At 74.9% G+C, this 42,851-nt stretch carries 40 protein-coding genes (1 of these 40 running past the window's edge); 28 read left to right on the forward strand and 12 right to left on the reverse strand.

From position 1 onward, the window contains the following. Window positions 1-466: the 5' portion of a (2Fe-2S)-binding protein gene (locus ACFUK0_RS03145; RefSeq protein WP_380246276.1), read on the reverse strand. The gene continues 20 nt to the left of window position 1, outside the view; 466 of the gene's 486 nt are visible here — the first part of the coding sequence; it begins with the start codon at window positions 464-466; its stop codon lies off the left edge, out of view. Further along, window positions 463-1,353: an FAD binding domain-containing protein gene (locus tag ACFUK0_RS03150; protein ID WP_380246277.1), complete on the reverse strand. Its 891-nt coding sequence runs from the start codon at window positions 1,351-1,353 to the stop codon at window positions 463-465. The genes ACFUK0_RS03145 and ACFUK0_RS03150 overlap by 4 nt, the downstream gene beginning before the upstream one ends. Before the next feature lie 537 nt (window positions 1,354-1,890). Between ACFUK0_RS03150 and ACFUK0_RS03155 the strand changes: the two genes are divergently transcribed. Then, the gene (locus tag ACFUK0_RS03155; RefSeq protein ID WP_380246278.1) at window positions 1,891-3,483 is read left to right on the forward strand and encodes a PucR family transcriptional regulator; all 1,593 of its coding nucleotides are present in this window, start codon (window positions 1,891-1,893) and stop codon (window positions 3,481-3,483) included. A 100-nt stretch (window positions 3,484-3,583) separates the two neighbouring features. Here the strand turns inward: ACFUK0_RS03155 and ACFUK0_RS03160 are convergent, their stop codons facing one another. Beyond that, complete coding sequence (locus ACFUK0_RS03160) at window positions 3,584-4,729, reverse strand: alpha/beta hydrolase (protein WP_380246279.1); 1,146 nt, start codon at window positions 4,727-4,729, stop codon at window positions 3,584-3,586. Window positions 4,730-5,088: 359 nt separating this feature from the next. Here ACFUK0_RS03160 and ACFUK0_RS03165 point away from each other — a divergent pair, with 359 nt between their 5' ends. The 7 genes from ACFUK0_RS03165 (at window position 5,089) to ACFUK0_RS03195 (ending at window position 12,822) form a co-directional block, all read left to right on the forward strand. Continuing rightward, window positions 5,089-6,090 carry a substrate-binding domain-containing protein gene (locus ACFUK0_RS03165; RefSeq protein ID WP_380246280.1) on the forward strand — a complete coding sequence of 334 codons (1,002 nt, stop codon included), beginning with the start codon at window positions 5,089-5,091 and terminating at the stop codon, window positions 6,088-6,090. Then, complete coding sequence (locus ACFUK0_RS03170; protein WP_380246281.1) at window positions 6,087-7,136, forward strand: ABC transporter permease; 1,050 nt, start codon at window positions 6,087-6,089, stop codon at window positions 7,134-7,136. The genes ACFUK0_RS03165 and ACFUK0_RS03170 overlap by 4 nt, the downstream gene beginning before the upstream one ends. Next, complete coding sequence (locus ACFUK0_RS03175; protein ID WP_380246282.1) at window positions 7,133-7,921, forward strand: ATP-binding cassette domain-containing protein; 789 nt, start codon at window positions 7,133-7,135, stop codon at window positions 7,919-7,921. The genes ACFUK0_RS03170 and ACFUK0_RS03175 overlap by 4 nt, the downstream gene beginning before the upstream one ends. After that, window positions 7,918-9,027 (forward strand): ROK family glucokinase, encoded by a 1,110-nt coding sequence (locus tag ACFUK0_RS03180; protein ID WP_380246283.1) that lies wholly within the window; start codon window positions 7,918-7,920, stop codon window positions 9,025-9,027. The genes ACFUK0_RS03175 and ACFUK0_RS03180 overlap by 4 nt, the downstream gene beginning before the upstream one ends. Window positions 9,028-9,372: 345 nt before the next feature. Next, window positions 9,373-11,130, forward strand: coding sequence for a gamma-glutamyltransferase (gene ggt, locus ACFUK0_RS03185; protein WP_380246317.1), 1,758 nt, complete (start codon window positions 9,373-9,375; stop codon window positions 11,128-11,130). Window positions 11,131-11,260: 130 nt separating this feature from the next. Continuing rightward, window positions 11,261-12,064, forward strand: coding sequence for an exodeoxyribonuclease III (locus ACFUK0_RS03190; protein WP_380246284.1), 804 nt, complete (start codon window positions 11,261-11,263; stop codon window positions 12,062-12,064). Window positions 12,065-12,234: 170 nt separating this feature from the next. Beyond that, complete coding sequence (locus ACFUK0_RS03195) at window positions 12,235-12,822, forward strand: hypothetical protein (protein WP_380246285.1); 588 nt, start codon at window positions 12,235-12,237, stop codon at window positions 12,820-12,822. A 54-nt stretch (window positions 12,823-12,876) separates the two neighbouring features. Here ACFUK0_RS03195 and ACFUK0_RS03200 read toward each other — a convergent pair whose 3' ends face one another. Beyond that, on the reverse strand, window positions 12,877-13,581 hold the full coding sequence (locus ACFUK0_RS03200) for a lysoplasmalogenase (RefSeq protein ID WP_380246286.1): 705 nt from the start codon (window positions 13,579-13,581) through the stop codon (window positions 12,877-12,879). Next, on the reverse strand, window positions 13,578-14,438 hold the full coding sequence (locus tag ACFUK0_RS03205; RefSeq protein WP_380246287.1) for a sterol desaturase family protein: 861 nt from the start codon (window positions 14,436-14,438) through the stop codon (window positions 13,578-13,580). Before ACFUK0_RS03205 ends, ACFUK0_RS03200 begins: the two co-directional genes overlap by 4 nt. 155 nt (window positions 14,439-14,593) lie before the next feature. On the opposite strand from ACFUK0_RS03205, the gene ACFUK0_RS03210 reads away from it, so the two are divergent. Further along, window positions 14,594-16,408: a DUF2398 family protein gene (locus ACFUK0_RS03210; RefSeq protein ID WP_380246288.1), complete on the forward strand. Its 1,815-nt coding sequence runs from the start codon at window positions 14,594-14,596 to the stop codon at window positions 16,406-16,408. A gap of 37 nt (window positions 16,409-16,445) precedes the next feature. Here ACFUK0_RS03210 and ACFUK0_RS03215 read toward each other — a convergent pair whose 3' ends face one another. After that, window positions 16,446-16,625, reverse strand: coding sequence for a hypothetical protein (locus tag ACFUK0_RS03215; protein WP_380246289.1), 180 nt, complete (start codon window positions 16,623-16,625; stop codon window positions 16,446-16,448). Between the two features lie 444 nt (window positions 16,626-17,069). On the opposite strand from ACFUK0_RS03215, the gene ACFUK0_RS03220 reads away from it, so the two are divergent. Continuing rightward, complete coding sequence (locus ACFUK0_RS03220; protein ID WP_380246290.1) at window positions 17,070-17,873, forward strand: putative protein N(5)-glutamine methyltransferase; 804 nt, start codon at window positions 17,070-17,072, stop codon at window positions 17,871-17,873. 31 nt (window positions 17,874-17,904) lie between these two features. On the opposite strand, the gene ACFUK0_RS03225 is transcribed toward ACFUK0_RS03220, so the two are convergent. Next, window positions 17,905-18,522 (reverse strand): TetR/AcrR family transcriptional regulator, encoded by a 618-nt coding sequence (locus ACFUK0_RS03225; protein WP_380246291.1) that lies wholly within the window; start codon window positions 18,520-18,522, stop codon window positions 17,905-17,907. Between the two features lie 73 nt (window positions 18,523-18,595). Beyond that, the gene (locus ACFUK0_RS03230; protein WP_380246292.1) at window positions 18,596-19,582 is read right to left on the reverse strand and encodes a GlxA family transcriptional regulator; all 987 of its coding nucleotides are present in this window, start codon (window positions 19,580-19,582) and stop codon (window positions 18,596-18,598) included. Between the two features lie 71 nt (window positions 19,583-19,653). Between ACFUK0_RS03230 and ACFUK0_RS03235 the strand changes: the two genes are divergently transcribed. Continuing rightward, complete coding sequence (locus ACFUK0_RS03235; protein WP_380246293.1) at window positions 19,654-20,289, forward strand: HD domain-containing protein; 636 nt, start codon at window positions 19,654-19,656, stop codon at window positions 20,287-20,289. A 29-nt stretch (window positions 20,290-20,318) separates the two neighbouring features. Here ACFUK0_RS03235 and ACFUK0_RS03240 read toward each other — a convergent pair whose 3' ends face one another. Continuing rightward, window positions 20,319-21,227, reverse strand: coding sequence for an acyl-CoA thioesterase (locus ACFUK0_RS03240; protein WP_380246294.1), 909 nt, complete (start codon window positions 21,225-21,227; stop codon window positions 20,319-20,321). Between the two features lie 123 nt (window positions 21,228-21,350). On the opposite strand from ACFUK0_RS03240, the gene ACFUK0_RS03245 reads away from it, so the two are divergent. The 4 genes from ACFUK0_RS03245 (at window position 21,351) to ACFUK0_RS03260 (ending at window position 26,446) form a co-directional block, all read left to right on the forward strand. Further along, window positions 21,351-22,730 (forward strand): SWIM zinc finger family protein, encoded by a 1,380-nt coding sequence (locus tag ACFUK0_RS03245; RefSeq protein WP_380246295.1) that lies wholly within the window; start codon window positions 21,351-21,353, stop codon window positions 22,728-22,730. Then, window positions 22,727-25,438 (forward strand): DUF6493 family protein, encoded by a 2,712-nt coding sequence (locus tag ACFUK0_RS03250; protein ID WP_380246296.1) that lies wholly within the window; start codon window positions 22,727-22,729, stop codon window positions 25,436-25,438. Before ACFUK0_RS03245 ends, ACFUK0_RS03250 begins: the two co-directional genes overlap by 4 nt. A 70-nt stretch (window positions 25,439-25,508) precedes the next feature. Beyond that, window positions 25,509-26,078 (forward strand): TetR/AcrR family transcriptional regulator, encoded by a 570-nt coding sequence (locus ACFUK0_RS03255; RefSeq protein ID WP_380246297.1) that lies wholly within the window; start codon window positions 25,509-25,511, stop codon window positions 26,076-26,078. 11 nt (window positions 26,079-26,089) lie between these two features. Further along, window positions 26,090-26,446, forward strand: a complete 357-nt coding sequence (locus tag ACFUK0_RS03260; protein ID WP_380246298.1) for a hypothetical protein — start codon at window positions 26,090-26,092, stop codon at window positions 26,444-26,446. A gap of 66 nt (window positions 26,447-26,512) precedes the next feature. Here ACFUK0_RS03260 and ACFUK0_RS03265 read toward each other — a convergent pair whose 3' ends face one another. The 3 genes from ACFUK0_RS03265 to ACFUK0_RS03275 all read right to left on the reverse strand — a co-directional run bounded on the left by ACFUK0_RS03265 (window position 26,513) and on the right by ACFUK0_RS03275 (window position 29,009). Further along, the gene (locus ACFUK0_RS03265; protein ID WP_380246318.1) at window positions 26,513-27,700 is read right to left on the reverse strand and encodes an MBL fold metallo-hydrolase; all 1,188 of its coding nucleotides are present in this window, start codon (window positions 27,698-27,700) and stop codon (window positions 26,513-26,515) included. A gap of 329 nt (window positions 27,701-28,029) precedes the next feature. Next, the gene (locus ACFUK0_RS03270; RefSeq protein ID WP_380246299.1) at window positions 28,030-28,482 is read right to left on the reverse strand and encodes a MaoC family dehydratase; all 453 of its coding nucleotides are present in this window, start codon (window positions 28,480-28,482) and stop codon (window positions 28,030-28,032) included. 77 nt (window positions 28,483-28,559) lie between these two features. Further along, a complete protein-coding gene (locus ACFUK0_RS03275) occupies window positions 28,560-29,009 on the reverse strand; it encodes a pyridoxamine 5'-phosphate oxidase family protein (protein WP_380246300.1) in 450 nt (149 codons plus the stop codon). 241 nt (window positions 29,010-29,250) lie between these two features. On the opposite strand from ACFUK0_RS03275, the gene ACFUK0_RS03280 reads away from it, so the two are divergent. The 13 genes from ACFUK0_RS03280 (at window position 29,251) to ACFUK0_RS03340 (ending at window position 42,775) form a co-directional block, all read left to right on the forward strand. Further along, entirely contained in the window at window positions 29,251-30,099 is an 849-nt protein-coding gene (locus ACFUK0_RS03280) for a hypothetical protein (protein ID WP_380246301.1), read from the forward strand. Window positions 30,100-30,382: 283 nt separating this feature from the next. Then, window positions 30,383-30,862, forward strand: coding sequence for a hypothetical protein (locus tag ACFUK0_RS03285; protein WP_380246302.1), 480 nt, complete (start codon window positions 30,383-30,385; stop codon window positions 30,860-30,862). Further along, window positions 30,856-31,791 (forward strand): hypothetical protein, encoded by a 936-nt coding sequence (locus tag ACFUK0_RS03290; protein WP_380246303.1) that lies wholly within the window; start codon window positions 30,856-30,858, stop codon window positions 31,789-31,791. Before ACFUK0_RS03285 ends, ACFUK0_RS03290 begins: the two co-directional genes overlap by 7 nt. Before the next feature lie 57 nt (window positions 31,792-31,848). After that, entirely contained in the window at window positions 31,849-32,643 is a 795-nt protein-coding gene (locus ACFUK0_RS03295; protein ID WP_380246304.1) for an SAF domain-containing protein, read from the forward strand. Beyond that, window positions 32,643-33,776, forward strand: coding sequence for a hypothetical protein (locus ACFUK0_RS03300; RefSeq protein WP_380246305.1), 1,134 nt, complete (start codon window positions 32,643-32,645; stop codon window positions 33,774-33,776). Before ACFUK0_RS03295 ends, ACFUK0_RS03300 begins: the two co-directional genes overlap by 1 nt. Continuing rightward, the gene (locus ACFUK0_RS03305) at window positions 33,766-35,352 is read left to right on the forward strand and encodes a CpaF family protein (RefSeq protein WP_380246306.1); all 1,587 of its coding nucleotides are present in this window, start codon (window positions 33,766-33,768) and stop codon (window positions 35,350-35,352) included. The genes ACFUK0_RS03300 and ACFUK0_RS03305 overlap by 11 nt, the downstream gene beginning before the upstream one ends. Continuing rightward, window positions 35,349-36,323 carry a type II secretion system F family protein gene (locus tag ACFUK0_RS03310; protein WP_380246307.1) on the forward strand — a complete coding sequence of 325 codons (975 nt, stop codon included), beginning with the start codon at window positions 35,349-35,351 and terminating at the stop codon, window positions 36,321-36,323. The genes ACFUK0_RS03305 and ACFUK0_RS03310 overlap by 4 nt, the downstream gene beginning before the upstream one ends. Then, the gene (locus tag ACFUK0_RS03315; protein ID WP_380246308.1) at window positions 36,320-37,207 is read left to right on the forward strand and encodes a hypothetical protein; all 888 of its coding nucleotides are present in this window, start codon (window positions 36,320-36,322) and stop codon (window positions 37,205-37,207) included. The genes ACFUK0_RS03310 and ACFUK0_RS03315 overlap by 4 nt, the downstream gene beginning before the upstream one ends. 49 nt (window positions 37,208-37,256) lie before the next feature. Further along, window positions 37,257-37,514, forward strand: a complete 258-nt coding sequence (locus ACFUK0_RS03320) for a hypothetical protein (protein ID WP_380246309.1) — start codon at window positions 37,257-37,259, stop codon at window positions 37,512-37,514. 35 nt (window positions 37,515-37,549) lie between these two features. Further along, window positions 37,550-37,930, forward strand: coding sequence for a TadE/TadG family type IV pilus assembly protein (locus ACFUK0_RS03325; protein ID WP_380246310.1), 381 nt, complete (start codon window positions 37,550-37,552; stop codon window positions 37,928-37,930). 44 nt (window positions 37,931-37,974) lie between these two features. Beyond that, window positions 37,975-38,370 (forward strand): TadE/TadG family type IV pilus assembly protein, encoded by a 396-nt coding sequence (locus ACFUK0_RS03330; protein ID WP_380246311.1) that lies wholly within the window; start codon window positions 37,975-37,977, stop codon window positions 38,368-38,370. A gap of 35 nt (window positions 38,371-38,405) precedes the next feature. Further along, window positions 38,406-38,909: a hypothetical protein gene (locus ACFUK0_RS03335; RefSeq protein WP_380246312.1), complete on the forward strand. Its 504-nt coding sequence runs from the start codon at window positions 38,406-38,408 to the stop codon at window positions 38,907-38,909. After that, window positions 38,909-42,775: a LysM peptidoglycan-binding domain-containing protein gene (locus tag ACFUK0_RS03340; RefSeq protein ID WP_380246313.1), complete on the forward strand. Its 3,867-nt coding sequence runs from the start codon at window positions 38,909-38,911 to the stop codon at window positions 42,773-42,775. Before ACFUK0_RS03335 ends, ACFUK0_RS03340 begins: the two co-directional genes overlap by 1 nt. Window positions 42,776-42,851: the final 76 nt, after the last annotated feature.

The following is a 42,851-nucleotide window of genomic DNA, read 5'->3' on the forward strand; positions in this document are numbered from 1 at the left end:
CACACTTGCGGGCGGAGGCGAGCCGCACCGCGTCCATGATCTTCTCGTAGCCGGTGCAGCGGCACAGGTTCCCCGAGAGGGCCTCGCGGATGTCCATGTCGCTGGGCTGCGCGTCCTGCTCCAGCAGCGCGTCGGTCTGCACGAGCAGCCCGGGGGTGCAGAAGCCGCACTGCACGGCGCCGGCGTCGACGAACGCCTGCTGGACGAGGCCCAGCTCGCCGTTCTCGTCGGCCAGGCCCTCGACGGTGCGGACCTCGCGGCCCTGCACCTGTCCGGCCGCGACCAGACACGAACAGACCGGTGTGCCGTCCAGGTAGACCGTGCAGGAACCGCACTCGCCCTGCTCGCAGGCGTTCTTCGAGCCCGGCAGGCCCACCCGCTCGCGCAGCACGTAGAGGAGGCTCTCGCCCTCCCAGACGTCGTCCGCCTCCACGGGCTTGCCGTTGGCGGTGAAAGTGACCCTCATGCCGCGCTCCTGATCTGCTTGCTGTAGTCGTTCCACGTCCAGGTGAGGGTGCGCCGGGCCATCACGGCCAGCGAGTGCCGCCGGTACTCGGCGGTGCCCCGGACGTCGTCGATCGGGGAGGCGGCGGCCTTCACCAGCTCGCCGAACCGCTGGACCACCTCGGTGCCCAGCAGCGCGCCGGACTCCCACAGGCCGCGCTCGGCGAGCACGCCCGCCAGGTACTCCTCGGCCTCCACCGCGCGGCGCGGCGTGGGGGCGGCCGAGCCGATCCCGGTGCCGACGGTGCCGCTCGATGGGTGCAGCGCGAAGCCGAAGGCGCAGACCGCGATGACCATCGCGTTGCGGGTGCCGATCTTCGAGAACTGCTGCGGGCCGTCCGCCACCGGGATGTGGACGGCGCGGATCAGCTCGTCCTGCTCCATCGAGTTGCGCTTGACGCCCACGTAGAAGTCGTCGATCGCGATCATCCGGGTGCCGCGCACCGCCGAGGCGACCTCGACGAACACGTCCCGGCCCGCCGCCAGCAGCGCGGGGTGCGCGTCACCGGCCGGGGACGCCCCGCCGAGGTTGCCGCCCACGCCGCCCCGGTTGCGGATCTGCGGCGAGCCGACGGTGTGGGAGGCCAGCGCGAGGCCGGGCAGCGGGCCGGACAGCTCGTTGATGATCCGGGTGTACGGCACCGAGGCACCGAGCTTCACCACCTCACCGGTGTTCTCCCACTCGGCGAGCTCGGTGATGCGGTTGAGGTCGAGAATCGCGGATGGCCGGTGCACGTCGAAGTTCATCTCGACCATGACGTCCGTACCGCCCGAGATGGGCAGCGCGGTCGGGTACTCAGCCTTCGCCGCGAGTGCCTCGTCCCAGGTAGCGGGCCGAAGGAACTCCATGCGGTGTCTCCTCAAGTCGTTGCCAGCTCGAACAACTGGGCACTGTGCCCGGGGTCCGCCCGGATCCACCCCATCGGGTGCGTCCGTACGGGTCCTGAAATCCTGGTGTCTCGGACCTTGCTACCGCCGCGTTGCCGAAGCGTTGAGTCCTGGTCACCGGGATGTGTCCGGCGGCGTGTGGCCAGTGAACCGCCGACGGGCCGCCCGGAGGCAGTCACCGATGGCATGAAGCCCCGGCCGTACTGCCGCCCGGCATCCTGTACGTTCCTCTAAGGCGGACAATCGCCCAGCCCAGCGGCCGCAACGCCGTCACTCCCGACCGTAATCCGGCCGTGACGGGGAAGCTACGGGCCCGTGACCCGCGAGCCGGTTGATACGTAACGCCGAGCACGGATGTTCGGGCACACTGTGAGCCCCGCAGGCGGACCGCCAGGTGCACCGATCCCTGCTCTCCGATCCCATCCCACCCGCTCCGCCCCACCTCACCCCGCCTCGCCTCGCCCCAGCCCAGCCCAGCCCAGCCGAAGGAGTCTGCGGATGCGTGTCCGTGACCTGCTCGCCCCCGGAGCCCCGAGACTGCGGCTGCTCGCCGCGGAGGACGAGCTGGACCGACAGGTCAGCGGCGTCATGACCACGGACCTGCACGACCCCGGCCGCTACCTGCACGGCGGCGAACTGGTGCTCACCGGCATGCTGTGGCGCACCGCCCCCGAGGACTCCGAGCGCTTCGTGCGCACCCTCGCGGCCGGCGGTGCCGTCGCCCTCGCGGCCGGCGAGGCCGAGGTCGGCCCGGTGCCGCAGGACCTCATCGAGGCCTGCCGGCGCCACCGCATGCCGCTGCTCGCGGTGCCCGACGACATCGCCTTCGGCGCCGTCGCCGAGTTCATCGGCCGGCAGGTGTCCGCGGACCGCGCCGCCGACCTCTCCGCCCTGGTGGACCGTCACCGGCTGCTGGTCTCGGCCGCGGGCGGCGGCGGACTGGACGCCGTCCTCGACCTGCTCGGCGGCGACCTCGACCTCGACTGCTGGGTGCTCACCCCCACCGGCGCGGTGATCGCCGGGCCCGCCGACCGGCTCTCCGCCGAGGACCGCGACCAGCTCGTCCGCGCCCACCTCGGCGCCCAGCGCCAGCGCCGCCGCCCCCCGCACCGGGCCAGGCTCGCCTCGGGCGCCTACTCGCTGCTGCCCGCGCCCGCCACGGCCGGCACCGACGCCCCGCTCGCCGACTGGGTGCTCGCGGTGGCCGGCGACGTCACCGAGTGGACGGCCAAGCGCCAGCAGCTCGCCGAGAACCTGGCCCGCCTGGTCGCCGCCGAGCGCACCCGCCGCGACGAGGGCCGCCGGCTGCGCAGGCGCCTCGCCGACGAGGTGCTCACCCTGCTCCAGCGCGACGCGGACCCGGCCGAGATCAGCCGCACCCTGTACGCCTCCTCCGCGATGGCCGCCCGCTACGAGGGCCGCGAGCCCAAGCCGCAGGCCGCCGAGGGCTCCTGGCTGGTCGTCAGCGCCGAAGGAACAGGACTACCCGAAGGAGCGGTCCGTTCAATCCTGGAGGAAGCTCTCACCGAGACCTCCGAGCGCGCCCTGGTCGCCGGCGGCGGCACCGGTGCGGTCGTCGTGCTGCCCGCACCGGACACCGCCGTCCCCGCCGAGGCGATGCGCCTGCTGCTCGCGCCGCTGGAGGCCGGCCTCGGCTCCGAGGGGCGGCTCACCCTCGGCGTCTCCGCCCCCGCCCAGGAGGCCGGCGGACTGCGCGGCGCCCTGGAGGAGGCCCGGCACGCCCGCCGGATCGCCGCCGCCCGGGTCGGCCGGGTCTGCGTGGCCGGGCCGGAGGAACTGGCCTCCCACGTCCTGCTGCTCGCCGCCGTCCCCGACGAGGTCCGCCGGGCCTTCCGCAGCCGGCTCCTGGACAAGGTCATCGCGTACGACATCGAGCACCAGGCCGACCTGGTCCGCACGCTGGAGGCCTTCCTGCGCTCGGACGGCTCCTGGACGCGCTGCGCCGCCCAGCTGCACGTGCACGTGAACACCCTGCGGTACCGGATCGGCCGGATCGAGGAACTGACCGGCCGTGACCTCTCCCGGCTGGAGGACCGCGTCGACTTCTACCTGGCGCTGGAACTGGCCTGACGCCGCGACGGGCCCCCGCAGGCGGTCTGCGGGGGCCCGTCGGCGCGTACGCGGGGTCAGAGCGGGGCGGGAGCGGGGCCGGAGCCGGGGCGGAGCGGGTTCAGGGCTGGACGGGGATCACACCGGTGAGCCACTCGAACACGCCCGGGACCATCGGCTTCCAGACGTCGCTGGCGTGCGGCCCGGTGGTCTCCACCGGCTGGACGGTGGTCGGTGCCTTCGCGGCGTCCCGGAGGGCGACCGCGTCCTCGTAGCCGTCCCCCTTGTTGCCGCTCAGGTAGAGGGCGACCTTCGGGGGCTGGGCGGCGTTCCTCAGGATGTTGAGCGGGTTGTTGGCCTCGCGCAGCTTCGGGTCCTGGCCGGCCAGCGAGTCCTTCTCGGCGGCCGGGTCGTTGTACCCGGAGAGGCTGACCCCGGCCCGGTAGCGGTTCGGGTGGGCGAGGGCCAGCTTGGTCGCGCAGTGCGCGCCGGCGGAGTACCCGGCGACGGCCCAGCGGTCCGGCGAGGGGTCGACCCGGAAGTTGTCCAGGACCATCTGCGGGACGTCCCGGGCCAGCCAGGTCTCGGCGTTGGCCTTGCCGGGCACGTCGGTGCAGCCGGCGTCGACCTGGTTGCCCAGCAGCAGGGTGCGGGGCGAGACCAGGATGAACGGGGCGACCTTGCCCTGCTGCATCAGCGGCTTGAGCTGCTCGGAGACCTTCAGCGTGCCGTACCAGGTGCTGGAGGAGCCCGGCCAGCCCGGGATCAGCTCGACGACCGGGAACTTCCGGTCCTTGTACGCGGGCTCGTCGTACTGCGGCGGGAGCCAGACCAGCACCTCGCCGTCGATCCCGGAGAGCTGCCCCTTCAGGTCGGTGCGCCGCACGTCCCCGGGCACCTTGGGGTCGTCCACGTTCTTGAAGGACTGGACGACCTTCGCCGGGGCCGGCGGCTTCGCGTCCTGGCCCGGCGCCGGCGTGCCGCCGGCCCCGTCGGCGGTGGCGGGCGGCACGGACGGGACGGCGCGGACGTGGTGGCCGGTGCCGAGCAGGTCGTCCCAGTTGCCGTAGATCAGGTTGGCGTTGTTCACCATCACGAAGACCATCAGCACGGCCGTGAGCTGGCAGAACAGCAGCATGGCCAGCCTGGACAGGACCTTCAGCGGCTTCGCTCCGCGGACTCTGCCCCAGAGCAGCATCGCGGCCGCGATCGAGACCGGCACGAGGATGATCGTGCAGATGAGGAACGGAGTGCCAGTCAGTTGCATCGAGTTCTCGTATCCGGTTTGCAAGCCGCGCGGGCCCGCTTGCCCGGTGCGCTCTCCAATGGGATGGGACGGCAGGGAACAGATGATCGGTTGCCACCGAATCTGTGGGAAACCTGAGAGGAACATCACATTTTGCTGATGATCTGCATCCGATCCCCGCACAGTCTGCCACCCGCGCGGGCGCGGTCGCAGGATTCGCCCAGGGATCTCCAAGGAATGCCCCCCAGCAGGCACGATACCGTTCCGATGAGACGGGGCCGGGCGAGGCGGTCCCGGCATCCGGACACCCGGCGTCCCAGACTGGTGCATGAGCCGGTCGGTTCCGGCCGCCCGGCCGGCGAAGCAGGAGACACGCACCCATGAGCCAGACCCGACTCCGTCCGCTCTGCGCGGCACTCGTGCTGATGGTGGCCCTCGCGGGCTGCAGCAGCACCGGCGGCAGACGGGCCGAGCAGGCCCGCGAGCGCGCCGCCGCGACGGCCGGCGGAGCGGTGGACACCCCGCGCTGGAAGGTCGCGATGGTCACCCACGCCGGGGCCGGCGACGCCTTCTGGGACACCGTCCGCAAGGGCGCCGAGCAGGCCGCGGCGAAGGACAACATCACCTTCCTGTACTCCAACGACGCGCAGACCCAGAACCAGGTCCAGCTCGTGCAGGCCGCCATCGACCAGCGGGTCGACGGCCTGCTGGTCAGCCTCGCCAAGGGCGACGCGCTCGGGCCGGTGCTGGCCAAGGCGAAGGCCGCCGGCATCCCGGTGATCAGCATCAACTCCGGGCAGGAGTTCTCCGCCCGGTTCGGCGCCCTCACCCACATCGGCCAGGACGAGACCACGGCCGGCCAGGCGGCCGGCGCCACGCTGGACGCCCGGGGCCGCAAGAACGTGCTCTGCGTCATCCACGAGCAGGGCAACGTCGGCCAGGAGCAGCGCTGCTCCGGCGCGCAGTCGAAGTTCGGCGGCCAGTTCCAGACCCTCTACGTCGACGGCGTCAGCATGCCCGACGCGAAGGCCGCCATCTCCGCGAAGCTCCAGGCCGACCCGGCGCTGGACACCGTGCTGACGCTGAGCGCCCCGATCGCCGCCACCGGCCTGCAGGCGATCCAGGACGCCCGCCGCCCGGTCGAGCTCGACACCTTCGACCTGGGCACCCAGGTGGTGGCCGGCCTGCAGGCCGGCACGGTCGGCTTCGCCGTCGACCAGCAGCCGTACCTCCAGGGCTACGAGGGCGTCGACCTGCTCTGGCTCTACCGCTACAACCTGGACGTGCTCGGCGGCGGCAAGCCGGTGCTGACCGGGCCCCAGGTGCTCACCAAGGACGACGCGGCCGCGCTCGCCCAGTACGTCGCGAGGGGTACGCGATGACCGCCGCCGCCCCGCCCCCGACGGACGTCCTCGCGAGCGAGCGCCCACCGGTGGCCCGCCGCCTGCTGGGCCGGCCGGAGACCGGCGCGCTGATCGCGGCCGTCGCCGTGTTCCTGGTCTTCTCGGTGGCCGCCGACAGCTTCCTGCGGGCGTCCTCGATCGGCACCGTGCTGTACGCCGCCTCCACCATCGGGATCATGGCCGTGCCGGTCTCGCTGCTGATGATCGGCGGCGAGTTCGACCTCTCGGCCGGCGTCCTGGTCACCACCGCCGCGCTGACCTCCTCGATGGTGTCCTACCAGCTCACCGCGGTGACCTGGGTGGGCACCTTCGTGTCGCTGCTGGTCGTGCTCGCCGTCAGCGGCTTCAACGGCTGGGTGCTCGGCCGCACCCGGCTGCCCAGCTTCATCGTCACGCTCGGCACCTTCCTGATGCTCACCGGCGCCAACCTCGGCGTGACCAAGCTCGTCACCGGGACGGTCACCACCAGGCCGATCTCCGACATGCAGGGCTTCGCCTCCTGCCGCTGGCTGTTCGCCTCCGAGATCACCGTCGGCGGGCTGTCGGTCAAGGCCACCGTCTGGTGGTGGCTGGGCCTGCTGGCGATCGGCAGCTGGGTGCTGCTGCGCACCAGCTTCGGCAACTGGATCTTCGCGGTCGGCGGGGACGCGGCCGCCGCCCGCGCCGTGGGAGTGCCGGTCGCCCGCACGAAGACAGCGCTCTACCTGGGTGTCGGCTTCTGCGCCTGGGTGCTCGGCCAGCACCTGCTGTACTCCTTCGACACCGTGCAGTCCGGCGAGGGCGTCGGCAACGAGCTGATCTACATCGTGGCGGCCGTCATCGGCGGCTGCCTGATCACCGGCGGGTACGGCTCGGTGATCGGCTCCGCCCTCGGCGCGCTGATCTTCGGCATGACCAGCAAGGGCATCGTCTACGCCGAGTGGAACCCCGACTGGTTCAAGTTCTTCCTCGGCGCGATGCTGCTGCTGGCCGCGCTGCTGAACTCCTGGGTGCGCCGCCGGGTCGAGCGGGGGCCGGGCCGGTGACGGGCCGTGAACTGCTCGCCCTGACCGGGGTCGGCAAGACGTACGGCTCCGTCCGCGCGCTCCAGGACGTCTCGCTGACGCTGCACGAGGGCGAGATCAGCTGCGTGCTCGGGGACAACGGCGCCGGCAAGTCCACCCTGATCAAGATCATCGCGGGGCTGCACCAGCACGACGAGGGCGGCTACACCATCGCCGGCGAGGAAGTCCGGCTCGGCTCGCCCCGCCAGGCCCTGGACCGCGGGATCGCCACCGTCTACCAGGACCTCGCGGTCGTCCCGCTGATGCCGGTCTGGCGCAACTTCTTCCTCGGCTCCGAGCGCGGCCGGCTCCGGATGGACACCGCCGGGATGCGCGCCACCACCCGCGAGGCGCTGCTGCGGATGGGCATCGACCTGCACGACGTGGACCAGCCGATCGGCACCCTCTCCGGTGGGCAGCGCCAGTGCGTCGCCATCGCCAGGGCCGTCCACTTCGGCGCCAAGGTGCTGATCCTGGACGAGCCGACGGCCGCGCTGGGCGTCAAGCAGTCCGGAGTGGTGCTGAAATACGTCACGGCGGCCCGCGAGGCGGGCCTCGGCGTCGTGCTGATCACCCACAACCCGCACCACGCCTATCTGGTGGGCGACCACTTCACCCTGCTCAAGCGGGGCAGGATGGCCGGTAGCCACCCGCGCGCGGAGACCACCCTCGAACAGCTCACCACCGAGATGGCCGGCGGGTCCGACCTCGCCGAACTCAGCCACGAGCTGGCCCGCACCGACCCGAAGGAGCGTCCGCAGCAGTGACCAGCCCCAACGCCGCCCCCAGGCAGGCGGTCCTGCCGACCCTGCTGGGCCTCGGCCCGCGCGCCGAGCGCCGCCGCCGTTCGCTGCCCGCGAGCATCCTGCGGCTGCCCACCATCGGGATCGACATCGGCGGCACCAAGGTGGTCGCCGGAGTGGTCGACGGCGAGGGCAGGGTGCTGGAGAAGCTGCGCACCGACACCCCCGACAAGAGCAAGAGCGCCAAGGTGGTCGAGGACGTCATCGTCGACCTGGTGCTGCGGCTCGCCGACCGCCACGACGTGCACGCCGTCGGCATCGGTGCGGCCGGCTGGGTCGACGCGGACCGCTCGCGGGTGCTCTTCGCCCCGCACCTGAACTGGCGCAACGAGCCGCTCCAGCAGGCCCTGAGCGAGCGGCTGCGGTTCCCGGTGATCGTCGAGAACGACGCCAACGCGGCCGCCTGGGCCGAGTGGCGCTTCGGTGCCGGGCGCGGCGAGGACCACATGGTGATGCTCACCCTGGGCACCGGGATCGGCGGCGCCGTCGTCCGGGACGGGTACGTGGACCGGGGCAAGTACGGGCTGGCCGGCGAGTTCGGCCACATGCAGGTCGTGCCCGGCGGGCACCGCTGCCCGTGCGGGAACCGGGGCTGCTGGGAGCAGTACTCCTCCGGCAACGCCCTCGTCCGGGACGCCCGGGAGCTGGTCGCGGAGGAGTCCCCGGTGGTCGAGCCGCTGCTCGCGCGGGCCGGCGGCACGGCGGCCGGGATCACCGGCCCGCTGGTCACCGAGGCCGCCCGGGAGGGTGACCCGGTCGCGACCGAACTGCTCTACGAGGTCGGCACCTGGCTCGGCGTCGGCATCGCCAACCTGGCCGCCGCGCTGGACCCCGGACGTTTCGTCATCGGCGGCGGTGTCTCCGAGGCGGGCGGCCTGCTGCTCGGCCCGGCCCGGGAGGCCTTCAAACGCACCCTCACCGGCCGGGGCTTCCGCCCGGAGGCCGTCATCGTGCACGCGGCTCTCGGCAACGAGGCCGGGCTGGTCGGCGCCGCCGACCTCGCGCGCCAGGTGGCGCGCCGGTTCCGCACCATCAAGCGCCACCGCGTCGAGCGCAGCGTCACGCCGTAGGGGCGTACCCGCCGGGCAGTGCACGGCCTGGCGGCCCGGGCGGCCGCCAGGCGCTCGTACGGGCTACCTGCCGGTGCGACGGCGGGCGGGTGTCTGCGGTGGTACGTCGGGTCTTCTTCTCTTGCGCTTACGTCTTCTCATGGCGCCTCCCCTCTCGTGTGCGAGCCATGACAATGATTACCAGGAGTGCCGTCGCACATGCAATGCGTAGTGAGTGTGGCGTGGGTAACTGGACGGCGGAATCCCGACGCCCTGTTGTCGGGTACACCTCCCCTGTGAAAGAACGGACCTGACATCGTCTCAGGAGGTCCCGTGAGAGCCCTGGCCCGCATCGCCCCGCCGCTCCTGCTCGCCACCGCGCTGGTCTGTGCCACCGTCGGGCCGGCGCAGGCGAGTGCGCCGCCGCCGCAGAAGGCGGCCGAGGCGGTGGGCCGGGGCGGGGCGGTCGCCAGCGTGGACGCGGACGCGACCGCCGCCGGGATCGAGGTGCTCCGGGGCGGCGGCAACGCCGTGGACGCGGCGGTCGCCACGGCCGCCGCGCTGGGTGTCACCGAGCCGTACTCGGCCGGAATCGGCGGCGGCGGCTACTTCGTGTACTACGACGCCGCGACCGGCCGGGTGTCCACCCTGGACGGCCGGGAGACGGCCTCCCGGACGGCCGACGAGTCGCTCTTCCTGGAGGACGGCAGGCCGCTGGCCTTCGCCGACGCCGTCACCAGCGGGCTGGCCGTCGGAGTCCCCGGTACGTCCGCCACCTGGGAGAAGGCCCTCCAGCTGTGGGGCAGCCGCCCGCTCGGCGAGGTGCTGAAGCCGGCCGAGCGGATCGCCGACGAGGGGTTCACCGTCGACCGGACGTTCCAGGACCAGACGGCCGGCAACGAGGCCCGGTTCAGGGACTTCCCGGAGACCAGCCGGCTCTTCCTGCCCGGGGGCAGGCTCCCCGAGGTCGGATCCACCCTGCGCAACCCCGATCTCGCCGCCACCTACCGGCAGCTGGGCCGGGAGGGCACGAAGGCGCTGTACCAGGGCCCGATCGGCGCCGACATCGTCCGTACGCTCCAGCAGCCGCCCGTCGACCCGGCGTCCGGGCGCGTCGCCCGGCCGGGCCGGGTGGACGCGGCCGACCTCGCGGCGTACCGAGTCGCCCGTCAGCAGCCGACCCACGTCGCCTACCGCGACTACGACGTGTACGGCATCGCGCCGTCCAGCTCCGGCGGCACCACCACCGGAGAGGCGCTCGGCATCCTGGAGGACACCGACCTCGCCGGGGCGGACGCGACGCAGTACTACCACCACTACCTGGAGGCGAGCCGGATCGCCTTCGCCGACCGCAACCGCTGGGTCGGCGACCCGCGCTTCTCCGACGTGCCCACCGGGCAGCTGCTGTCCCCGCGCTTCGCCGCCGCCCGGGCCTGCCTGATCAGCCCGGACCGCGCGCTCACCAGCCCGCTGGCCCCGGCCGACCCGCGCCGGCCGGCCGACTGCGCGAGCGAGGGCCCGGCCGGCACCGAGACCTACGAGGGGCCGAGCACCACCCACCTGACCGTCGCCGACAAGTGGGGCAACGTCGTCGCCTACACCCTGACGATCGAGCAGACCGGCGGCAGCGGCATCACGGTGCCCGGGCGGGGATTCCTGCTCAACAACGAACTGACGGACTTCTCGTTCACGCCCAACACGCCAGGGGTGCCCGACCCCAACCTCCCCGGGCCCGGCAAGCGGCCGCGTTCCTCGATCGCGCCGACCGTCGTGCTGCGCGACGGCGAGCCCGTCCTCGCGGCCGGCTCGCCCGGCGGTGCGACGATCATCACGACGGTGCTGCAGGTGCTGCTCGGCCGGCTCGACCGGGGCCTGACGCTGGAACAGGCGATCGCCGCGCCCCGGGCCAGCCAGCGCAACGGCGCAACCACCCAGGCGGAGCCGGCCTTCCTGGCGCTGCCCGAGCGGGCCCGGCTGGAGGCGCTCGGACAGGTCTTCGCGGCCACGCCCGAGATCGGCGCCGCGACCGGCGTGGAGCGGCTGCCGGACGGGCGCTGGGTGGCCGCGGCCGAACCCGTGCGGCGCGGCGGCGGCGCGGCGGCGGTGGTGCGGCCGTCCCGGTGATCCGGTCCGTTGTCGGTGCCGGACGGTAGATTCGGGGTGGGCGTCGGCAGCGGCGCCCACCCCGTCCGTACCCCGTCCGTACCCCGGTCCGGACGGCCCTCGTCCGCACCACCAGGGAAGGCCGCCCGCCGTGACCGTCCGCATCGCCACCTGGAACATCAACTCCGTCACCGCCAGGCTGCCCAAACTGCTGGAGTGGCTGGAGAGCGCCGAGCCCGACGTGCTCTGCCTCCAGGAGCTCAAGTGCTCCACCGAGGCCTTCCCGTACGAGGCCGTCAAGGAGCTCGGCTACGAGACCGCCGCCCACGGCACCGGCCGGTGGAACGGCGTCGCCGTGGTCTCCCGCCTGGGCCTCGACGACGTGGTGCGCGGCCTGCCCGAGCAGCCCGGCTTCCTCGCCGACGACGCCCTGCTGCCCGACGTCGAGCCGCGCGCGATCGCCGCGACCTGCGGCCCCGTCCGGGTCTGGTCCGTGTACGTGCCGAACGGCCGCGAGGTCGACCACGCCCACTACCGGTACAAGCTGGAGTGGCTGGAGACGCTGCGCCGGGCCGTCCTGGAGGACGCGGCGGGCGGGCGGCCGTTCGCCGTCCTCGGCGACTTCAACATCGCGCCCGCCGACGAGGACGTCTTCGACATCGCGGCCTTCGCCGGTCTGACCCACGTCACCCCGGCCGAGCGCGCCACCCTGACCGCCCTCCAGGAGGCCGGGCTGCAGGACGTGGTGCCGCGTCCGCTCAAGTACGACCGGCCCTACACCTACTGGGACTACCGCCAGCTGGCCTTCCCGAAGAACCGCGGGATGCGGATCGACCTGACGTACGGCAACAAGGCCTTCGCGGACGCGGTGACGGACAGCTACGTCGACCGCGAGGCCCGCAAGGGCAAGGGGACGTCCGACCACGCGCCGGTGGTCGTCGACCTCGACCTCTGAGCCGCCGGGCTCCGGCCCTGGTGGCGGAGCGTGACGGCCGTCCCCGAACGGTCGTATGCGGTGGCCGTCCCCGGGGGCGCTGCCTACGGTATGGGGTAACTGGGTGTAGTTGTCCGTTCACGTGGACACTCGCGTCCCCGACTGCGCCCGAGAATCCTGGAGGTTCCGGTATGCGCCCCACGCGTACGGCCGCCGCAGCTCTGACCGGTGCGACCCTGCTGATCGGCTTCGCGGCCCCGGCGGCGCTCGCCAAGGACGGTGACCGCGCATCGGTCAGCCCGTCCCAGGCTGCGCCGGGTCAGACCGTCACCGTCACCGTGTCCTGCGAGAAGAGCACCGCCAAGACCATCACCGCCGAATCCGCGGCCTTCGAGGGCGGCCCCGCCACCCTCACCCTGGGCTCGGACGGCCGGCACACGGGCTCGGCGAAGGTGGCGAACAAACCCGGCGGCGACGCCAAGGTCGACGGCAAGTGCCCGGACGGTGCCACGTTCTCCACCACGGTGACGGTGACCACGGTGACCGGCTCGACCCCGAGTCACAGTGCTGCGGCCACCCAGGCCGCCGGTGACTGGGCGTCCTCGGTGGCCGGGCACACCACCGGCCTGACCGAGGCGCCGCACGGCGCCGTGCAGACCGGCCTCGGCGGTTCGGTCGGCACCAACCCGGCCGAGCTGGCCGGCGGTGCGGCCCTGGTCGTCGGCGGGGTGGGCGGCTTCCTGCTGCTCCGCCGCCGGACGGGCTCGGGCTCGGCCTGAATCCTGGCCGTTGCGCGCGGAGCCCCCGGCCACGGCCGGGGGCTCCGAGTCGTCTCAGGCGGTCGGCGCGACCGCCGCGTCCTCGTCCGCCCGGCCCGCCTTCAGCAGGCCGCTCATCAGCAGGTACTGCGCGACCACGTACGTCGCCATGATCCAGAACTCGTGCCCGGGCAGCTCCCGCCAGTCCGCCAGCTGGGTGGCGATCAGGGTGTCCGAGAGCAGGAAGAGCGCGCCGCCGAGGCCGGTGCGCCACCCCAGCCGGGCGGAGGTGACGGCGGTGGAGGTCAGCAGCAGGCTGTAGACGGCGACCGGGATCCGCAGGTCGCCCAGCCCCGGCCAGAGCCGCCCGACCAGCACCGCCCAGGCCACCGCGTAGGCCGCCGCCACGACCGCCGTACGCCGCCGGTCGTCGAGCGCGCCGCGCTGCACGAACATCGTCACGTAGCAGACGTGCGCGGCCGCGAACGAGCCCATGCCGGCCAGGAAGGCGGTGTCCCCGCCGGCCTGCAGCAGGATGTCGCCGCCGGCGCTGAGCAGCAGGGCGGGGGCGAGCAGCTTCGGCGCCCGCGGGGCGGCGGTCAGGCTGTGCGCGGCGAGCAGCGGCATCAGGGCCGGCTTGGTGGCGTGCTGGAGCGCCGGGCTGTGGGCGAGGATCGCGCCCAGGTGCGCGGCCGAGGTGGCGGCGAAGCCGGTGAGCAGGCCGCGGGCGGCGCGCAGCCGTCCGCCGAGGGCGGCGCGGGTCGTGGTGCTGAGGCTCATGCGGCGGTGCCCTCCGGGCGGTCCTGGGGTCCCGGCTGCCAGCCCGGCCCCTTGGTGAGGTGGCGCAGGCGGTCGCGCCAGTTGTCGGCGGCGGCCCAGTCCCGGGCGATGGACGCGTACTCGTGGGTGGCCACCCGCAACGGGTTGAAGGTGTCCAGATCCTTCGTCAGGCCGTAGACCGGCCTGGTGGTCTCGGGGGCGAACGAGCGGAACAGCCGGTCCCAGACGATCAGGATGCCGCCGAAGTTGCGGTCCAGGTAGCCGCCCTGGGAGGCGTGGTGCACCCGGTGGTGGGACGGCGTGTTGAGGACGTACTCGACCGGCCGGGGCAGCCGGCCGATCCGCTCGGTGTGGATCCAGAACTGGTACACCAGGTTGGCGGAGGAGCAGAACGCGAGGGCGGCGGGGTGCACTCCGGCCAGGATCAGCGGGACGTAGAACACCCAGCTGGTGGCGCTCGTCCAGGGCTGGCGCAGCGCCGTCGAGAGGTTGTAGTGCTTGCTGGAGTGGTGCACCACGTGGCAGGCCCAGAGGATCCGGACCACGTGGTGGCCGCGGTGCGACCAGTAGTAGAAGAAGTCCTGCGCCAGCAGCATCAGCGGCACCGTCCACCACAGGACGGGCACCCGAAGCGGAGTCAGTTCGTACAGCGCCGCGTAGATCGCGACGACCGGGATCTTCCACAGCGCGTCGAAGACCAGGCTGCCGAGGCCCATGGTGAGGCTGGTCGTGGTGTCCTTGCGGCTGTAGCCCTGTTCGTCCTCGTCCGGATGGAACCGGAACGAGGCGATCTCCAGGACGGTGAGCAGCACGAAGGCGGGTATCGACCACAGCACCACGTCGGGCAGGTTCGGCATGTCCGGCACCATAAGCGACGGCGGGCACCCGGCGGAAGAGGTTGTTACCGACGCGTAGATTCCGGTCCGGCGGCCGGGCGCGGGCCGGACAATTCGCCGTGTCGGCCGGTTGCTGCCACCGGGTGCCGTGCCCACCGACTAATCTGGTCGACGACATGGATCAGCAGGAGTACGCGGCCGGCACCGTACGGGTGCCAGGCGGCACGTCGGACGGGCGCACGGGCGGGGCGGGGCGGGGCGCCACCGACGCCTGTGTCGCCGTGCGCGGGGGCCGCCCGGGGGCCGCCCCGGCCGGCCGGTCCACGGGTGCGGCGCCGCTGTCGCGGCAGGAGCCGGCCGGGCTCGACGCGACCCCCGACCCCGGACTGCTGCGCCTCGCCGGCTGGTTCGCCGCCGCCGGGGACGAGGGTGCCCACGACCTCTTCGCCGCCGCCTTCGGCCTCTACGGCGCCCGGCACTTCGGCGCCCGGCACACCGCCGGTGCCACCGGACCGGACGGCTGCGAGGACGTCAGCTGGTGGCACGGGCCGAGCGTGCACGCCCCCGCCGCCCCGGCCGGCCGCGAGGCCCGGCCGCTGCCCGGCCTGCGCCGCGCCCGGCGGACGGGCGAGGCCGCGGCGCCGGACACCGCGGCGGGCGGCAGGCGCGGCAGGCACCGCCGGCCCGAGCCCGCCGGCGCCCCCGCGGCCCCGCAGGAGAGCCCGGCCGCCGCCGAACGCCGGATCGCCGCCCGGCTGCTGCTCGCCCACCCGCTGGTCACCGCCGCCGGCCCGCACGGTGACGGCTTCCCGCTGATCCGCCGTCACCGCGACTGGCTGACGGAACGATTTGCCGCGCTCCTCGGCTACCGGCTGGTGGTCGGCCCCTGGCACGCCCGCCTCTGCAAGGCGGGCCTCGGGCCCGGCGGCGACCGCCGGCTGGAGCGGCCCGGCACCGGCACGCCGTTCACGCCGGGGGAGTACGCCCAGCTCGCCGTCGTGCTGTCCGTCCTGGTCGACGCCCCCGAGCAGCTCCCGCTCGGGCAGCTGGTCGCGGCCGTCCGCGCGGCCGCCCCGGTGCCCGCCGGCCACCCCGAGGCCGACCTCGCCGCCGCACTGGCCGTCTTGACCGAATGGCAGGTGCTCAGCGCCACCGGCAGCGGTCTGGACACCCTGGACCCGACCGCGCTCCTCACCGTCGACCGCGAGCTGGCCCGGGCGGTGCCGGCCGGTCCGCCCGCCCTCGCCGCCTGCGCCGAGGACCTCGTCCGCCGGGCCGCCGACGCCCTGCCTGGTACGGTCGTCCGCCGCCGGCTCGCCGAGACCCCCGTCGTGCTGCTCGACGACCTCACCCCGGAGCAGCGGTCCTGGCTGCTGGAGCACCGGCACGCCGAGGCGGAGACCTTCGCCGGGTTCCTCGGCCTGGACGCCGAAATCCGCACCGAGGGCGTCGCCCTGCTCGACCCGGCCGACGAACTCACCGACCTCGTGCCGGCCGGCGCCGGCACCCTCGCCCGGGCGGCACTGCTGCTGGTGGAGCACCTCGTCGAGGAACTGCGCCCGCTGCCCGGCGAGCCCGCCGCCGGGGCCGTGCCGATACCCGACGCGCTGATAGACGGGGCCCTCGGCGACATCGCCGACGAGTACGGCCTGCGGGCCGGCTGGCGCCGGGACTACCTCGCCGACCGGACGGCGCTGCGCCGCGACGCCCTCGACCTGCTCGCCCGGATGGGCCTGATCAGCCGTACGCCGCGCGGCACCTACCCGCCCGGCTGGCTGTTGCGCGCCCCCGCCGCCCGCTACGCCCCCGAGGCCGAGCTGCTGCCCGCGCCGGGCACCGGCCGGCACTCCCGACCGGACCGCGACGGGGGCCCGGGCCGGGCCGAGGCGCCGGAGCGTACCGACCGCCCGCACCGCCAGGGCCACGGCGAACCGCTGATCCCGGCCCCGTCCCGGAGCCGGTCCGAGCGCCAGCAGGGCCTGCCGGCCTGAACCGCCCGCACCTGCCGCGCCGCCGGCCCGCTCCCGTTCAGCGTGCGGCGGTGGCCGTCGCGACCGAGTCGCTCCGCACGGTCTCGACGGTGGCGCCGACGCCGAACGTGCCGAGCGCCACCGAGGCGGCGACGGCGGCGCAGGCGAGGAAGCGGCGGTGGCGCTTGGGGAGCGGGAAGCGCTGGTCCTGGGTGGCGGGCGGAGGCTGGGTGTTCATGCCACAGAGCATTCCAGCGAGGTGTTAAACGATGACTACACGTGAGTGAATCCTGAGCGGGGGCCGGACGTCGGTCTGTCGGCGCGCGGTCACCCGGACGGCGGCTTCCGCTCGACCCGGGTCCGTGCGGGCCCCCGAGCGGCCGGCTGCTCGCCGTCGACGTCCCGGCGGCCGGTGCCAAATGCGTACAAGTCGCCCCGGCCCCGGCCCGGTCGCCGGTGCGGCAGGCGGCGGGCCGAGCAGGATCGGGTAGTGTTGCCGACCTCAGCGGCGCCGTGGCACCACAGGCGGCCGCTGACCACGACAGTGCAGAAGATGGAACTGACCGAGGAGGTGGGACCGATCACCGCTGCATCAGGGCGGGCGTTCCCCTTCCGCGGCCACACGGCCCGACCGGCGTAGCCGACCGCGGGATCGCCCGGAGGCGTTCCGAAAGGCTCTTCCATGTCGGCTTCACCGTTGTTCCCCCCGTACTCCGCCATCGTCACCACCCTCCGCGCCGCCGGCTGTGTCTTCGCCGAGGACGAGGCGCGACTGCTCACCGCCGCCGCCGGCACCCCGGCCGGACTGCTCGCCATGGTCGAGCGCCGGGTCGCCGGGCTCCCGCTCGAACACGTCATCGGCTGGGCCGAGTTCTGCGGCCTGCGGATCGAGGTGGACCCGGGCGTCTTCGTCCCCCGCCGCCGGACCGAGTTCCTGGTCGAGCAGGCGGCCGCCGTCGCCCCGCCCGGGGCCGTCCTCGTCGACCTGTGCTGCGGCTCCGGCGCGCTCGGCGCCGCGCTGGCCGCCGCGCTCACCGGGGCCGGCGGGCACGCCGGGCTGTACGCCGCCGACATCGACCCGGCCGCCGTGCGCTGCGCCCGGCGCAACGTCACCGCGGCCGGCGGGCGGGTGTACGAGGGCGACCTCTTCGAGCCGCTGCCCGCGACGCTGCACGGCCGGGTCGACGTGCTGCTCGCCAACGTGCCCTACGTACCGACCGAGGAGGTCGAGCTGCTCCCCGCCGAGGCCCGCCTGCACGAGGCCCGGGTGGCGCTCGACGGCGGCGCGGACGGGCTGGACGTGCTGCGCAGGGTGGCGGCCGGGGCGCCGCACTGGCTGGCGCCCGGCGGCCACCTGCTGTTCGAGACGAGCGAGCGGCAGGTGCCGCAGGCCGTGGACACGGTGACCCGCAGCGGGCTGGCCGTGCGGGTCGCCGAGTGCGAGGAGCGCTACGCCACCGTCGTGGTCGCCACCCGGCCGGGCTGACCGGCGCGGGCAGGGCCCGGCGGCCGGCCGCTCACGCCGTGTCGTACGGCGTGAGCACCAGCCGCACCACGTCCTCCAGCCGCCGCCGGGCGTCCCCCAGGGTCGTCCGGCCGGTCACCCAGGCCGTCAGCTCGCCCTGCCAGGCGTGGCCCACGATGTGCCGGACCAGCTCGCTCGCGGCCGTCGGCACCTGCGCCATCACCTCCTGGAGCGCGGTGCTGTCGGCGCGCGCCATGCCCTGCAGGGCCTCGCTGGCGAACGGATCGGTGGAGGCCGCGACGGCCACCCGCAGTCTGGCCAGCTGCGGTTGCCGCTGGTAGGCCCGCATGCCGTTCCGGACGAAACGCACCACCCGGTCCGTCGTCCCGAGGCCGCCGCGCGGCCCGCGCAGCTCCGCCACCAGGTCGGCGAGCAGCAGCCGGTGCCACTCCGCGATCGCGGCGGCGAGCAGGTGGTCCTTGGAGGAGAAGTAGCGGTACGCCGTCCCGAGGGCGACACCGGAGCGCTCGCAGACCTGCTTCATCTGCAGCCGCTCGACGCCGATCTCGTTCACGAGGGCGAGCGCGGCCGCGATGAGGTTCTCGCGGCGTTCGATCTGACGCGGAGACATCGCCTCCACCGGCCTTGGTGACAGGTCAACCTTGGTCACCCGCACCATGATAGGGCCCAGCGCGTTGCCGGAGTATGACGCGTGGGGTCTCCGTCCGGCCCGGCCGGCGGCCTCAGCGCCCTGCGGGTGGCGGCGCGGTGTCCGGGCGGCCGCGGCGGTGGAACGTGCCGCGGTAGGCGCTCGGCGGGACGCCGACGTGGCGCTTGAAGAGGACGCGCAGGTTGGCCGGGGTGCCGAGGCCGGACAACCGGGCCACCTGCTCCATGGGCAGGTCTGAGGCCTCCAGCAGTTCGCGGGCGCGGTCGATCCGGGCGTCGAGCAGCCACTGCATCGGCGGCAGTCCGCTCTCCTCGTGGAAGCGGCGGATCAGCGTGCGCCGGGACAGGCAGGCCCGGCGCGCCAACTGGTCGACGCCGATCGGCTCGTCGAGGTGGCCGAGCGCCCACGCGCGCAGCTCGTCGAGAGTGCCGGTGCGCCCGGGCAGGGCGGGGCGGTCGATGTACTGGGCCTGGCCGCCGGTGCGGTGCGGGGCCGCCACCAGGGCCCGTGCGCGCTGGTTCGCGGCCACCGCCCCGAGGTCGCCGCGGATGATGTGCAGGCACAGGTCGATCCCGGCGGCGACCCCGGCCGAGGTCAGGACGCTGCCCTCGTCGACGAAGAGCACGTGCGGCTCCACCGTCACCGCCGGGTGGTCGCGGGCCAGGGCGGCGGTGTGCTGCCAGTGGGTGGTGGCGCGCCGGCCGTCCAGTAGGCCCGCGGCGGCGAGCACGAAGGCGCCGGTACAGATGGAGACCATCCGGGCACCGCCGGCGGCGGCCGCGGCCAGGGCGTCGCGGACGGTGCCCGAGGGCGCCCCGGGCCGGGCCTGGCCGGGCACGACGACGGTGTCGGCCCGCGCCAGGGCGTCGAGGCCGTGCTCGACGAGCAGCGCGGGGGAGCCCTCGACCGGCACCGGCCCGGGCGTCTCGGTGCACACCGTCACCGTGTACGGGCCGCCCTCCCAGTTGCCGAACGCATGGACCGGGATGCCGAAGTCCAGTGCCAGGACGCCGGGCAGGGCGAGCACGACCACGTGGTGCGGGCGGCGGAGGAGGGGCATGGCACGATCCTATCGACATGTGGCGATCGTGCCGGTGCCCGGCCGGACCCCCGCTGCCTACGGTGGGGCCCATGCATCCGATCCCCGCTCTCCCCACCGGCGCACTGGCCGTCAGCACGATCGAGTACGTGCGCTCCTGCGTCACCGAGCCGGTGGCCAACCACAGTTTCCGCAGCTACCTGTTCGCGGTGCTGCTCGCCGAGCACGAGGGGCTGCTGCCGACCGCGGACTACGACCCCGAACTGCTGTTCTTCGCCTGCGTGCTGCACGATCTCGGCACCTCGCCGAAGGCCGGCGGCGCGCAGCGCTTCGAGGTGGACGGCGCGGACCTCGCGGCCGGGTTCCTGACCGGCCACGGAGTCGCCGCGAGCGGCGTGGACCTGGTCTGGGAGGCGATCGCCCTGCACTCCTCGGCGGGCATCGCCGAGCGCCGGGGCCCGCTGGCCTACCTCACCCGCAGGGGCGTCGGCCTCGACTTCGGCGGCGGCGAGTTCATCTCCGACGCCCAGGGGCAGGCGATCCACGCCCGCCACCCCCGCCTGCGGATGGTCACCTCGCTGGTGGAGGAGATCGTCCGCCATGCGGCGCGCGGCCCGCAGAACGCGCCCCGCTTCACCATCGCCGGCGAACTCGTCCGCGAGCGGGGCCCCGAGGGGCGCCCCACCGAGCTGGAGCTGGCCGCGCCGGCCTCCCGCTGGGGCGTGTAGCGGCCCGCCGGGGCGTCACCGGCGCGAGGTCACTGCCCCGTCCGGCGGTCCCGGATCAGGGCCTCCTGGACCGCCGAGGCGACCAGGTGGCCCTCGCGGTTGTAGAACTCGCCGTGGGCCAGCCCCCGGCCGTCGGCGGCCGACGGGCTGCGCTGGGCGAACAGCAGCCACTCGTCGGCGCGGAACGGCCGGTGGAACCACATCGCGTGGTCCAGCGAGGCGATGATCACGGTCGGCGGCTCGGTGCGCCGGAACCGGGGCAGTTGCAGGTGCAGGGTCGCGGTCGAGGCCAGCGTGAGGTCCGACAGGTAGGTGAGCGCGCAGACCTGGAGCAGCTGATCGTCCTGCGGCAGCGGTGTGCCCGCCCGCAGCCAGACGAACTGCTGCGGCACGCCCGGGATCCCGGCCGGCATCCCGGGTGCGTCGGCGGGCACGAAGCGCAGGTCCAGGGTGCGGAAGCCGTCCGGCCGGGTGTACTCCTCCGGGTCCGTCCGCTCCCGGATCGGGAACGGGTCCGGCAGGCCCTCGGGCCCGGGCACCGGCGGCATCGTGCGCTGGCGGCTCTCCGCCGCCTCCGGCCGCTTGAACGACGCGGAGAGCGTGAAGATCGCCTCGTCCCGCTGGAGCGCCGTCACCCGCCGGGTGGCGTACGACAGGCCGTCACGGACCCGGTCCACCTCGTAGGTGATCTCCCGGGTCGGGTCGCCGGGCCGCAGGAAGTAGCTGTGCAGCGAGTGCACCGCCCGGCCCCGGTCGATGGTGCGGCCGGCGGCCGTCAGCGCCTGCGCGGCGACCTGGCCGCCGAAGGCGCGCATCGGTGCGCCGGCATGGCACCAGCCACGGAACAGGTTCTTGTCCAGCTCTTCGATCCGCAGCAGGTCGGCGAACGGACCGGTGCCGCCGGGGCCCTGCGGGCGCTGCTCAGTGGGGTCGCTCACCCGTTCATAGTGGCAGAAGCGGTGCCCCGAGCGGTGTGACCTGGGTTACTCGCGAGTATCGGAATGCAGTGGAACGCGTTCTAATCCGACGGACTGTCAGTGCCCGCCCCTAGCGTTCCCTCCATGACGCAAGCCGTACAGGCGTACGCCTACCTCCGCCCGTCCGCCGTCCACGAGGACGCCGCCGGCCGCCGCCTCGCCCTGGAGACCTCCGGCGGCGCCACCCCCTCGGGGGCGGCCGCCAACCCGCGCTTCTTCAGCGGCTTCCTCACCACCCCGGCCCCGGCCGCCGCCGCACTGCTGGCCGTCGCCGACGTCGCGGCCGCCCGCTACTACCAGCCGCTGCTGCGCGCCTCGCTCGACCCGGTGGTCACCGCCAACGGCGACCGGCTGCGCTTCGAGTCCTTCTCCGGCTGCTGCGGCGTCTACGCCCGCCTGGACGTCCTCGCCGACGGCCTGGACGGCGACGACATCGGCCACGGCACCACCAACGTCGACGTCAACAACCCGCTGCGCGAATCGCTCGGCCGGATCGGCGCCGCCGACCCGCTGCACCTCGCCGTCGGGCCCGACGCGCTGGAGGTCACCACGCTGGACGGCCCCGTCGTCGAGAAGAAGGTCCCGCTGCCGGACCGCTGGCTGCGCGGCTTCGCCGAGACCCAGGTCATCGCCGCCGGCTTCGACCTGCGCGCCGAACTCCCCGCCGCCGAGGCCGTCCGCTTCCTGCGCTCGCTGCCCCGCGGCGGCGGCCGCTCCGCCGCCCGCGGCGCCCAGTGGGTGGTGCCCGCCGGCTCCACGCTGCGCCCGACCACCCGGCCCGTCCCCGGCGCCGTCTGCCTGCCCGGGCCCGAGCGGCTGATCGCCCTCCAGCGGGTGCTGCGGCACGCCGTCGCCCTGCGGGTCTACGGGCCGGCCGCCGCCGACGGGCCCGCCGCCTCCGCCTGGGAGGTCGTGCTCCCCGGCATGCGCCTCACCCTGACCCTCTCGCCGGACGCCTCGCGCGGCTTCTCCGGCGAGGGCGGCGTGCTCGGCGCGCTGGCCGGCGCCGCGGTCGAGCAGGACGCCGAACTGGTGGCCGTGCTGCTCGCCTGGGAGCCCCGGATCGAGGTGGCCGACCTCGCCGAGCAGGCCGGGCTGAGCCCCGAGCGGGTGCGCGCCGCGCTCACCCGGCTCGGCACCGCCGGGCAGATCGGCTACGACACCGCCGAGGCCGCCTACTTCCACCGCCAGCTCCCGTACGACGCGGGCCGCGCCGAGGCCCACAACCCCCGGCTGCGGGCCGCGCACGCGCTCGTCGCGGCGGGCGCCGTCCGCCTGGAGGAGGGCGGGCCGCTCGCCACCGTCACGGTCGACGAGCACATCCAGCGGGTCCGGACGGACGAGGCGGGGCGGTCCAGCTGCACCTGCCTCTGGTGGGCCAAGTACCGGGGCGGGCGCGGGCCGTGCAAACACGTGCTCGCCGTCGGCCTGGTCCGCGCGGCGGCCACGGAGGCGGCCCGATGAGCCCGGGGGAGCTGCTGCGGCAGCGGATCGCCGCCCGCGACACCCGGACGGCCGAGGAGCGCCTGCTCGCAGCCGTCCACGGCGGGGTGAGCACCGGGATCCCCGCGTTGCTGGCCGAGCTCACCCCGGCGCAGCGGCGGGCCCTCCTGCCCACCCTGAAGGAGATCCGCAAGCAGCTGCGCGGCGACTGGTCGCCGGGGGCCCGGGAGAGCGCCGAGGCGCTGCTGGTGGCCGGCGCGGGCTGCCACAGCTCGCCGGTGGCCGCCGCCGGCTGGATCGGCGCGCGCGACCTCTCCAGCTGGACGGGCATGAACCACCCGCCGCTGCTGCGGGTCATCGAGCGGCAGCCGGCCGAGTGGCAGGCCGCCGTGGCGGCCCGGCTGGCCGAGCGCCGCGCCTCGGCCTGGCACTGGACGGACTACCCCGTGATCGAACGGATCGTCCTCGACAGCGGCTGCCCCGTGCCCACCTCCGACGGATTCGTCGAGGGCTGGCTGCAGCACCGCACCCGGGGCGCCGACGGCTCGCAGCGCCCGGGCTCCCTGCTGGACGTGCTGCGCACCGACACCCTGCTGCCCGTCATGCTGCCCAGGCTCTTCGAACTCGCCGACGTCGGCTACCAGCTGACCGCCCATCCGGGCCGGAGCAGCGAGGACACCTGGCCCGGCGCACTGGTCGCGCTGGCCGGGGCCGGCCTGATCGACCGCGCCGAGCTGCACGGCCACTGCCTGGCCAGGCTGCTGCGCGGCGGCAAGCCGGCCGACCAACGGGCCTTCCTCGCCATGCTCCAGGCCTTCGGTCTCACCCCCGAGGAGTACGCCGGCCACGCCCGCACCCTGCTGGCCCTGCTCGACGGCCTGTCCCCGGTCGCCGAGTACGCCCAGCAGGTGCTCGCCGGGCTGGACGAGGCCGGCCTGGTGGAGCCCGAGCTGCTCGGTGAGGCCAGTGAGACCGTCCTCTTCCGGACGGAGAAGAAGCTGGTCCGCGCCCAGCTCGGCTGGCTGGCCGCCGCCGCCAGGCGCGAGCCGGCCCGCTCCGGGCCGGTCGTGCTGGCCGCCGCCGTGGCCTTCGGACACCCGGACGCGGCGCTCCAGGAGCGGGCACTGAACGTGGTCGCCCGCCACCTGCGGGCCGCCGGCGAGGCCGTGCTGCCCGAGCTGCGGGAGGCCGCCGGGGTGCTCGACCCCGCGCACCACCGGCGGGCCGCGGAGCTGTTCGGCCTGACCGTGGTTCAGCCGGACGAGGCCCCGGCCGACCTGCTGCCGCCGGTGCCGCGGCCCCGCCCGCTCGCGCCGCCGATCGCGACCCCGGCCGAGGTGGCCGAGGAGCTCGGCGCCGTCCTCGCGGGCAACGCCGACCCGGCGGCCTTCGAACGGACGCTGGACGGGCTCGTCCGGCACGCCCACCTGGACCGCCGGGCCCTGGCCGAGGCGCTGGCACCCGTCCTGCGGATCAACCCGTGGCACGAAGGCGCTCGCTGGGCCGACTGCCGGCCGCAGGACGTCCTGTACGTGGCCGCGGCCGTCGCCGGGCTGGTGGCGCCGGAGCGGCTCTGGAACTCGCTGCGCGGCAGGGCGCGGTCCCCCCTGCGCGGCGACCGCAACTCGCCGTTCGGGACGGCGCTGGCGGCGCGGCTGGAGGAGGCCGCCTGGCAGGTCACGACCACCCGGCCGCCGATGCTGCTGGCCGTACCGACGGACACGACCGGTGCGATCGACGCGGCCGAGCTGGTGGGCCGGCTGGCGGCGTGCGAGGCGGTCGGCACCGCTCCCGGTGCGGCCGACCTGTCCTGCGCGCTGCTGCGCGTCACGCCGACCGGGGAGGCCGCCACCCTGGCGGCGGCCGGGCGGCTCACCTCCCCGGCCGGGCAGCGGCTGGCCGGCTGGCTGCGGGCCGGCGGGCTGCCCGGGCAGCCGTCCGAGCGGGTCCGGTTCGCACCGGGCAAGGGCGGCGAGCCGGAGCACCGCTACTACGAGCGGTGGTGGGAGCAGCTCGTGCGCTTCACCGTGGCCCAGCCCGGCCCCGGCGCGCAGGTGCCCGAGGGCCTCACGCCGGAGTGCCTGGCCCTGTTCGAGGCCACCTCGCCCAGCCCGGCCCGCGCCAGGCAGCAGGCCGAGTGGAGCTGGCGGGCCACCCCGCACTGGATCGCCGCGCTGCCGCAGCACCGCGAGGAGGTGGCGGCCCGGCTGCTGGACTGCTTCGCGGGCGCCGCCGACCGCGACGAGCAGGGCACCCCGCAACTGCTCCCGTACCTCGCCGAGGCCGGCGGCCCGGCCGGGCTCGCCCTCCACCTCGCCGTCGGCTACGGGCTGGGCGCCCGCTTCCCGGAGGACCGCGCGGCGGCGGTGGACGCGCTGCTGGTGCTCGCCGCGCGCGGAGACCTGGACGGCGCGCTGCTCGGCCGCGAGCTGGCGGAGCTGGTCCGGGTCGGCGCGGTGAAGACCAACCGGCTGGCCGAGGCGCTGCGCGGCGCCGCCGACACCGGCGCGTACGGGACGCTCTGGTCGGTGCTGGCCGCAGCGCTGCCCGGCCTGCTGGCGGGTGAGGCGGCCCGGGGGAGCGGCGAGCTGCTGGTGATCGCGGCCGACTGTGCGCGGCGCAGTACGGCCCGCGGGGCGATCGCGGAGGTGACGGCGGTGGCCGGGCGGGGCGGGTCGAGCCGGCTGGTGAAGGAGGCGCGCGCCCTGCGGGAGGTGCTGGGGGACTGACCACGCGCCGCGGCTGGTTGAGGAACGATCGTTCTTGACTGATCGTTCCTTAACCCGTACCGTCTGGCGCATGGGAAGACCACGCGCCTTCGACGAGGACCAGGCCGTCCAGGCGGCAGCCAGGCTGTTCGCCACCCGGGGTTACGAAGGCACCTCGGTGGACGACCTGGTCACCGGCCTCGGCGTGCACCGCGGCAGCCTCTACAAGGTGTTCGGCAGCAAGCGCGGCCTCTACCTCACCGCGCTGCGCCGGCACCTCGACCACGAGGTCCTGCCGCTCGCCGCGGCCGTCGCCGCCGCCCCCGGCCTGGCCGGCGCGCTGGCCCAGGCCGTCGCCGGGTACGACGGCGGGGAGGCGGCCGGGCTGCTGATGCTCTCCGCCGCCGAGCAGGCCGCCGAGGATCCCGAGGTCGCGGCCCTGGTCGGCGAAGGCCTCGCCGCGTTGGACGCGGCGCTCACCCGGGCCCTCGTCGCGGGCGGCGGCGAGCCGGGGGAGGCGACCGACGCCCTGGCGGCCGTCCTCGGCGCGACCGTCCTCGGGCTGCGCCTGCGCGGCCGGGCGGCCGGCGCGCCGCCGCCGGCCGGAGCCGTCCTCGCGTTCGCCGCCCAGCTCACCGTCAGCCACCCGCCCCAGCAGTAGAGGAGAACCCCATGGCCCGCGTCAGCATCAGCGGCGGCACCCTGGTCGTCGAGATGGAGGGGCTGCACAAGGCCTGGGCGATGAGGAGCCGGATCGAGATCCCGCTCGCCAACGTCCGGGGAGCCACCCTGGACCCGGGCATCGTGCACGGCTCGAAGGGCATCAAGCGGCTGGGCACCCACATGCCCGGGGTGATCACCGCGGGCTCGTTCCAGCACGACGGCGACCGGATCTTCTGGGACGTCAGGAACCCGGCCGGGGCGGTGGTCATCGAGCTCGCCGACGAGGACTTCACCCGGCTGGTGATCGAGGTCGCCGACCCGCGCGCGGTGGTCCGGCTGATCGAGCAGGCCGCGCGCCCGGTCTGACCGCCCGGGGGCGTCCTGCCGCGGCCGGCCCCCGTCGGAGTACGACGGGGGCCGGCCGTGTGTGCGTCAGACCGTGACGCCGTCGCCCTCGGCGGCCGCCACCTGCGGCCGGGCCGGTGCGTCCGGTACGGCCAGGGAGTCGGGGACGAGCAGCTCCTCGCCGGAGGGCATCGGGGCGACGGCCCGCCACCACAGCGTCAGCGCGGGCGGATCCGCCGGTTCGAACGGTTTGCCGGGGCGCGGCACCGCCAGCGTCGCGCCGAGCGCCTGCGCGGCGGTGACGGTCCGCTCGGGCGGCTCCTCCCACGGGTGCGGGGCGAGGTTGAAGGTGCACCAGTGGATCGGCAGCATCACCTCGCCGCCGAGGTCGAGGTGTGCGCGCACGCCCTCCTCGGGGGTCATGTGCACCTCGGGCCAGAAGTCGCTGTACGCGCCGACCTGCATCATCGTCGCGTCGAACGGGCCGAGCCGGCGGCCGATCTCGGCGAAGCCGGGGAAGTAGCCGGTGTCGCCGCTGTGGAAGACCCGGTTCTCGGGGCCGGCTACCACCCAGGACGCCCAGAGGAACAGCGGGCTGGTGCGCGGGCCGCGGCTGCAGTAGTGCCGGGCGGGGGTGGCGGTCAGTGTCAGTCCGGCGACCTCGGCCGACTCCCACCAGTCCAGTTCGACGATCCGGCCGGCCGGCACCCCCCAGTGCTCCAGGTGCGCGCCGACGCCGAGCGGCACCGCGAACACCGCGCCGCTCCCGGTGAGCGCGCGGACGGTCGCCATGTCCAGGTGGTCGTAGTGGTCGTGCGAGATCACCACCACGTCCACGGGGCCGAGTTCGCCGAGCGGGATCGGCACCGGGTGCAGCCGCTTGGGCCCCGTCCAGCCGAACGGCGAGCAGCGCTCCCCCCAGACCGGGTCGAACAGCACCCGGCGCCCGTCCAGTTCGGCGAGCACGGTGGCGTGGCCGAGCCAGGTCAGCCGCAGGCCGGACGCGGGCGGCTCGGCGAGCTCGACCGGCAGCAGCCGGTGCAGCGGGACGGCGGCGGCGGGCACCCGGCGGGCCCGGTCGGAGGTCAGCTGGGCGCGGGTGATCTCCAGCGGCGTGCGCTCGTAGACCAGCCGGCGGGTCGGCACCGGGTTGCGGAACGCACCGTCGGCGAACTGCGGCGAGCGGTGGACGCGGGCCAGCCGCTCACCGCGGGGGTCGGCGCCGAAGGCGTCCGTCCGGATCTGCTGCCAGGCGCTGCGCGGCAGGCCGGTCAGCCGCCGGGAAGAGGAGAACTGCGAGGTCAGACCGGTGGTACGGGAGTACCAGGGGACGGAGCTGGGCACGGTACCTCCAGGGACGGGAGCATCCGGGCCGCGCGGGCCGGGTGGCCTCGTACGGCCGTCGTACGAGCGACTACCCAGCGGGTGCGGTACGGATACCGGCATGCCGACGCGCGTGCGGCAGCGACCGGGAGCCGCTGCCGTACGACAACCATCTGGTCGGACGATACCGGCCGGTGGGCACCGGGACCCGGTGGAAGGATCCGCGGCACGCCGTTCGGCCTATCCGGCGTTCGGACCCGCCGCTACCGGGCCGGCCGCCGTCAGAGGTAGAAGCGGGTGATCGTCTCGGCGACGCAGTGCGGCTTCGCACTCTCCTCGCTCAGGATCGTGAACCGCACGACCGCCTGCACGCCGCCCTGCACCTCGGTCGCCGACACCAGCTCGGCCGTCGCCCGGACGGCTGTGCCCACCGGCACCGGGGCGGGGAAGCGGACCTTGTCGGAGCCGTAGTTCAGCGCCATCCGGACGCCCTCGACGCCGTAGCACTCCTTCGCCAGGACCGGGATCAGCGAGAGCGTGAGGTAGCCGTGCGCGATGGTCGAACCGAACGGGCTCTCCTTGGCGCGGGCCGGGTCGACGTGGATCCACTGGTGGTCGCCGGTGGCCTCGGCGAAGAGGTCCACCTGGGCCTGCTCGATGGTGTGCCACTCACTGGTACCCAGTTCGGTGCCGACGGCCGCGGTCAGGTCGGCGAGGGAGGCGAAGGTCGTCAAGGTGCGCTCCTGGGGGTGGTGAGGCCCGCGCGCAGCGCGGTCCGGGGATGCCACCGCAGCGTATTCCTACTCGCCGGTCACATGTAAGGGGCGCTTCCGGCGGCGGGCGTGGCGCTGCCCGACGGCTGCAGCCGCCGGCCGCTGACCAGCTCCGGCGTCATCGTCACGAACATCGGCTCGGCCTCGCCCAGCCACGGCCGGGGGCCGGTGCGCAGCAGCCGCTCGTGCAGCGCCGGATCGTTCACCACGTGGGCCCGCCCGTGGACCAGGACGTTCCAGCCCGTCCGGGTGGCGGCGTCCGAGTGGTCGGCCTGGAAGGCGGCCACGTTGTCGTCCAGCGCGCGGCAGACCGCCGGGCCGCGGCGCAGGGCCAGTACCAGCCGCCCGTTGGCCGCGACCTCGAACGCCACCGGCAGCACGGCCGGCAGCGCGTGCTCGGTGTACACCACACGCCCGACGGGCACGGTGGCGAGCAGGCGCAGGCAGTCGGCCTCGCTCAGGTACTCCACCTGGTTGTCACGGTCCATGGGTCGATGGTGCCCCCGCGCGGCGCCGTCCCCTAGGGCCCATGGTCCCTGACCTGGCGGAACGAAGACCTTTCCGCCGGCGCCCGGCAGGCCGGCCCCGGCGCCCCGCGCGGCGGGTTCGGACAGCCGTCCGCCGGGCGGCCCGCGCGGCGGTAGCTTTGCGGCGGTACGGGGCAGAACCGTACGCGGTACGGCGCAGCGGCCCCTGGCACGGCGGGGCCGGCAAGGAGGGGGTGGGCGGATGGTCAGCGGAGTCGATCTGGTCGTGATCGGGGCGGACGGCGGGCCGGAGCGGAGCTACGGCGGCTCGGCGCGGGCCGCGGACGGGGCGCGGCTGCTCGCCGACGTGCTGCCCGGGATGTGCTTCGACGCGGGCGCGGCCGGCTGCCGGGTCACCCTGGTGGATCCGGCGGCCGACGCCAACCGGATGCTGACCGAGCTGCGCGGGGCGGCGCAGCGCGAGGGCCGGTGGCTGGTGGTCTGCCTGATCGGCCAGCTGGTCGCCGACCCCAAGGGACGCCGGCTGGCCCTGGTCACCGGCGGCAGCACCCCCGACAACGCGTACCGGCGCGGACTGGCCTGGGACTGGGTGGTCAGCGCGATGGTGCACGGCTCCCAGGAGGAGACCCTGCTGCTCGTCGACGCCGTCGCCGACCGGGACACCTGGGCGGCCCTCGAACGCGGGGGCGGTGAGGACGGCGCCGGGGAGCTGCTCGCGTACTCCCGGGTGCCGCTCTGGGGGAGGGTCGCCCGCCACACCACCGGCAGACGCGGCCGGGCCGCCGTACTGCCGGGCGGCGAGGGCTCGTTCAGCTGGGCACTGGCCCGGGTGCTGGAGCACGGCGTGCCGGGGGCGCCGGCCGCGGTCGGCCCGCCGGAGCTCCAGCCGGCCGTCGTGGCGCAGCTCGAATGGGGTGAGCTGGCGGCAGGTACGAGCGGTGCCCGGCTGCTCGTACCGCCGCAGGGAGGACGGTTGTTGATGCGCAATCGGGCGGCTGTCCGGGGTGCATTGGCCGGATTGTCGCTTTCTGAAGAACTGTTGGCCGTTCTGTGGCGGGAAAATGCCCCGACGGATCCGCCGCCCGCGTAAGGTCAGGGAGCCCGAGGTGTTGCCGGGACGGACCGATTTGGCAAGAATCGATCCCCTGGCGACAAGTACGGCGGGGATGGCGGATTTTCTTCTGGCGGCCACTGACCACGGACGGGGTCGGTCGCGATGAGGTGGGGCGATGCGGCAGCGCGGAAATGTGTTGCGCCCTGGGGCGGTTGGGGTTGGTGGGGCGGTATTGGTGATGCTGCTGAGCTCTTGTGGAGCCAGTGGTGGCGCTGGTTCCGCTGATCGGCTCGGGACTTCTGCACCCAGTGTTGCGACAGTGACTCCGGTAACTCCTTCGGGTGGTTCGGGCACCGATGGCATCGCGCCCACGGACGGCCCGGAAGGCGCCGGCGGTCGGGACGCCCTGAGGGCGTATCAGGACTGGTGGGCCGCCCAGACGGACGCTTTCGGCCGTTCCGACTCCGACGCTTCCCAGCTTCAGGTCTACTCGACCGGGAAGGCGCTCTCCGAAGCACTGGCGAACCTGCACCAGTTGCACGAGGCGAAGCTGGTGATGATCGGAAGTCCACGTAATTCCCCGCTCGTGAAGGCCATTGACCTGAAGGCGGATCCGCCGACCGCGGTTGTCGAAGACTGCCTCGATGTGACGGGATGGCATCAGGCCGATGCGACAACCCGCGCGACAAAGCCGCCGCAACAGGGGCTGACGAGGTACAGCGCCACCGTTTCGCTGCGCAAGTCCGGAGCACGTTGGCTGATCGTGGAGTTCAAACGCGAGGTGGACCGAACATGCTGAAGCCGATCGGGAGATTCACGATTCGCGTGCTGATGGCCGCCGGGCTGCTGCTCGCCCCCGCGGGCACCGCAATGGCCGACGGGCCGGGCGGTGACGTCACGCACTGCGCGGTGACGTACGTCTGCACCGGGGTGCACGAGCCCGGCACCGCACCGACCGCCGCGCCGACCGGCACCGCTGCGCCGGCCACCGGCGGCGGGCCCCAGACGTGCAGTTGGAACGGCAAGGAATGGCCGTGCTGGGACGACGACCTCGGCTGGTTCTCGGAGGGCTGCTACTACCGGCGCTCCAGCCCCCAGCCGCCGGCCGGCGACCAGGCCTGGGAGGGCCACGACCCGTCGGCGGGGGGCGCGGTCTACGACAAGGTCTGCCGCCAGGCCGACGGCGGGATCGACGGGCAGATCCCGGTGTTCCTCGCCCAGGCGCCCGGCGGCCCGCCGCCGGACAACCCGGCCGCGCTGGCCAAGGACGCCCGGGACGCGATCCGCTTCGACCCGCCGACGCCGCACCTCGCGCCCACCGACGGCGCGCTCGTCGGCCTGCCCGTCTGGCTCTGGTACGACTGGGCCGGCGGCGGGGCGGCCCCCGCACCCTCGACCGTCCGGGGCAACTACATCTCGGTCACCGCGACGCCGACCGTGACGGGCGTGCGCTGGGACCTCGGCGACGGCCACGTCGTGGACTGCGGCAAGTCCGCGGGGACGCCGTACAAGGCGGCCTTCGGCAAGGCGAAGTCACCGGACTGCGGCTACGTCTTCACCGAGAGCTCGGCGAAGCGCGCCTCCGGGGCCTTCGCCGGGACGGTCACCGTCACCTGGGAGGTCACCGCCAGGGTCGTCGGCACCAACCAGACCTTCGCGCCGATCGTCATGCGGGCGGTCAGCGATCCGTTCGAGCTGAAGGTCGGCGAGGTCCAGGTGCTCAACTAGCCCTGCACCGAACCGCCCCGCGCCTCCTGCTCCCCCCGTACGAAAGGCCGAAGCCCGGTGGAGAACCGAACATATCCGACGCCGGGCACCGGCACGTCCACCCTCGTCCCCGAGCCGGTGCGCAGCGCCCCGCACGCTCCGGCGCGCACCCTGCGGGCCCGGCGGCGCAGGCCGGCCGTGCTGGCCATGGCCGTGGCGCTGATCGCCGCCGGCGGGCTCGGCGGCGCGGTGCTCTACAACAGCACCGGCCAGCGGATCGCCGTCCTGGCCCTGGCCCGTGACGTCCCGTACGGGCAGGTGCTGAAGGCCGAGGACCTCGTCGTCGCCCGGATCGCCAGCGACCCGGCGCTCAAGCCGCTGTCGGCCGCCGACCGGGGCAAGGCGGTCGGCATGCGCGCCACCACCGACCTCCGGCAGGGCGCCCTGCTGCTCAAGGCGGACGTCGCGCAGGCACTCACCGTGGAGCCCGGCCAACTGGTCGTCGGCGTCGCGGCCAAGCGCACCCAGCTGCCCGCCACCAAGCTCCAGCCCGGCGTCCTGGTGGTCGTCGTCTCCACCCCGGACAGCAACGCGGGCCAGGCCGGCGGCGCCACGCGCACGCCCGAGGCGGTGGCCGCCGTGGTCACCGCGATCGGGAAGGCCGACCCGGACGGCAGCCAGGTGATCGACGTCGCGGTGCCCACCGCCGACGCCGCGCGGCTGGCGGCCTGGGTCGCCAGTGCCAAGTTCCAGGTGGTGCTGGCACCGCGCGGAGCGGCCACGGCGCAGCCCTCGGGTGCGGCGCCGTCCGGTGCCGCACCCTCGGGTAGTGCGGCACCCTCCGGGAGTGCGTCGCCGGGGGGCGGCGCCTGATGGCGGTGATCGCGGTCGTCGGCGGCGCCGGGGCGCCCGGCGCCACCACGGCGGCCCTCGCCCTGCTGCTCGCCTGGCCCCTGGAGCCCGGGCGCAGGATCCTCCTGGTCGAATGCGACCCGGACGGCGGATCCGTCCTCGCCGGCGCCCTGGAGGGCCGGGTCGAGGCGGTGTACGGGCTGCGCAACCTGGCCGTCGCCGACCGGCGCGGACTCCTCGCCCAGACCCTCTGGGACCAGCTGATCGACCTCTCCCCGGACGGCAGCGCCGACCGGCTGCTGCTGCCCGGCCTCACCGACCCCACCCAGGCGCCCGGCCTCGCCTACACCTGGGAGCCGCTCGTCGAGACCCTGCACGGGCTCGAACCCCAGGGCTACGACGTGATCCTGGACCTCGGACGCTCCGGCGCCACCGGCCCCAGCGCCGTTCTGGCCCGCCGCGCGGACGTCGTCGTCGCCACCCTGCGCACCACCCTGCGCGGGCTGAGCGCGGCCCGGCCGAGACTGGCCGCGCTGCGCGAGGACCTCGCCACCGGCGGCAGCGGGGCGGACGCACTCGGCCTGCTGCTGATCGCCGAGGGCCCGTACTCGGCCTCCGAGGTGTCCCGGGAGTTCGGGCTGGCGACGCTCGGCCTGCTCCCGCACGCCCCGCGCACCGCCCGGGTGCTGTCCGACGGCGGCGACAGCACCGACCGCCGGTTCATCCGCTCGGAACTGATGCGCACCGCGCGCTCGGCCGCGGACCAGATCCAGCTGCTCGTCCGCAGCCGCCGCAGACGGCTCGCACCCACCGCCGCCGAGGCCGCCGCCCACCCGCAGGCCGTTCCCGGCCCCGCCCCCGTCGAGCACCAGCTCCCGCGCGCCGCCTGGCAGCCGGCCCAGGCGGCCCAGGCGGCCCACCCGCTCGCGTTCCCGCCGCAGGCCGCCGCGGCGTACGGGCAGGCGCCGCTGGCCGGGCTCGCCCCGCAGCCCGCCGCGCCCGCGCCGTTCCCGGGGCAGCAGCCGCAGCCCCACCAGCAGCCGGAGCAGGCCGGGTACCCGCAGCCGTACCCGCAGTACCAGCAGCCGGAGCAGCCGGAGCAGGCCGAAACCCCGCAGCACATCACTTACGGGCAGGTGCTCCGTGCGAGGTAGCCCCCTGAACCAGCGGCCCGCCGTCGACCCCGGCGCCGTGCCGTGGTCGGCGCCGCTGCCGGGCGTGACCGGCCCGCCGCCGCTGACCCCCCTGGTGACCGGACCGGTCAACGGCCACACCGCTCCGACCGCCGCTCCGACCGCCGTCCCGTCCGCGCTGCCCACGCTCGACAAGCGCGGAGCGGGCACCCGGCCCGCCGTCGACCCGCAGGTGGCGCGCGAGCTGAAGCGCCAGGTCGCCGCCGAACTGCACCAGCAGCTCACCCGGCTGGCGGCCGCCTCCGGCGCCGAGGCGGACCGTGCCACCCGCCGCCAGCGCGGCCGGGCCCTGATCGAGGAGGCCGTCGCCCGCTGGTCCGACGCGTACGCGCAGACCCACGGCATCCCGCCCACCCGGGACCAGGACCGCGCCCTCGCCGAGGCCGTCTTCGACCTGCTGTTCCGCGCCGGGCGGCTCCAGCCCTACCTGGACGACCCCGACATCGAGAACATCCTGATCAACGGCTGCGACGACGTCTGGATCTCCCGCGTCCACCAACCGCTGCGCCAGGTACCGCCGGTGGCCGACACCGACGCCGAACTCATCGAACTCCTCCAGGACCTGGCCCGCCAGCACGGCGGCGGCGAGCGCAGTCTCTCCACCGCCAGCCCCACCCTCGCCCTGCGTCTGGAGGGCGGTATGCGGCTCCAGGCGATGACCGAGGTCACCCCGCGCCCGTACGTCGCGATCCGCCGCCACCGGGTGGCCTCCGCGACCCTCGGCGACCTCGTCCAACTCGGCACCGTGGACCCGACCCTGGCCGCCTTCCTGGGCGCGGCCATCCGGGCCCGGAAGAACGTGATGATCACCGGCACCCAGGGCGTGGGCAAGACCAGCCTGCTGCGCGCGATGGCCGCCGAGATCCCGCCGGACGAGCGGATCGGCACCCTGGAGTCCGAGTTCGAACTCTGGCTGCACACCCTCGGCCACCTGCGCCAGGTCGTCCCGATGGAGGCCCGAGAGGGCAACGGCGAGCGCGTCGACGGCCGGATGGCCGGTGAGCTGACGATCGGCGAGCTGATCCCCGCCGCCCTGCGGATGACCCTCTCGCGGATCATCGTCGGCGAGGTCCGCTCCGGCGAGGTGGTCCCGATGCTGCGCGTCATGACCAACGGCGAGGGCGGCTCGATGTGCACCCTGCACGCGCGCGGCCCGCACATGGTGGTCGACCGGATCGCCGAACTCTGCCTGGAGTACGGCTCCCACATGACCGACAGCCTCGCCTACCGCCTCACCGCCAACGCCATCGACCTCATCGTGCACGTCACGATGGTCGACGAGACCGCCGTCGGCGGGCGCCGCCACCGCTTCGTCTCGCACGTCATGGAGGTGGCCGGCCTCGGCGAGCACGGCCGGCCCGCACTGAACACCGTCTTCGGCCCGCGCCCCGAGCAGGGCGAACCCCGGGCCGTCCCGCACACTCCGCCGAACTGCCTGGACGACCTGCGCCGGGCCGGCTTCGACGCCTCCCTCCTGCAGTCCCGGTACGGCACCTGGGCCACGCCGCTGCACCTGCGGATCGGCGGCGCGCGATGATCCTGCTCTTCGTCCTCTGCGGCCTGCTGGTCACCGCCGGCCTGGTCACCCTCGTCGTCGGCCTGCGCGGCAGCGACCCCGCCGCGCAGCCCGCCGGCAGCCCGTTCGCGACCCGCGCGCACGTGCTCTGGTACGGCTCGCCCGGTGCGGCCACCCCCCGGGTGGTGCGGCTGCGCCGGGTCCAGCTCCCGCTGGTGCTGGCCGGAGCGCCGCTCGGCTGGCTGTTCACCGGCATCCCGCTCACCGCGCTGCTCGTCCCGCTCGGCGTCTTCGGCCTGCCCTGGCTGTTCGACGCCACCCGCTCCGACACCCACCGGATCGAGCAGCTGGAGGCGCTGGCCGAGTGGACCCAGCGGATCGCGGACGTGCTGCTGCTCGGCGTCGGCCTCAACCAGGCGCTCGTCACCAGCCGCCGCACCGCACCCGCCGCCCTGGAGCCCGAGATCGCCGAACTCGCCGCCCGCCTACAGTCCCGCTGGCGGCCCGAGGACGCCCTGCGGGCCTTCGCCGACAGCCTCGCCGACGCCACCGCGGACAAGGTGCTCGGTGCGCTGCTGCTGCGCTCCGGCGACAGCGGTCCGGGTCTCGCGCGGGCGCTGGCCGACCTCGCCGACTCCGTCCGCGACGAGGTGCGCCAGCGCCGCGCCATCGAGGCCGACCGGGCCAAGCACCGCACCACCATCCGCTGGATGGTGGGCATCATCCTGCTGGTGATCGTCATGGGCTCGTTCAACAGTGCCTACACCGAGCCCTACCGGTCCCTCGTCGGGCAGATCGTGCTCGCGGTGCTGGCCGCCGCGTTCGTCGCGGTGATCGCCTGGATGCGGGCGCTGGCCTCGCACCCGCCGCTGCCGCGGCTCCTGGAGCCGGACCGCCGCAGCAAGGCCGGCCGGCTCGTCGCCGCCCCCGGCCCGGAGGACGACGCACTCCTGGCGGAGAGCACCGACCCGCTCGCGAAGGAGGCCCGGTGATCTCGCCCTGGTCCGTGCTGGCCGGCGCCGTCGCCGCCGGCGGCATCGCCCTGTTCGTCTCCGAACTCCGCCCGGCCCCACCGGATCTGGGCCAGGCACTGGACCGGCTGCACCGCGCCCCCGTGGTCGGCCGCCCGGAGGACGTCGAGGAGGTGCCGCGCTGGTACGACCGGCTCGGCGCCGGCGCCACCGGCCTGCCCGGCCTGCGCATCCCGCACCGCGAACTGGCCCTGATCGGCCGCACCCCGGCCCGGTTCATGGCGCACAAGATCCTGTTCGCCCTCCTCGGGTTCGTGCTGCCGGCCTACCTCAGCCTGATGGCCACCCTCGTCGACGCCTCGCTGCCGGCCGCCGTGCCGTTCGTGGTCGGCCCGATGCTCGCGGGCCTGCTCTGGTTCGTCCCCGACGGCGTCGTGCACGGCGAGGCCAAGGAGGCCAGGACCGAGTACCTGCACGGCATCGCCTCCTACCTCGAACTCGTCGCCCTGGAACGCGCCGCCGACTGCGGTCCGGCCGAGGCGCTGCGCAGGGCCGCCGTGGTCGGCCGGGGCACCGTCTTCCGCCGCATCCGGGACGCCCTGGAACGGGCCTCCACCGACCGCCTCCCACCCTGGGACGGCCTGGACACGCTCTCCGTCGAACTCGGCCTGACGCCCCTCCAGGACGTCGCCGACATCATGCGGATCTCCGGCACGGACGGCGCCGCCGTGTACGAGACCCTGCGGGCCCGCTCCAGGAGCCTGCGCAGCGAACTCCTCGCCGAGGACCTCGCCCGCGCCAACACCGACAGCGAGCGGATGGTCGCCCCCGGCGCCGCGCTCACGCTGCTGATGACCGCCATGATCGTCTTTCCCGCGCTCTACCAGATGCTCAACTCGCAATAGGCACCGGAGACAGGCTCCACCCCATCCCCCGAGTACACCTGGAGTACCGATGACCGTCCGACTGCGACAGCTGGCAGGCCGTCTGCTCGCGACCCTGCTGCCCCTCCAACTCGCCTCGCTGCTCCTCCAGTACCGGATGGGCAGGCTGCGCGCGGCCCGCGCCGGCGGCGACCGCGGCGCCATCAGCATCGAGCTGGCCCTCGCCGTGCTGGCACTGCTGTTCATCGCCGGCGCCGTCATCGCCGCCATCAAGCTCCTGGCGGCCGACGTCACCGCGAAGGTGCCCGCAACGGACCCCGTCGACTGATGCCCTCCTCCCGGCGTGCGCGCGACGGGGGGTCGATGTCGCTGAGCCTGGCCATCGTCTTCCCCGTCGTCCTGTTCCTCGTCATGCTCGTCGTCCAGGGCGCGATGTGGTGGTACTCCCGCCAGGTCGCGCTCGTCGCCGCCCGCGAGGGCGTGGACGCCGGACGACTGCAGGGCGCCGCCGCCGACTCCGTGAAGGACGGGGCGGCCAAGCGCCAGGCGGAGGACTTCCTGCGCCGGGAGGGCGGGATCCTGGACGGCTACTCGGTGACCACCGACGGCAGTTCGGCCGAGCGGATCCAGGTCACCGTGGTCGTCGCACCGCACTTCCTGATACCCGGGGTGCCGACCCCCACGCTCACCCAGCACGCCTCCGCCCCGCGCGAACGCTTCGTCCCGCAGGTCGGTGGCCCGTGAGGTGGACGTTCCCGGGCCGGCGCCACCGGGGGGACCGGGGCAGCGTGGCCGTCGAGGCCGCGCTGCTCGCCCCGGTGCTGGTCACCTTCGTCCTGCTGGCCGTCGCGGCCGGCCGGCTCCAGACGGCCGGCGGGACGGTGGACGCGGCGGCGCGCGCGGGGGCGCGCACCGCATCCATCACCCGCGGCACCGAGGGGATCGAGAAGGCCGCCAGGGGCGCCACGGACGAGGTGCTCCGGCAGGACGGGGTGTCCTGCAAGAAGCTTGAAGTCACCCTGACGAAGGGAATGCTGGACACACCGGGCGGCCAACTCGCCACCATGACCGTGACGGTGACGTGCGACGTCGGCCTGAGCGACCTGGTGGTGGCCGGACTGCCCGGCAGCAAGACCCTGACCGGCAGGTTCACCTCGGTCGTCGACCGTTACCGAGGACAGTAGAAGCAGTGCGCAGCGCACGTGGGGGAGGGGAAGCGATGCTCCGCAAACCGGGGGCACCGGAGAAACCGGCGACGCCGGACGGATCGGCCGACGGGAAACGTCCGTGGTGTCGTCGCCGGGTCCGCCCGGACGCCGGCGCCATCTCCCTGTTCGTCGCCATCGTCACCACCGGCTTCGTCAGCATGATCGGCCTCGTGGTCGACGCCGGCGGCCGGCTGCGCGCGATCGAGAACACCGACGCGCGCGCCCAGGAGGCCGCCCGCGTCGCCGGCCAGCAGCTCGACGAGGCGGGTGTGCTCCAGGGCCGGGGCTTCAAGGTCCTGGAGGCGTACGCCTCCCAGGCCGCCAACGCCTACCTCGGCCTGTTCGGCCTCAGCGGCAGCGCCTCGCTCACCGCCGACGGCACCGGAGTGGTCGTCACGGTCAGCACCACCTACAAGCCCGCCCTCCTCAGCCTGGTGCCGAAGAACGGCTGGGGGATCACGGGCCGGGGCAGCGCCATCCTCGTCCACGGAGTCAAGAAAGCGGAGAACGGCTGATGGCCGCGCCACGTGCCAGGAACCACGCCCGTACGGACCGCCAGGCCGGACACGGCCGCCGCCCGTCCCCCCGCCCCTCGCCCCGGCCGCCCCGCCGCCGGGGCGGTGCCGGCGCGGTGTTCGGCGCCCTCGGGGCGCTGGTCACCCTCCTCGGCCTGCTGGCCGGGCTCCCCGCCCTGCTGCTCCACGGCACCCGGGTGGTCGCCGCGATGGGCGACCTCGCACCCGACGGCGTCGGGCAGTTGCTCACCAGCCCCGACGACGGCCGGCTCTTCCTCTGGGCGCTGGTCGTGATCGGCTGGCTGGGCTGGCTGTGCTTCGCGCTCTCCGTCCTGCTGGAGATCCCGGCGCAGCTGCGCGGCCGGATCGCCCGCCGGATCCCGGCGTTCGGCTGGAGCCAGCGGATCGCGGCCGGCCTGGTCGGCTCGGTGATCGCACTGCTGCCGGTGGCCGGCTCGGCCTTCGCCGCCACCCCGGAGCGCGACCACCAGGTCACCGCGGTGGCCCAGTTGGCCGCCGCCCCGCAGTACGCCGCGCTGGCCGCCGCGCAGGCCGCGCCCGCCCTGGCGCCGGCGGCTGAGGCGCAGGCCGGCTACACCGTGCGCGACAGCAGGCCGGCCGACAGCCTCTGGTCCATCGCGGAGCGCCAACTCGGCTCCGGATCACGCTGGGTGGAGATCGCCAAGCTCAACGACGGCCGCGTGATGGACGATTCCGGCATCCGCTTCGACGCCGACCGGCCGATCCAGCCCGGCTGGAAGCTGCTGATGCCGGGCGACGCCAAGCCGGACACCGCGACGGCCGCCGACCCCGCCGTGCCCGCCGCGCCCGCCACCGGGCAGGCCGGTACGGACCACCAGCAGCCCGGCGCGGGGCAGCATCCCGGCGTCACCGTCGCCGAGGGCGACACGCTGTCAGCCATCGCCGAGAGGGAGTTGGGCAGCGCCGAGGCCTGGCCGCAGCTCTTCGAGGCGAACAAGGGCGTCCAGGCGCCGGACGGCGAGCGGCTCGACGATCCGGACGAGGTGGTGCCGGGGATGGTCCTGGCCATCCCCGGCGCGGCCGCCCCGGCTCCGACTCCGGTTCCGACTCCGGAGCCCGCCCCCGCACCGGCACCCGTCCCTGCGCCGGAGCCCGCCCCCGCGCCCGCACCCGAACCCGCGCCTGCTCCCGCCGCATCGGCTCCCGCAGCGGAGACCCCGGCCGCGCCCGCCCCCGCCGCATCGGCCCCCGCGGCGGAGACCCCCGCCCCCGCCCCGACCGACGGGCCGGTCCCGGTGCACGCGAAGGAGACGAGCGCCCCGAGCGACGACTACAGCGTCGCGCTGGCCGCCTCCACCGTCAGCGTCCTGCTCGCCGCGATCATGGTCGGCACCGTCGCCCGTCGGCGCGGCGGACAGCAGCGCGCCCGCCGTCCCCGGCACCGGGTGGCCCTGCCGGCAGCGCCCGCAGCAGCCTTCGAGGCCGAGCTGAAGGCCCGCCAGGACAACTCCGGCCTCGACCTGCTGAACCGCGCCCTGCGGACGATGGCCCGCAACACCATCCGCTCCGGCAAGCGTCTGCCGGCCCTCATCGCGGCCCGGGTCACCCCCGGCCGGACGGTCGAACTGCACCTGTCCGGGCCCGCCGCCCCGATCGCCCCGTTCCGGGCCGCCCACGCGGCCAACGTCTGGTGGTGCCCGGAGGACGCCTCCGACCTGCTCTCGCCCGGCCAGGCCGCCAAGACCGCCGCGCCCTACCCGGCCCTGGTCACGCTCGGCACCTCGCCGGACGGGTCGGTGGTGCTCGCCGACCTGGAGACGGTCCGCCTGCTGCACCTCTCCGGCCACCCCGACGACGCCCGGGACGTGCTGCGCACGCTCGCCCTGGAACTCGCGCACAGCCCGCTGGCCGACCGGCTCCACCTGCACCTCGTCGACCTGGCCGAGGAGTTGCCGATCGCCGGCCCGGCCGCCGAGCGCATCCACCGGCACCCGACCCTGGAGGCCGCCCTCGCCGCCCTGGGCCCCCGGACGGCGAAGGCCCGCGCCACGCTGGTCGCCGCCAACGCCACCAGCCCGCGGGACGCCCGCAGCCGGGGGGAGGCGGACGAGTCGTGGATCCCGGAGATCGTGCTCTGCGCCCAGCAGCCGGGCGGCAACGTCCCCGCCGAACTCGGCCGCCTGCTCGACGCCCGGCCGCGCACCTGCGTCGCCGTGATCACCCGCGCCCCCGAGCGGGGCACTGGCCCGGTCGCGCGGTGGACGCTGCCGAGCACCGGCCAGACCACGCTGCCCGGCCTGCACCTCGGCCTGGAGCTCCAGCGCCTGACCGGCCGGCAGTACGACAACGTCGCCGAACTGCTGCGCTCCTCCGGCGACGAGACCCAGTACCCGGCGCCCGCCTGGACGATCGAAGGCCCTGGTTCTGACCTCGATCCGACCGAACTGCCGGTGCCCGTACCGGTACTGGTCTCGGTCGGCGCGCAGGGCGGGAACCCGTACAGCAGCCCGGCCGCCGTTCCGGACGGCGCCGCCGCCGGGCCCCGCCTGCTCGCGCGGGTGATCGGTACCGGCGTCAGCCCGTTCGCCGGCACCGACCCGGCCGCTCCGCTGGCCGCCGCCCCGGCCACCCCCCAGGGCCCGGGCAGCCGGGCCGGCATCAACGGCCTCGGACGCCAGGCGAACAACTCCGTGCCCGCCGTACAGCCGGCCCCGGAGCGGCCGCAGGCCCCGGACGTGCCGGAGGGCGCGGACCTGACGCAGGCTCCGGACCTGCCGGAGTCGGAGGCCGCCCAGGAGCCGTCCACGCCGTCCGGTCCCCGGTTCGAGAAGCCGGCCGCACCCGTCCAGCCCGTCACCCCGGTGGCGCCCGCGCCGCCGCCGCGCGCCGAGCCGGCTCCCACCCACGATCCGGCTCCGGCCCCCGCGGCCTCCGAGCCGCACACCCCCGCCCGTCCGGACGCCGAGGTCCAGGCCCCGGCCCAGGCCGCTGCCGCTCCGGCCGCCGCACCCCCGGCCGGCGTGCCCGCCGCCCGCACCGCCGGCGTCCGTTCCGACGCCGACGACCTGCTCGCGATCCTGCGCTCCCCGGAGGCGCACGCCACCCGCACCGCCCCCCGGATCCGGCTGCTCGGGCCCGTCGACGTGATCGGCGCGGCCGGTCCGGCCGAACCGGCGGCGCTGCTGCGCCTGACCGAGCTCGCCGCCTATCTGGCCCTGCGCCCCGGCGCCGAGGACCTCGCCCTCGACCACGACCTGCACCCGGGCGCCGCCCACCTCGAACCGCACCCGTCGGGCGCGGCGGCCGGCGGGGACGGAAACCCCGGCACCCCGCTGCCCGCCAAGCTCGCCGACCTGGCGGCCTGGTTCGGCGCCTCCACCGAGGGCCGGGCGTTCCTGCGGACCGACTCCGCCGAGGGCTACACGTTCGCCCCGACCGTCACCTGCGACTGGGACGAGTTCCGCAGCCTCTACCGCCGGGGCATGCGCAGCACCAGTGCCACCGCCGACGCCGCGCTGGCGCACGCCCTCGCCCTGGTCCGGGGCGCCCCGTTCGCCGAGGCGCCGCCGGCCGCCTTCGGCTGGGCCGAGGCCGAGCGGCAGGACATGATCGCGGCCATCGTGGACACCGCCCACGAGCTGGCGGCCCGCCGCCTCCAGTACGGCGACCACCGCAGCGCCGAGGCCGCCGTCTTCCGTGGCCTGGCGGTCGCCCCCGAGGTCGAACTGCTCCACCGCGACCTCTTCTACGCCTACGCCTCGGCCGGCGCCCGCGACCAGCTGGTGCGGGCGGTCAACCGGCTCGACGCCCTCAGCCGCCGCACCGGCCGCGACCTGGACGCCGACACGGTGGCGCTGCTCCGCGACCTCCTCTCCGGCTCGTGAGAGGAGCGCCGGCGCGGTAGGGCGCGTCAGTGTGCGATGCCGGTCGCGGACGTCCGGCGAACGCGCGGGGTGGCGC

This window comes from Kitasatospora sp. NPDC057223 (assembly GCF_042669755.1).
Classification (GTDB): domain Bacteria; phylum Actinomycetota; class Actinomycetes; order Streptomycetales; family Streptomycetaceae; genus Kitasatospora.

Bases quoted from the DNA above. Each gene is read 5' to 3' on its own strand.
- ACFUK0_RS03245 (WP_380246295.1), top strand. From the start codon at position 21,351: ATGACGCAAGCCGTACAGGCGTACGCCTACCTCCGCCCGTCCGCCGTC.
- ACFUK0_RS03170 (WP_380246281.1), top strand. From the start codon at position 6,087: ATGACCGCCGCCGCCCCGCCCCCGACGGACGTCCTCGCGAGCGAGCGC.
- ACFUK0_RS03235 (WP_380246293.1), top strand. From the start codon at position 19,654: ATGCATCCGATCCCCGCTCTCCCCACCGGCGCACTGGCCGTCAGCACG.
- ACFUK0_RS03210 (WP_380246288.1), top strand. From the start codon at position 14,594: ATGGATCAGCAGGAGTACGCGGCCGGCACCGTACGGGTGCCAGGCGGC.
- ACFUK0_RS03250 (WP_380246296.1), top strand. From the start codon at position 22,727: ATGAGCCCGGGGGAGCTGCTGCGGCAGCGGATCGCCGCCCGCGACACC.
- ACFUK0_RS03280 (WP_380246301.1), top strand. From the start codon at position 29,251: ATGGTCAGCGGAGTCGATCTGGTCGTGATCGGGGCGGACGGCGGGCCG.
- ACFUK0_RS03200 (WP_380246286.1), bottom strand. From the start codon at position 13,581: ATGAGCCTCAGCACCACGACCCGCGCCGCCCTCGGCGGACGGCTGCGC.
- ACFUK0_RS03335 (WP_380246312.1), top strand. From the start codon at position 38,406: ATGCTCCGCAAACCGGGGGCACCGGAGAAACCGGCGACGCCGGACGGA.
- ACFUK0_RS03155 (WP_380246278.1), top strand. From the start codon at position 1,891: ATGCGTGTCCGTGACCTGCTCGCCCCCGGAGCCCCGAGACTGCGGCTG.
- ACFUK0_RS03195 (WP_380246285.1), top strand. From the start codon at position 12,235: ATGCGCCCCACGCGTACGGCCGCCGCAGCTCTGACCGGTGCGACCCTG.
- ACFUK0_RS03255 (WP_380246297.1), top strand. From the start codon at position 25,509: ATGGGAAGACCACGCGCCTTCGACGAGGACCAGGCCGTCCAGGCGGCA.
- ACFUK0_RS03300 (WP_380246305.1), top strand. From the start codon at position 32,643: ATGGCGGTGATCGCGGTCGTCGGCGGCGCCGGGGCGCCCGGCGCCACC.
- ACFUK0_RS03275 (WP_380246300.1), bottom strand. From the start codon at position 29,009: ATGGACCGTGACAACCAGGTGGAGTACCTGAGCGAGGCCGACTGCCTG.
- ACFUK0_RS03340 (WP_380246313.1), top strand. From the start codon at position 38,909: ATGGCCGCGCCACGTGCCAGGAACCACGCCCGTACGGACCGCCAGGCC.
- ACFUK0_RS03320 (WP_380246309.1), top strand. From the start codon at position 37,257: ATGACCGTCCGACTGCGACAGCTGGCAGGCCGTCTGCTCGCGACCCTG.
- ACFUK0_RS03290 (WP_380246303.1), top strand. From the start codon at position 30,856: ATGCTGAAGCCGATCGGGAGATTCACGATTCGCGTGCTGATGGCCGCC.
- ACFUK0_RS03205 (WP_380246287.1), bottom strand. From the start codon at position 14,438: ATGCCGAACCTGCCCGACGTGGTGCTGTGGTCGATACCCGCCTTCGTG.
- ACFUK0_RS03160 (WP_380246279.1), bottom strand. From the start codon at position 4,729: ATGCAACTGACTGGCACTCCGTTCCTCATCTGCACGATCATCCTCGTG.
- ACFUK0_RS03260 (WP_380246298.1), top strand. From the start codon at position 26,090: ATGGCCCGCGTCAGCATCAGCGGCGGCACCCTGGTCGTCGAGATGGAG.
- ACFUK0_RS03310 (WP_380246307.1), top strand. From the start codon at position 35,349: ATGATCCTGCTCTTCGTCCTCTGCGGCCTGCTGGTCACCGCCGGCCTG.
- ACFUK0_RS03325 (WP_380246310.1), top strand. From the start codon at position 37,550: ATGTCGCTGAGCCTGGCCATCGTCTTCCCCGTCGTCCTGTTCCTCGTC.
- ACFUK0_RS03230 (WP_380246292.1), bottom strand. From the start codon at position 19,582: ATGCCCCTCCTCCGCCGCCCGCACCACGTGGTCGTGCTCGCCCTGCCC.
- ACFUK0_RS03220 (WP_380246290.1), top strand. From the start codon at position 17,070: ATGTCGGCTTCACCGTTGTTCCCCCCGTACTCCGCCATCGTCACCACC.
- ACFUK0_RS03165 (WP_380246280.1), top strand. From the start codon at position 5,089: ATGAGCCAGACCCGACTCCGTCCGCTCTGCGCGGCACTCGTGCTGATG.
- ACFUK0_RS03215 (WP_380246289.1), bottom strand. From the start codon at position 16,625: ATGAACACCCAGCCTCCGCCCGCCACCCAGGACCAGCGCTTCCCGCTC.
- ACFUK0_RS03150 (WP_380246277.1), bottom strand. From the start codon at position 1,353: ATGGAGTTCCTTCGGCCCGCTACCTGGGACGAGGCACTCGCGGCGAAG.